This window comes from Gilvimarinus sp. F26214L, assembly GCF_054401055.1.
In genome coordinates, this window is sequence record NZ_JBTIYG010000008.1 from 145,612 (window position 1) to 192,394 (window position 46,783).

A 46,783-nucleotide genomic window follows, 5' to 3' on the forward strand; every position below is an offset into this window, starting at 1 on the left:
CACCCGTAGGTTGGGTTAGCGAAGCGTAACCCAACACCGAGCTTCAATCTGGCACTGTGTTGGGTTACGGCCTGCGGCTAACCCAACCTACGAGGCCGGCCATACCACCTCGCGTTAACCGTCCACCCGTAGGTTGGGTTAGCGAAGCGTAACCCAACATCGAGTTTCAATCTGGCACTGAGTTGGGTTACGGCCTGCGGCCCAACCTACGGGGCCGGCCCATACCACCTCGCCTCAACCGTCCACCCGTAGGTTGGGTTAGCGCAGCGTAACCCAACATTGCGCTGCTTACCTGCCGAAGCCCATCTTCCATCTCGACCACAAGCAGCGCGAAACATCGCGACCACTCCTGGAGTCTGAGAGGTTCCGTACTCAGCAGCTCTGATTGGGACAGTTTCCTCAGCGGGATGTCTTAAGGGCGGGCCCAACGCAGGCAGAGGTAACTGGAACGCCATTAATGACGGACATTGATGAACCACGGACGAAAAGCAAACGCCGCAACATACTGCTGATTGCTGCCGCGCTCGTCGTGGCAGCGCTGGTCCTGTTCTGGATCATGGGCCAGGAGGACGAGGAGGAAGCGCCTGCCCGGCAGGCCGTCGCAGTGGAAGTCGTCGAGGTGGGCACCAGAACGCTGGAAGAAACCGTTCGCGGCATCGGTACCTTGCGCGCATTTGCAGAGGTGGAGATCAGTTCCGAGGTGGCGGGGCGTGTTCAGCGTCTGGGATTTACCGAAGGCAGCGCCGTCGACGAAGGCGATGTTCTGGTGGAACTAGACGCAGGCAAGGCGCGCAGCCAGCTTGCGGCGAACCAGGCTGCCCTGGAGTCAGCCCGCGTGCGGGTCACCAACCTGGAGCGCAGCTTTGAACGCCAGCAGCGGCTGGTGGAGCAGGCACTGGTCTCCCAGGAAGAGTTCGAGCAGGTGCGCACGGAACTGGATAGCGCCCGGGCCGAGGTGGAGCGGCTGCAGGCCGAAGTGCAACTGACCCGCGAACGCCTGCAGGACACGGTTATCCGCGCCTCTTTTGCGGGAAGCATTTCCGAACGGCTGGTGGACCCGGGCGGCTACGTTTCCCCCGGCGAAGTCATCGCTCGTTTATACAGCCTCGACCCTCTCGAAATTGCATTCTCGATCCCCGAGCGATTCGCCGCGCAGGTTTCCCTGGGCCAGCCCGTTACGGTAACCACAGCCGCCTTCCCCGATCGCAGTTTCCGCGGCGAGGTCAGTTTTGTGAACCCGGCGATTGACGAACAGACCCGCACACTCCCTATCAAGGCGCGCGTTCCCAATCCGGACAATGAGTTGAAGCCAGGCGCCTTCGCCACGGCGCTGGTGACTGTGGGTCAGCGGGAGAACCAGCCTGTTCTGCCGTCCGAGGCACTGGTGGCCACCCGCAGCGGCTACATGGTGTTTGTGGTGGAGGAGGGCCGCGCCGTATCGCGCAACGTGCAAACGGGATTGCGAAGCGGCAACGCGGTGGAAATCATGGAAGGCTTGAATCCTGGTGAACTGGTGGTGCGCAGTGGCCATATGCGCCTGGACCCGGGGATGCCCGTGGAGGTTGTCGACAGCCTGGACCGCTCCAGCGAGACGCAGGAATAAGCGCGCGAATCAGCGCGCGCTTCAGCAGACGGAATTGGATTTGTGATCTGGAACTTCTGTATCCAGCGCCCGGTATTCACCACGGTCATCTTTCTGGTTTTGGCCATTTTTGGATTCTATGGCTTGAACCAAATGCCCGTGCAGGAAAACCCGGACGTGGACTTCCCCATCGTCAGCGTCAACGTGGTGCTGCCCGGCGCTGCGCCGCGCGTCATCGAATCCGAAATCATCGAAGCCCTCGAATCCGAGGTGAACACCATCGAGGGCTTGCGCCAACTCACCTCCAGCGCACGACAGTCCGTGGGCACGGTAACCGCGGAGTTCGAATTGTGGCGGGATATCGACGTGGCGGCCCAGGACGTGCGCGACGCCGTGGAGCGGGCCCGCCAGGATCTGCCCGACGAGGCGGAGGCGCCCATCGTGCGTAAGCTGGACCTGGATGCACAGGCCATTATGTGGGTGGCGCTCACCGGGGACGAGCGCTGGACCGATGTGCGTCTGTCCGACTATGCCGAGAACGTAGTCAAGCCCCGCCTGGAAACCCTGCGCGGCGTTGGCCAGGTACAGATCGGCGGTCGCCGCTATCCCGCCGTGCGCATTCATCTGGACCCGGTGCGTCTGGCGGCGAACCGGATTGCGGTGGAAGATGTGGTGCAGACTGTACAGGCCAACAACGTAGACATCCCCTCCGGTCGCATTGAAGGCGTGACACGGGAGTTCCTGATCCAGACTCGCGGCCAGTTTTCAGAGGCCGCGCCTTTCAACGACTTGATTGTTGCCTATCGTGATGGTGCGCCCGTGCGCCTGGCCGATGTGGGCGAGGCGGTAGACGGCGTCGAAGAGGATCGGCAGGTGGCGCGCTTTACCGGCGAAATCACCGCGGGGCTTGGGATTGTGAAGCAGGCCGACGCCAACGCAGTGGCCCTGTCGGAAGTGGTTCGGGAGCGACTGCAGGAAATTGAAGACGACTTCCCGCCCGGACTGGTTTACAACATCGCGACCGACACCACCGAGTACGTGGAAGAAAACATCAATGACCTGTTCACCACCATCGGCCTCGCCACCGTGCTGGTGGTGGTCGTGGTGATGGCTTTCCTGCGCAGTGTGCGCGGCACGCTAGTGACTCTGCTTGCCATCCCCACCTCCCTCCTGATTGCCTTTGCTGTCATCAACGTGCTCGGTTTCACCATCAATGTGCTCAGTATGCTCGGCTTGATTCTGGTGATTGGGGTAGTGGTGGATGACGCAATCGTGGTTTTGGAGCGAGCGTTCTATCACCTGGAAAAAGGCGCGGAGCCGGAGCCCGCAGCGCGCGTTGGTACCACAGAAGTCGCATTTCCCGTTATGGCCAACTCCATTGCGCTCGCTGCCGTGTTTCTGCCCATTGCGTTTACGGGGGGCATGATCGGGCGCTTCTTTCTGGAGTTCGGGGTAACGGTTGTGGTTGCGGTATTCGCCTCCACCTTCGTGGCCCTGACGCTGACGCCCATGCTGTGCTCCCGGTTTCTTGGTGCGTCGCAAAAAACCGGACGGCTCGTGGAATGGTCTGAACGCCTGTTCGTGCGCACTGAAGAGCTTTATCTGCGTTTACTGAACGTGGCTTTCCGCCACCGGGGCCTGACACTATTGGTCGCTTTCGGTGCGTTCCTTCTGGGGCTACTGGCACTGGCCAACGTCTCTCAGGAATTTCAGCCCAACGAAGACCGCAGCAGCTTCATGCTGACCTTTGAAACGCCCCAGGGCGCAACGCTGGCGCAAACCAACAGTCTGGCAAAAAAAATTGAGGCCATCCTGGCGGAAACGCCGGAGGTGAGTCACCAGTTTCTCGCCATCGGGCTCGCCCAGGCCGGCCCCAGTCAGCCGAATCGCGGGCTGGCTTTCGTGAAAATGACGCCCCGGCAAGAACGGGAGCGCCACCAACAGGACGTCATGCAATCCCTGCGCGAACGCTTCGACCGCCTCACCGAAGGCCGGGTCTTCGTCAGCGAGCAGGCCGTGGGCGGCGTGGGAGGCGCGCCGGTCGAGATCGTGATTCAGCACGACAACCTCGATGAGCTGGCTCGTTTGCAGGAGATTGCAATGAACTGGATGGAGTCCCAGCCCGACTGGTATGTGGGTGTGCGCTCCGACCTGGAACTTAACAATCCTCAGGTGGACGTGGACATCGACCGGGAGCGCGCCACGGAGCTGGGTATTTCCGTGCGGGACATCTCCACCGCGCTGCGCTATCTCTACGGAGAGCCTCCCATTTCCAGTATTGAGCGCGATGCCGATCGCTACGACGTGATCACCGATGTGGCCGGTCGCGGGGAGCTGGTTCCAGGATCCTTGCGGGACCTCTATATTCGCAGCGGCTCCGGCGACCTGGTACCGTTGGAAAACCTGGTTGCCCTCACGGAAACCATCGGCCCCAGCCAGATTCAGCGATTTAATCGAATGCGTTCGGCCACCATTTCCGCCCAGTTGCCTCCGGGGGTTGCATCGGGGGATGCGGTGGCCCGGCTGGAAGCCTTCCTGAATGATGAGCTTCCGCCCAATGCTGACTATGAACTGGCGGGAACATCCCAGTTGATGGCCGAGTCGTTCTTTTACCTGGTGGTCGCGGTCGCTTTTGCAGTGGTTTTCATTTATCTGATTCTGGCCGCCCAGTTTGAGTCATTTACCTACCCTGTCATCATCATGATGGCATTGCCTCTGGCGACGGTCGGCGCCTTCGGCGCATTGTGGCTGCTCGACATGACCCTCAGCGTCATTGCCTTTATCGGCCTGATCATGCTGCTGGGCCTCGTGGTGAAAAACTCCATTCTCCTGGTGGACTTCACCAACGTACTTAAGGCCCGGGGCGCCGACACGGTTGACGCCGCCAAAACAGCGGCGCATTCCCGTTTCCGTGCCGTGTTGATGACGGCGGTGTCCACCGTACTTGGCATGTTGCCCATTGCGTTCGGCTTTGGTGCGGGCGGCGAAGCCCGCGCACCGCTCGGTACCGCGGTGGCAGGGGGGCTCGCCGGGGCTACGTTTCTGACTCTGGTGGTTATTCCGGTGACCTACAGCCTGGTCGACGATGCCGGCCGGGCAATCAAGCGTCGCGTTCGCAGGGTGGCCCGGCGTGAGGCGAACGAGGGAGGCAGCCCCCGATGATGAAATTTGTGCAGATCTCGGTGCATTTCGAGTACACGGACTTCATCGACAACCTTCTGGATAAGCACCGGGTCATCGATTACGTGCGCTACCCGATGATGGAAGGCAAGGACCAGGAAGGAAAGCACTTCGGCTCCCAGGTCTTTCCCGGAAACTTCACGGTTTATCAGGCCCAGGTGCGTGAGGACATGATTGCGGACCTGTTCGAGGCAATGGAAACATTTCGCTGCTCAAAAGCCGCACACCATCATCTGCAGGCGGTTGTGCTTCCCATCGAGCGCTGCTTGCGCCTGCCGGACACCGGCCAGCCGGAATAGGCCCATGCTGTATTCCGGAACGCGTTTCAGAGTTGCCCTTCACAGGAATACCAGCCCCGGTAGCCGACCCGCAGCCCTTCGTCGGGCAACTCAAAGTGAAGGTTGGCCGGTCGACGCAGGGTTCCCTGATCCTCTGTAAAGGTTTCCTCCGGCAGTGGCACCAGTTCTATCTGAATCCCGTCTGCGGTGAACCGGCCGCCGTTGGCCATAACCGTGTCAAAGCCAACGGCAGATTGGGTCTCGAGCCGCACAAGCCGGCCGTGCAGTTTCAGTCCGGCAGTGGTACCGCTCCCGGCTGGCGGCGGACCGACCGCAAAGACCGGATCGCCCGCTATGGTATAGGAGAAGCCGCACCGGGCCTCCCCGGCAACAAGCTGGCGGATCTCCGCGTCCACCATGGATTCGGGGTCGCTCTGGCGGATGTTGGGATTTTCAATGGCCTCCCGGGCGGCGGTTAACTCAGCAACGGGTTTGTCTTCGATGGCCGTGCCTTCACCAGTGGCCTGGTCCAGATCGGCGATCAGATACTTCATTTCCGCGATCTCGCGTTCCTGGGCCTCGATGATTTCATCGGCCAGCTTGCGTACTCGCGGGTCAGTGATCTGCGCCCGGTTGCTGGTCATGATGGCGATGGAATGGTGTGGCACCATGGCCTTCATGTATTCGGTCTGGTTTACAGTTACCTGGCTGCGCACCAGCCACAGGGCACCGGCAAAAACGATAATGCTACCCACGAAGATGGCGGCGTTGATTGCCTTGTTCTGGTACATGCTCAGCATGTAGCTCAACATGATCACCGCCATGCAGGCGCCCATGACAATGGCCATCCACAGGCGGGTTTCGCTCCACATCACGTGCTCGAAGGCGTAGGCGTTCAAATACATGAGCCCGAACATCACCACCGTCGAGGTCGCAATCATTGCCGCAAAGCGCCAGTAGGACATGTGCATCGAGGCTGCTCCTTGCCGACATTCTCGGGGTGCGCGTTGAACCGCAGCGACTCAGTAGGCTCTACGGTGCAAAGGCGAGGCCAGACCGGAGCCTGCTACTTGATGTGCGGAGCAACGATTGTTGGGTTACGCTGCGCTAACCCAACCTACCCGCCGCTGAATTTTCGTAGGTTGGCTTTAGGCCGCAGGCTGGAACCCGGCAGATCCCGACTTCGCGCGCCACCGGATGTTGGGTTACGCTGCGCTAACCCAACCTACCCGTCACTGGATTTTCGTAGGTTGGGTTAGGCCGCAGGCCGTAACCCAACAGCAAGCCGCCGTGCTTGACCTGAATTACGATCTCGATGGGGAGCGCTGCACTACTGCAGGCCGCACTCCGGGTCGACATGCATGTTCTTGAGCTGATCCACAAACCACTTGAGCGCCTTGCCGCCGCGGTTGCGAGGCCAGGCAACGGAAAGCTCCGCAGGGGGGCGGGGAGGATTCAGGGGTAAGACCCGCAGCCGTCCATCGGCCAGATGTTGTCTGATCCGATGGCGGGGAAGATATCCGACACCGAGTCCTTTGCACTGAGCTTCGATCTTGTGCTCGATGCTTGGGACCAGTAAACGACTCCGCCCGTCGAGCAGACCCGCGGAGCGCACCGGCAGATGTCGCGAGCTATCGGCGACGATGACTGTGGGGTAATCCTGAATCGCACTGGCGGCCAGCGGCATCGGAAGTTGTGTAAGCGGGTGGTCTGCCGCCACCGCAAACTCGAACTCGACCCTGCCCAGAGGCTGGAGCTCGAAGCCGGGTGACGGGGGCTTGCCTTCGGCGCCGATCACCAGGTCACAGCGGCCATCCACCAGCGCATCCCAGCTGCCGCCGAGCACCTCTTCGCTGATCCGCACTTCTGTTTTTGGCTGTATCTGCTGAAACTGCTCCACCAGCGCGTAGATCGGCTCGCAGCTCAGCACGGTGTCCACGCAGATTCGCAGTTCCACCTCCCAGCCTTCACTCGCCTGGCGGACCAGGGCGGTCAACTCGTCCGTCGCTTTCAGGATCTGCCGTCCCTGCTCGAGTATGAGGCGGCCGATGCCGGTCAGTTCGGCCTTGCGCCGGCTGCGGTCGTAAACGGCAACGCCGAGATCATCCTCGAGCTTGTTGATGGTGTAGGAAATGGCAGAGGGAACCCGATGCAGCTCCTCGGCCGCAGCGGCGAAGCTGTGGCGCCGCTCTATGGCGTCCAGGGTCCGGAGGGCCTCAAGGGTCAAAGGTGAAGTCATTGCTCAAAAATCCTGATGGTTTAGGCCAGATCATTTCGCTATTCATCGGCAATTTCTCCAATTATAGTGCCCTCAATGGTTCAAATACACTGATTTGAATGTGAGGAGGCCCTCTTGAGCAAGGCACTGATCCACCGCGTGATTTCCACGGATAACCACCTGACCGGCCTGGCGCTTCGCCTGCCGGCCGGCATCATCTTTATTGCCCACGGCGCCCAGAAGCTGTTCGGCAGCTTCGGCGGGCACGGACTGGAGGGCACCGGGCAATGGATGGCTTCCATTGGCCTGGAGCCGGGCTATCTGATGGCGCTGGCGGCGGGTAGCGCGGAGTTCTTCGGCGGTGTCGCTCTGCTGTTGGGCCTGTTGGTACGGCCCGCGGCGGTGGCATTGGCTTTCACCATGTTGGTGGCCATCGTCGCCGTTCACTTACCCCACGGCTTGTTCATGAGCAACAATGGGTATGAGTTCGGCCTCGCCTTGCTGGCGATCTCCGTCGCACTGGTTTTCAGCGGTGCGGGGAGCTTGTCTCTGGATCGCAAGTTGATGACAGTGACCGGGCAAGGCAAAAGCCGTCCTGCTGTTCAGGTTAACGCCTGACGACGATCAGCGGGGCCACTGCGCCCCGCATTCTGGAGGTGACAAGTGATTACATTACGCCGCAGCGGCGAGCGCGGCCACGCAGAGCACGGCTGGCTGGACAGCCGTCACACATTCTCATTCGCAAATTACTATGATCCGCGCTTTATGGGTGTGTCGGATTTGCGGGTGATCAACGACGACTGGGTGAGCCCGGGTGCGGGCTTTGATACCCACGCGCACCGGGATATGGAGATCATCAGCTATGTGCTGAAAGGCAGTATCGAACACAGGGATACGATGGACAACCATCGTCGGCTGAACGCGGGGGAGCTTCAGGTTATGAGCGCGGGCTCGGGGGTGCGTCACAGCGAGTACAATCCCTCGCCGGATGAGCGGTTGAACTTCTTGCAGATCTGGATACGGCCCGACCGCAACGGCGAAGAGCCCCGCTATGCTCAGAAGGATTTTTCCGACTCGCGCGGCATCACGCTGATGGTTTCCCCCGACGGTCAGGAGCGTTCGCTCCCGATACGGCAGGATGCCTATATCTACAAGGTAAGTCTCGACCAATCTTCCGCCGAGAGCGCCTCCCGGACCTTCGCCACCCGAGCTGGGCGAATGTACTACCTCCACCTTGCCCGGGGAACATTGTCCGTGAATGGTACACCGATGATCGCAGGTGACGGGGCCACGATTCGGGGCCAGAGCAGTATCAACTTCACCTCGCCCGCGTCGGCCGAAGCACTTTTGATCGACCTGCGTGTTCAGTAACGAGCGCGCCTGAATGAAACGTTTAACCAAGCAGTAGGAGAAACGACTATGAGTCTCAAGCTACAAACGATTATTTCGAGCACCCGCCCGGGCCGTGTTGGCCTGTCGGTGGGCCAGTGGTTCAACCGGTTTGCCGAGGCCCACGGCGGTTTCGAGACTCGTCTGGTAGACATCGCCGACTTCAACCTGCCCGTTTACGACGAGCCGGCGCACCCTCGTCTGCAGCAGTATGAAAACGACCATACCAAGGCCTGGTCCAGCACAGTTGCGGAGGCCGATGCCTATGTATTCGTGCTGCCGGAATACAACTATTTTGCGCCGCCCTCGCTGGTGAATGCATTGGATTATGTGTACAACGAATGGAACTACAAACCCTGCGGTTTTGTAAGCTACGGTGGAGTATCGGGCGGTATTCGTTCGACCCAGGTGGCCAAGCAGTTGGTGACGACCCTCAAGATGATGCCCATGGTTGAGGGTGTGATGGTACAGATGCCCTGGGACAGGATGGATGACAACAAGGCGTTCAAGTCCGACGAACTCATCGACGACTCGGCCACTGCCATGCTGGATGAGCTTCAGAAGTGGGGGCAGGCATTGAAGGCAATGCGCTGATCGCCCTTTGGCCGGTTGAAAAGGTCCTTCTGGAATTTTTCAACCGGCGTATGTCGGCACATGATTGGTCAGCCTTTCAAAACCTGCTAGCCGGTGCTGAGGCGGAAGTAGACAGGCAGCGTCCAGGTCATCTGCTGGTGGGGGATGTGGTCGGGTATTGGCGGCAGCGGGCTCGCGCGCTCGAGCATATCCTCCACCGCGCGATCAAGGTCGTCGTGGCCGGTGGGGCGGCGCAGCTTGTAGTCGATGATGCGTCCGTGGCGATCGAAGGTGAATGACACCATGGCCATACCCTGTTGCGCCTTTTGCCGGGCACTCAGGGGGTACTGCTTGTGCCGTTCCAGCCAGGCGCTGACTGCATCGCGATAATCCGGCGGCGCGTCCTGGATCCCGCCGCTGGCTCCCGCCTGAACGCGCTCACTGGCCCTGCCGGTTTCCCCGGCCACTTGTGTGACCTCGTGGGTTGTTTCGGGCCCGTTTTGCGGTACCGATGACGGTTCCGGCTTTTCTCGGACTTTCGCTTCGGGCTGCGGTAGCGGCTCGAGTTCGGGCTTGGGCACCGGTTTGGACTGTCGTTCCGGTTCTGGCTCCGGTTCCGGCTGGGTTTTGACGTCCGACTCGGTTGTCATTGGCGGCGGTGGTGCGTCTACTTTCGCTCCGGGATAAATTTGCGGCTTTGGAGCTTCCACCGGCTGAGGCGGCGCAGGCGGCGGGGCGAGCGCGATCGTGATGGATCCGGCACCAGCGTCTTGCGCAGCGTTATGGTGTGGCGGAGCGGGTGAGTACTGAAGCAAAGCAATGCTGTGTATCACCACTGCCAACAGCAGCGCTGTAGCCCAGTGGCGAATGCGTGGCTGAAACATCATGGTTGGTGGCGAGTCAGAAGCTGAATTTGCGCAATACCGGCTTCGTTCAGATCGGCCAGTAACGAGGTCAGTTCGTGGGCGGGCAAGGCCCGGTCCGCGCGGACTTGCAAGGCTTCTTCCGGCCGTGCGCTCAGCTCCGCAACAAGTGCTTCCCGGTCGATTTCCTTTCCCTTCCAGGCCAGTTGGCCATGCGCGCCGAGGGCGAGGTAAAGGGGTTCGCTGTCCCGGCTGCCGGCGTGGCTGCTCGCCGGTGGTTCAACGGCAAAGGGCGGCTCTTGCACTAAGGTGCCGGCCACCATGAAGAAAATCAGTAGCAGAAACACCACATTGATCAGCGGCAGCACGTTGTCTTCCGCATCCCTTCTTCTCCTGATAGGCGCCGGAATCGATTGCTCATGCATGATGCTCATTCTCCGCTGGTCCCCGAGGTTGTGCCGGACTCACCCAGAGCGAGCGCGGCGATTCCCTCGGCGCTGAGTTGATCGAAGATGCTTACCACCGATCCCAGTTGCACACCGGGGTCCGCGCGCAAAATCACTGATGAAATGGTGCTTTCCTGTATCTCCTGTTTCAATTTTTTCGCAAGTGGTTGTAGCGTCCAGTCTCTACCCTGGTATCGGATCGCACCATTATCCGCCACGCTGATTTCTGCCGCCGAAGGGGCATCGGCGTTGGCAACTTCGCTGCCGGTGGCAAGCTCCAGCCCGCGCCAATTCACCAGACTGGAGGCGAGCATGAAGAACAGGAGCAGATTAAAGACCACGTCGATCAAAGGCGTGAGTCCGACCCGGCGACGCTGCCGCGGAACAATATCAAACTGCATTGACGGTACCGAGGGTGAGCGCGTTGTTGTAATCGCCCCCTTCGGTCGAGGGTGCCGCTCCTGTTTCGTTCTCTGACCGGAAAGCCCGCGCGGTAAAAACGCGCGTCAACACGTCTTGCATGTCCTCCTGGAGCGTATCCACTTTGCGCTCCAGAAAATTCAGAATGGCGATGGCCGGAATGGCTACCGCCAGCCCCACGGCCGTAGTGAGCAGGGCCTCCCAGATTCCCCCGGAGAGGACCGAAGGATCCACCTGACTTCCGGCAGCTTCCATGGCCGCGAAAGCTGCAATCATCCCCACCACGGTGCCGAACAGGCCAAGCAGGGGGGCGAGGTTTCCGATCACTTCCAGCGGACGAAGATGGCGACGGAGAATGTTCAGGTCTCGCGCCGCCTTGCGGCTTGCCTCTGCCCGCAGAGTGGCTTCAGCAATGCCCGCAACGGAACCTTCCATGACGGTGCGCATGCAGGTGGCGATCGGGTTTCGCGACTGGCGCAGACTCTCCAGCGCGCGATGGTGGTCCCCCGCCTGCCAGAAGGCGAGGCTGGTCTCTGTGAACTTGCGATCACCCAGGTGAACAGCGCGGAACTGCCACAATTTCAGACCGGTCAGTGCAAGGGCGTAAACCGACATGGCGATCAGAACTGCAACGACCGGACCGCCCAACTCGATCAAATCTAATAACTCTTGGGGTTCAAAGCTCATGTTTTACCTCGTTGGCGGTTGGCGCCGGGGCAAACAACCGCAGATGATTGGTCCGGTTTTGCGGAGCGGGCCACTGCTCAGACGTCCACGAAAAACGGGCCGCGGAGTTCGTAGATTCGACCATCCGTATGATCTCCGGTGTAGCCCTTCTGCGAGCTGAAATACAAACGTGTGCCATCGGGACTGAACGCCGGACCACAGATTTCCGAACCCCGTTGACCAATTACATTGACTAACTCAAAGGGCTTTACCTCGGGCCCGACAACGACCAGACGCATCTCAGCACCATCTTCTGCCACCAGGATGTCGCCCCCGGCCGACACGGTCAGGTTGTCCACATCGTCAATCCCGGGGTTGAAGGCTTGGTGTGTCTGTTTGTCGTAGACCAGATCCAGCGTGCTTGCGAGAGTGTCCAGAGCCCACACGCGGTTGTCGCCCTTGGTGGTGAAGTACACGAAGCCTTCGTGATACCAGCAACCTTCTCCGCCGTTGAACACCTCGGCTTCGGCGACCTGTTTTCGCGTAGGTAACTCCAGGCGGGATTGCTCCCCGTTCAGGCGCGGCATCGGATTCGGCACCGGCACCCAGCGGACGGCTCGTGTTTCGGCCGGAACATTGCCTTCAACCACCGCCACCTCAAGCCGCCCCCGGCTAAGGTCTGCCCGTCCATTGCGAGGGTAGTGGGCCGGAACGAAACGGTAGAAGTTGCCATCCGGGGTATCTTCGGTGAGATAGATGGCGCCACCGACCGGGTCAACGGCCGCCGCCTCGTGCTTGAAAACGCCCAGCGCCGGAAGCGGGACAGCCAGCCGGCTTCCGTCCGGGTAACACTCATAAACAAGACCTTCGTCGATCTCCTCACAGGTCAACCAGGTGCCCCAGGGGGTGGGGCCGCCTGCGCAGTTGTTTGTTGTGCCGCTGCAAACGGCGAAAGCATCAATCACCTCGCCTGCGGCATTGAAGCGCAGCGCGCCGACTCCTCCCTGGCGCCAGGCGTTGATTTCGGAATTGGAGACATAGACCCACCCGCCGTCGTCCATTGGGAAGGTCGCTCCCCCGTCGGGCATGCCGTGCCAGATGTAATCGGACCCGGGGAAGGGCCGCTGTCCAGTCCGGGCGACTTCGCGTACCCGAAATCCTTCGGGAATCCGCATTCTGGTCGCCGAATCATTGTCCACCGCTACTTCCACCAGTGTCCCGGACAACCGGGGAATGTTGCTGACCCGCTTCTTCAAGGTCAGCGGCCGGGCAGCGCGCGGCGAACCTTGGCCTTGACCAGCCCAGAGACCGGGGCCAATGGCCAGCACACCCGATGCAACCAAACCCTGCTGTAAAAATCTTCGACGGCCCGTGTTTATCCTGCCGTTTTCTTCGGCCATTGAGAGTACCCCTAATTCCAGGCGCAGTTCCGGTAGCTGCTGCGCGGGAGTGAACTGTCCGGACCCACAGTATCCCCACCGAGAATGACGTTTCAATGACGTGCGTATTACCTTCGTATGACACCCGGGTCTGACTGAAACAAAGACGTCATCGGACCTTCACCGGAGTGCAACCTCACGGTCACACAGGGCAATTAGGGTGACGCACAAATCATTGTTTCAGGGCGGGTCGCCTCCGGTCGCCCGACGGGAAAGGAGATGTGCGTTCATGAGTTTCGTTCGAGCTTCGCGTTTAAGAATTCTGTGTCTCATACATATGTTTGCGCTTTGCACAGCAACTGTACATGCGCAACCCTCTGGCAGCATTAGTGGAAAAGTAACCGATGCAACTGGCGAGTTCAGTTTTTCCGACGCGGTTATCCGTATCGAAGGGCAGCGCATTAGCACCGTAAGCGGCCGGGATGGTGGCTTCCGCATAGCTAATGTGGCCGCAGGCGAGTACACCCTCGTGGCTGAATACGCCGGCGCAATGCCCGAACGTGTTCAGGTGAGCGTTATGCCGGGTCAGGAAAGCGATGTGCAAATCCGCATCGGGGGCGGCACCGCGACTGATGGCACCCAACTGCGCGGTCTGCTGGTAGACAGCCAGGTCGCCGGACAGGCTGCGGCGATCAATCGGCGCCAGCGGTCCGAAGCGCTGATCGATGTCATTTCATCGGACTCTGTTGGCAACTTCCCGGACCAGAATGTCGCCGAAGCCCTGCAAAGGGCCCCCGGTCTTTCCGTTCAGCGCGATCAGGGGGAAGGGCGCTTCGTGGTCATCCGGGGTATCGATCCGAATTTCAACTCCACCACCATCAACGGCATGCGGGTTCCCGCCCCCGAAGCGGGCTCGCGGGCAGTGAACCTGGATGTGATCTCGTCGGACCTGGTGGAATCCGTGGAAATCAACAAAAGCATCACTCCGGATATGGACGGCGATGCGGTGGGCGGCAACATCGAAGTGAAGACCTTGACCGCGTTCGACCTGGGCGAGCGTAGCTTCAGCACCACTGTTGCGGGCAGTTACAACACCACCAACGAAAAAACCAGTCCCGATCTTGCGGTGACCTATGCGGATCTCTTCAGCATTGGCGGTGGCGGAAACGATTTCGGGATTGCATTCACCTTCAGCCAGTTCGATCGAGACACAGTCTCCGATGGCATTGAAGCCGCGCCGTGGGAAATCCTTGAAACACCAGCCGGCGACGAAGTGCGGGGCATGCTTGAGGGTGAGCAAAGGGACTACGTGCTGACTCGCAAGCGCACCAGCGCGGCTCTCAACTTCGACTATCGTCCAAACAACGTCTCGTCCTTTTATTTCCGCACCCTTTATAGCGAGTTCGACGATCAGGAAGTGAAGCTGGAGAACATATATAAGTTTGAAGAGGGCGATATCATCGCGCTCAACGGCGCAAGCGGACGTTTTGCAGGCGCGGAGCTGGAGAAGGCCAACAAGGACAGCAACAAGGTCATGGAGATCACGAGCTACAGCATCGGCGGTGAACACGACCTGGCGCCCTGGATGATCGATTACAACCTGGGCTATGCCGTAGCGGGCGAGCAGGGCGATCTGGAGATCGTCGGTGAATATCTCGCCGAAGGCGTCGACCTGAGCTACACCCGGGCCGGTGACTCCGAGCAGCCGATTCTGTCCTTGGACGGCGCGTTCGGGCTGGATGGCAGCGACTACGAGCTGCAGCAAGCCGAGGGTGAAAGCGTGTTTGCAGAGGAGCGCGAGCTGGCACTTGAGCTCAATGCGCGCCGTGATGTGCACTTTGGCAATGCCCCGGGTTACATCCAGTTCGGCGCCAAGGCCCGGTTGCGGGAAAAAGAGAACGACGTGAATCTGTGGGTGTACGACGAGTTTGATGAGAGCTACACCATAGCCGATGTTGCCGCCGGCCCGATCGATCATCCGCTCCGCGGCAACTTCGGTCCCGCCGTGGACGCAGACCGCTTCCGGGCGTTCTTCAAAGCCAATCGCGCCAGCTTCGGCCTCAACGAAGAGGACAGCGCGGTCGACAGCCGCGCCGAGGACTACGACATTGAGGAAGACATTTACGCAGCCTACCTGATGGGCAATGTCGACTTCGACAAAGTCAGCGTCCTGGCCGGCTTGCGGGTCGAGCAGACTGAATACACCGCCACCGGTACCCAGGTGGTCATCGATGAGGAAAACGGTAGCGGCGATCCAGAGCTGAGCGAATACAGTGGTGACAAACGTTATACCCACCTTCTCCCGAGTTTGAACATCGATTACAAGCTGCAGGACAACATGTCCCTGCGGGCGGCCGTGTCGCGCACCATAGCCCGACCCGGATTCGAGGCCGCCGGACCCTGGCAGGTGATTGAAGTGGAAGAGGACGAGGGTGAGTTCGAGCGGGTGGCGGAAAAGGGAAACACGGATCTTGAACCGCTTGAGTCCCTCAACCTGGATCTGCGCTGGGACTACTACCCGAGCGGTGTGAGCATGGTCTCCGCCGGTATGTTTTATAAAGACATCAGCGACTTCTTCCTGGTGCAGAACACAGCCGGGCGGGGTGCCTTTGGTAACTTCGACGAAGTGTGGGAAACAGTCAACGCCGGCGACGCGGAGCTGTACGGGATAGAGTTGGCTTATTTGCGCCAGCTGGACTTCCTGCCTGGGGCCCTCGACGGCCTCCTGCTGAACGCCAGCTACACCTGGACCGACAGCGAGACCGACGTTCACGAGCGCAGTGGCGGGATCCCTCTGCCCGGCCAGTCGGACCATATCGCCAGCCTGGCCATCGGCTACGAGAAACACGGGTTCAATCTTCGATTGGCGGCCGCTTACCGCAGTGAGTTCTTCGAGGAGACCGATGACATCGAGAACCCGGCTTTCGACCGCTATCAGGGCGATCACTTGCAGGTCGATTTTGTTGGCAAGTACCGAATCAACGATGCGGTGCAGGTTTTCGTGAACGTTATCAACATTAACGATGAGTCCCTCTACGCTTACTGGGGCAAACCGGGCTACAACTCCCAGTACGAGGAGTACGGGCGAACCGTGGAAGCGGGCCTTCGCCTGAACTTCTGATCCCTTCGACTTCAACTCCGGGGCACTATGCCCCGGGTTTCTGTTTTTACCCGATAGGTATCATATGGATTTTCAAACCAGACTCTTTACGGCCGCCGTGTCCGGTGGGTTCGCAATTCTTGTCGGCGCGTGCCAGCCCAGCAGCGACGGGGCGACCGACGCCGCGGAGCCAGCGCAGATCCCTGTCCTCAACGAAGTTTATATGACCGTCCGTGACGAGGCCGACAATGTTGACTCGGTCGCCGTCTGGCACGGCCCGGAAGGGCAGCACTGGCTTGTCGCCACCGCCAAGAGCACGGATCAGTTGATCGTTTTTGACGCCGCGTCGGGCGAGGTCCTCGGCAAAGTTGGTGAGCGCGGCGAGGGGGTAGCACAGTTCAAAAGACCTAACGGAATCTCCATTGTCGATAACACGCTCATGGTCGTAGAGCGGGACAACCAGCGTGTGCAGGTGTTCGGCTTGCCCGGCTTCACGCCCCTTGGCAGCTTCGGCGAGCAACAGCTGGCACTGCCCTACGGCCTATGGGTTCAGCCGGTTGCGGAAGGCTACCGGGTCGCCGTAACCGATGCGTATGAAACTGCGGACGAAGAGATCCCCCCGCCAGAGGAACTGGACCGCCGTCTCCACCTGTATCACGTCAGTCATGAGGGGGAAGGCATCAGTGGCCAGTGGCTGCGCACCGCAGGGGATGTCGAAGGCAGAGGGGTACTGGAAAAAGTGGAATCCCTCTTTGGCGATACGACCCATGACCGCCTGTTGGTTTCGGACGAATCCGAAGCCCAGCTGAACGTAAAAATCTATGATCTGGATCTGAACTTCACCGGCCAGACCTTGGGGGACGGCCAGTTCCAGTACGAGCCGGAAGGGATCGCCCTATATGCCTGCCCCGACGGCAGCGGCTTCTGGCTGGTGGCGGACCAGGACGAACGGGTTAATACCTTCCTGGCCTTCGATCGTAAAACCCTCCAGCCAATGGGCGGATTTCGGGGCGGTCAGGTGCTGAACACGGACGGAGTCTGGCTGACTCAAACATCCCTGCCAAACCTTCCCCAGGGTGCCTTTTTTGCTGTGCATGATGACGGAAACGTCGGCGCCTTTGACATGGCGGACATCCTGGAGGCCCTGGGTCGGCAAGCCTGCCCGGGCGCCTAAGCAGACCGAAACCCAAAACATCGCCTGATAAACAAAAAAGGCCCTCTCGCTTGTGCGGGAGGGCCTTTTGCTGTTGGTGGAGGCGGCGGGAGTTGAACCCGCGTCCGTCAACACTCTGCTCAGTGCTCTACATGCTTAGGTCCGTTTATTGATTTAGCCACCAACAACCCAACGGGCAGGACGTTGGCAGCGAGCCTGGTAAGAGTTTAACAGCGCCACCCCAGGCGGGCTTTGCTGCGATCCAGTTCTGTATGACAGTCAATAACGCGGTACTGGCACCTTGCTAAAGACCGCTAGCGGGGTTTAAGCCGCTAGAGCGTAGTTGTCGTCGTTGGCAACTATTAAGTTACAGCTTTGGATTAACGTGATTCGCTGTCATCACGGCATGCACATCTGAGTTTTGTATCGGCGTCGAATCCAAATCGCCCCCCGAACTTCGTCTGAAGCCCTATGCCTGCGTTGCGCTTCCTCGCTCGTTCAGTCAGGTACTTGTTGTACCTTCCTTCACTCGCTCGTCGCGCGCCTTGGCCTAAGGCTTCATGCTGTGTTCGGCCTATTTGCCGAACTTTGCAACGGACATCGTCCGATCTGTTTGGCTGAATCCCCGCGGCGGTGTGCGGTGGTGCCCAAACGTGGACTCGCAAAAGCGATAACCGCGCCTAGCGCGGGGATTCAGGTGGTTCGGTCGGTAGCCGAACCTGGCGCCTGGTGCGGGCGCCGCTTTTGTGGGTCGCAGAGTGCGAACCCACAGAAGCTCCAGTTCTGCGGAATCCCTATGGCGGTGCTGCGTTTGGTCAGGGCTCCAGTACAAAGTACCTTCGCTTACCTGGTCGTGCGCTCCTGCCACAGGGACCCTACCCGGGTCCGGTGTTACCGAACATCTGGCAAACCCGCCGAAGCGAAGTTTACCACCGGGACTTCTTAGATGATTTGGGGACCAGTCCGTTCCCGTCCTGACATCAAAATAGTGCAAATTCTGTCCAGAGGCGGTGTCCGCGCCTATTGTAGTGCAAAGCGCCGGCAGGGGATAGCGATGCACTGCAAACTCTTCCGGCCCTCAGGGCCAGATATGGGGGTGGCACGGTTGAATGCAAGGGTGCGGTTGAGGGCTTGGCCGATGATTCGGGTGCCTCCACGCCCTTGAAAAATTTCTGGCGGACCCTAGATATCCGGCAAGCCGAGTCTCGTGCGGGATCGGCTGCGGGGGCTTCGGTTGGCAGTCCGGGGCCCGGCTCTTATTGGTTGTTTTTACTTTCTATTGCTTCTTTTTGGAGGATAGTTATGACTGCGATTGATTTGAGTCCCCTGTATCGCAGCAGCATCGGTTTCGACCGGCTGGCATCCTTGCTGGATTCCGCCTTGCGCTCCGATCAGGTCTCCTCTTATCCCCCCTACGATATCGAAGCGCTTGAGGAGAATCAGTATGCGATCACCCTGGCTGTGGCAGGCTTTGAACAGAGCGAGCTGACCATTCAGGTGGAGAGCGGTGTACTGACAGTCTCCGGACGCAAGGCCGGCGATAAATCCGAGCGGCGATATCTCCATCAGGGCATTGCGCAGCGCGCGTTCGAGCGCAAGTTCAGCCTCGCTGACCACGTGGAGGTGACCAACGCGAAGCTGAGCAATGGGCTGCTGACCATCAGCCTCGTCCGCGAGGTGCCCGAGGCCATGAAGCCGAAGCAGATTCTGATCAGTGCCGGCGGCGGTAATGTGCTGGAGCATCGGAAGTCGGAATCGGCCGCGGCAAGCTCCTCGGAGTCGGGGCAGAAGGCCGATGAGAGCAAGGCTGGTAAAGCAGCGTGATGAAATCCGCCAGCGGGACTTTGTTGGCCCGCTGGCGGGTTTGATTAGAAACGAAAAAAGATCAATTCACGCGCGGAGTGGTCACGCCATCACCGATCCGGGGCTTTCCGCGCGGTTTTCCTACGGCTGCCCCAATACCGGCGCGACAGCGCCGCTGTCCTTCTGTTAACTTTATTGAGTCCAGTATGACCTCCGGAGATTGAATGACATGACGCTCAAGCGCTGGCTTCTCGCCTGTATTCTGTTGCCGCTCAGTATCACCGCCAGCCACGCGGCCTTGCCGAGCCACGACTCTGAAGGGCGTGAGCTGCCCTCCCTGGCGCCAATGCTTGAGAGCGTCAATCCGGCCGTGGTGAACATTGCAACCTATTCCCACCAGCAAACCTACAACCCCTTGCTGAACGATTCGTTTTTCCGCCACTTTTTCAACATTCCGGACGACCGCTACCGCCGCGGCCCGCAGCGGCGGCAGCAGAGCGCCGGCTCCGGCGTGATTGTGGACGCGGGCGAGGGTGTGGTGCTGACCAATTACCACGTCATCAAGGATGCCGATGAGGTGCAGGTGTCGCTGGTGGATGGCCGCATTTTTCAAGCGGAGGTGCGGGGGGTGGATGCCGAACTGGACATCGCCGTGCTGGAGATCGACGGCAAGAATCTCACGGCCGCTAAATTGGCCAATTCAAATCACTTGCGGGTCGGGGATTTTGTAGTCGCCATCGGCAACCCTTTCGGTTTGGGGCAGACGGTGACAACCGGTGTGGTGAGCGCGCTGGGGCGCACCGGGCTGGGCATCGAGGGCTACGAGAACTTCATCCAGACCGATGCCTCCATCAACCCCGGGAACTCCGGGGGCGCGCTGGTCAACCTGAATGGAGAGCTCATTGGCATCAACACAGCGATCATTGCACCGGCGGGTGGCAATGTTGGTATCGGCTTTGCCATCCCCATCAACATGGCCAAGTCCAGCATGGCGCAGATTCTGCGCGACGGAAAGGTCAAGCGGGGCACGATTGATATCAGTGTGCAGGATATTACCCCGGATCTGCGCCAGGCATTTTCCCTGCCCCTGGGCCAGCACGGCATTCTGGTCACCGATGTGAAATCCGGCTCAAGCGCCGGTAGAGCGGGAGTCAAGGTGGGGGATGTAATAGTTTCCATTGCCGGCGAACGAACCCAATCGGTGGCCCAGTGGCGCAGCCAGCTTGCGGTGCGCGGCATCGGCCAGGATGTGGAGCTTGGCATTTTGCGTGGTGGCAAAGTGCACAAGGTGAAGGTCGATGTGGTCGCCCCGGAGCAGCTCGTTGTGGAGGATGCACGCATCCATCCCCTCCTGGTGGGCGCCCGGTTTGAAGACAGCCCCAACGGGGATGGAGTTCTTGTGGCGGGTCTCGCGCCGAATTCCCGGGCGGCTTATAGCGGGCTGCGACCGGGTGATATGATTTACGGAGCGAACCGGGTGCGGGTCAGCGATATCGAAAGTCTGGTGCGCGCTGTGCAGCGCAACCGCCGCGAAATCCTCCTGCAGATCCGCAGGGGCGGTAACTCGTTTTACCTCGTGGTGCGTTAGCTGCCCGCCACTCGGAAGTGCATGCAGGCGCCGCGCGTGCGGCGATAATGTTGAACAGGGAGAGCGTAATGTCAGTCCCCAAGATTGCAATCAATGGTTTTGGCCGAATCGGTCGCACGGTGCTGCGGATCGGCAAACTGCGGCACCACTATGATGTGGTGGCCGTCAACGACCTGGCTAGCCCCGAACAGCTGGCCTACGCGTTCAAGTACGACAGCATTCACGGCATTTTTCCAGGTGAGGTGAAGCTGATCGACGGCGGCATGGAGGTGGAGGGCGACGCCTTCAAGGTTTTCAGCGAGCCGGACCCGGCCAAGCTGCCCTGGAAAGAGCTGGGGGTGGATTACGTGGTGGAGAGCAGCGGGAAGTTTCGCCGCATCGCGGATCTGGAGAAGCATCTGGAGGCGGGTGCAAAAAGGGTGCTCCTGACGGTGCCCAGCAAGGACCCGCTCGAGGCTACGGTGGTGCGCGGTGTAAACGATCACGTGATCACCAAGGACACAAAAATCGTCAGCAACGCCAGTTGTACCACTAACTGCGCGGCGCCGCTGGCGAAGGTTCTGCATGAGGCATTCGGTATCAAACGGGGCCTGTTGACGACCGTGCATGCCTACACCTCCGACCAGCGCCTGATCGATGCCCCCCACAAGGACATGCGCCGCTCTCGCAGCGCGGCCACCAATATCGTGCCCACCTCGACCGGGGCTGCCCGCGCGATCGGCATGGTGATGCCGGAACTGAAAGGCAAGCTGGATGGCCTGGCCATGCGGGTGCCGGTGCCGGACGGCAGTATCGTGGATCTGACCGTGGAAGTGGACAGGGACGTAACGGTTGAAGAGGTGAATCAGGCCATGCGCGACGCCGCCGAGGGATCGCTGAAGGGGATTCTGTCCTACTGCACCGTGCCGATCGTGTCGAGCGATATTGTTGGCAACGCCTATTCCAGCATCTTCGATGCCGCATTGACCCAGGTGATGGACAAACGGATGGTCAAGGTTGTGAGCTGGTACGACAATGAATGGGGCTACAGTTCACGCATGGATGAATTGGTGTGCAAGCTGGCGGAGATGGACGGACTGGGTTGCTGAGGCTCGGGGGGAGATGGCTGTGAGCCCGCGAAGCGGGCTCACCTCTGCCGATTCAGGTATTGAACTCCTTCATCACCCGCCGCTTCTCGCGGTTCCAGTCCCGCTCCTTCTCGGTGGCCCGCTTGTCGTGGGCCTGCTTGCCCTTGGCGAGGGCGATCTTGCACTTCACCAGGTGGTTCTTCCAGTACAGGTCCGTTGCGACCACGGTGTAGCCCTTCTGCTCGGTGGCGATCTGCAGACGCGAGAGCTCCCGCTGCTTCAGCAGTAGCTTGCGGGTGCGGGTCGGGTCCGCCACGAAGTGGGTCGATACGGTGGACAGGGGCTGGATCTGAGCGCCCAGGAGCCACGCCTCTCCGTTTTTGAAGATCACGTAGCTATCCGTCAGCTGCACCTTCCCTTCCCGCAGGCTTTTTACCTCCCACCCCTGAAGCTGGAGGCCCGCCTCGATGCTTTCTTCCAGGTGGTAGTCAAAGCGCGCCTTCTTGTTCTGGGCGATGGTATTGCTGGGTTTTTTCGGTTTCTTGGCCATGGCCGCGGATTATATAGATCAGCACCCATCCTGGATACGGGGTCGCCGGTTCGCGCCGCTTCCGGTGGTGGTCTTCAGGATTCGGCCAATCCTGCTACAATCGCGCTGGCGTCGAAAATGACAGATCTCATATAACAATAGCTGCGGCCACAATCCCATGACTCAAATAAACGTAACGCAGAGAGACACGATGACCCGCAAAATGCACGGAACCTGGTCCAGCCGGTGGACCTTCATTCTGGCGGCGACCGGCTCCGCCGTGGGCCTGGGCAATATATGGAAGTTCCCCTATATCGCGGGCGAACATGGCGGCGGCGCCTTCGTCATGATCTATCTGCTTTGTATCGTAGTGATCGGTGTACCCATCATGATGGCCGAGACCATGCTCGGCCGACGGGGCCGACAGAGCCCGATCAACACCATGCGGGATCTGTGCATCGAGGCCAGGGCCAGCCGGCTCTGGGTGGCCATTGGCTGGAGCGGGGTTCTGGCGGGGCTGCTGATCCTCTCCTTTTACAGCGTCATCGCCGGCTGGTCGCTCAACTACATTTTCACGATTGCGGATGGCACCTTCATCAATGCCAGTTCCGAGACCGTCGTGGCGAACTTCGAGACCTTGCAGGCCAACAAGAGCGAAATGATCTTCTGGCACACGCTCTTTATCCTCATGACCATGGCTGTGGTCATCGGGGGTGTCAGCAAGGGGCTGGGAAATACCATTCGGATCATTATGCCGGTCCTCTTCGTTCTGCTCCTGGCGCTGCTGGGCTACGGGTTTACGGAAGGGAATTTCCGAGAGGGTTTCAGCTTCCTGTTCAACTTCAAGGTGGAGAGCCTCACCTGGGGTGGCGTGCTGGTGGCTCTCGGCCATGCGTTTTTTACCCTGAGCCTGGGCATGGGCGCCATCATGGCCTACGGCTCCTACATGCCGGGAGATACGTCTATTGGTAAGACGGTCATGACCGTGGCGGCCCTGGATACCACCGTCGCGCTGGTGGCCGGGCTTGCGATTTTCCCCATCGTGTTCGCCCACGAAAGCCTGCAGGCGGGCGCCGGACCGGGCCTCCTGTTCGTCAGCCTGCCGGTGGCCTTCGGCAACATGACGGGGGGGCTTGTCTTTGGGGTGCTCTTCTTTGTACTCATCAGCCTCGCGGCCTGGAGTTCGGCCATTTCTTTGATCGAGCCGGGGGTGGCCTGGCTGGTGGAAACCCAGAAATTCGGGCGGGTTGGGGCCAACCTCCTGTTGGGAGCGGTGGCCTGGACTCTGGGCCTCGGAACTGTCTTGTCGTTCAACGATTGGGCTGGCGAGGAATACCAACTCTTCGGGTTGACCTTCTTTGAACTGGTGGACTCGCTTACCGCCAACTTCATGCTGCCCCTGGGAGGGATGTTCATTGCGATTTTCGCAGGCTGGTTCATGCGCAGAGAGCATGTTCGCCGGGAGCTTTCTCACGAATCCCCGCGCATGTTCGAGCTCTGGCGTTTCCTGGTGCGATACATTTCACCCACTCTGGTGCTGCTGGTTTTTATCTCGCTGATCTGGGATATGGTCGCTAACTGATATCGTCAACCGAAGGTTTGAAGTGCCCCGTGGCAAAACATATTGAACGCAGTGCGTTGGTGGAATACTCAGCACCCCAGATGTACGCGCTGGTCAACGACGTTGAGAATTATCCCCATTTCATGCGGGGCTGCGTGGGCGCCGAGGTGCTCAGGCAGGGGGACGGTTTCTTGGAGGCGCGTCTGGATCTGCGCATGGGCGCCCTGGAGAAGAGCTTTGTCACTCGCAACACCCTGGTGCCTCACGAAGCCATCGAAATGCATTTGCTGCAAGGGCCGTTCAGGACGCTTGAGGGACTCTGGACCTTTCGTGCCCTCAGCGAGACGGCCTGCAAAGTAAGCCTAAGCCTGAGTTTCGAGTTTGAGAGTAAACTGCTGGCTCTGGCCGCCGACCCCTGGTTCGAGGGTGTTGGCAATCAGTTGGTGTCGGCGCTGGTGGAGCGGGCCAAGGAGGTCTATGGGTAGGCCTGTTGTGAATCCCGGACAGGAAGAGTGGTCGTGAGCGGTAATACGGACAGCATCCAAGTGGAGGTCGCCTACGCGCGGCCCGACAAGCAGAGAATCATCGCCTTGCAGGTCGCTCCGGGGACCACAGCTCTGGAGGCGGCGCAGCTTTCAGGGATTGTGGATGAATTTCCGGAAATCGACCTGGCGGAAGCGAAGATGGGACTGTTTGGCAAGCATTTTGGCACCAAGGGCATGAAACCCGCCGATCAATACCGGGTGCAGGAACGGGATCGGGTGGAAATTTACCGACCCCTGATCGCGGACCCGAAAGAGGTCCGTCGCCGTCGCGCCGAAAAGGCGAAGGCCGCGAAGACCTGAATCAACCCTCGGCACCGCCCGGATTTTCCCCGGCCGTCTGCAACTGGCTGGGTCGGAAATCTCCAACGAAATGGGTCAACTGGCCTCCATCGTCGAAGAATACGGTGAGTCGCTCCGTGGTGGTTTCGCCCTCGGAGTCACGCACGGAAAAGAAATAATCCCAGCGGTTCTGCTGGAAACTGTCCGTGATCAACGGCGTGCCGAGCACATAGTTGACCTGGCGTTTGGTCATGCCCGGTTGCAACTGATCGATCATATCCTGAGTGACGATGTTGCCCTGCTGAATAGTCAGCCGGTAAACCCCCGGAAACTGAAACCAGGAGCAGGCGCCCAGGCTGGTGGCGCCGGCGATGACCAGGATGCTGATCAGGGTTTTACGAAGGTAGGACTTTCTCATTGCCTGGGGTTCCACATTGGTGCGCGAACGCGGATAATACATGATTAAATTGCCTACTGCGAAGCCACACCCAAAGCCGGCGGCACACCCGGGTTCAAGCCCGGTCGCCCGGACTTGACTCCATCCAGCCGGCCGATAAAACGAGGGAGCCACGATGTCATCGGAAAATGCTGAACTCCGCAATGCGGGACTCAAAGTGACCCTGCCACGGGTCAAGATTCTGCAAATTTTGGAGGGTTCCGACCAGCGGCACATGAGTGCTGAAGATGTCTACAAGGCTCTGTTGGAGCAAGGCGAAGATGTAGGCCTTGCCACGGTGTACCGAGTGCTGACCCAATTTGAAAACGCCGACCTGGTCATGCGTCACAACTTCGATGGTGGCCACTCTGTTTTCGAACTGGCGCGCGGGGAGCACCACGATCACATGGTGTGCGTTGATACAGGCAAGGTGATCGAGTTCCACAATGAACAAATCGAAGAGCTTCAGTTAAAGCTGGCCGAAGAGCACGGCTACGACCTGGTCGGGCACTCGCTGGTCCTCTATGTGAAGCCGAAGAACAAGTGAGATCCAGCGTCTCCCGCTTCGTTCCCTCGCCTCAGGCCTCCACCATCTCCCGCGCATGATCCAGTGAAGCCTGGGTCATCCTGTTGTTGCCAATCATCCGGGCAATTTCCTCTACGCGCTGATCGTGGTTGAGCTGCTCCAGGCTGGTCATTGCCGTATTGCCTTTGGTGCTCTTGTTCACTCGCAGGTGGCTGTGGGCCTTGCTGGCGACCTGGGCCAGGTGAGTGACGCAGATGATCTGGGCCCTCTCTCCAAGCTGCCGCAGCAGTCGTCCCACCGTGTCCGCAGTGGCGCCGCCAATCCCTACGTCGATTTCATCAAACACCAGAGTCGGGGCGGGCGAGGTCTGCGCGGTGACCACTTGGATGGCCAGGCTGATACGGGACAATTCACCCCCTGAGGCGATCTTGACCAGCGGTTTGAGCGGCTGCCCCGGGTTGGTGCTGATGACCAGTTGAACCTCTTCCAGGCCCGTCGCCGCCGGTTTTTCTCCGGGAGTGAGGTCCACCTCCAGCCGGGCGTGCTCCATGGAGAGCTTCTTCAGCTGCTGGTTAACCGCCTTGGCCAGACGCTTGCCAGCGGATTGGCGCTGGGCGCTGAGGGTCTCCGCCAGACGGCGGTACTCCGTTTCCAGTTGTTCCAGTTTGGCCGCCAACCGGTCCAGGTCTCCGTCTTCGCCGGCAAGTCCCTGCAGTTCCGTGCTCAGGTTCTGGTGCAGAGCCGGTAGCTCGTCCGGCTGGACGCGGTGCTTGCGGGCAATTTCAAAAATGGCGCTGAGGCGCTCCTCCACAAACTGCAGGCGTTCCGGGTCCAGCTCAAACCCGTCGATGTAGCGCTCCACACCGCTCTGGGCCTCTTCCACCTGAATCTGGGCCGAGGCCAGCATCTGCGCCGCCTCCCGGAAGGCAGGCACATCCTGCGGCAAGTCCTCCACAATCTGCAGTGCCTGGTTCATGGCTTCCAGGAGGCTCTGGTCCTCGCCGCCGCACAAGGCCACCAGCTTGTAGCTGTTGTGCAGAATGGCTTCGCCGTTTGCCAGGGTTTTCTGCTCCGCCTCCAGCTGCTGGACTTCGTCAGGCTGCAGAGCCAGTTGATCCAGTTCCTCTACCTGATAGCTGAGCAGCTGAATGCGCGCGCTCGCTTCTTCGGCGTTTTCCTTCAGGTCCCGGAACCGGGTGAGAGTTGCCTGCCACTCGCGATAGGCGGTCGCCACCTGGGCCGCCAGTTCCTGGTGGCCGGCGTACTCGTCGAGCAAGCGGCGCTGAGTGTCCTTTTTCAGTAATGACTGATGCTCGTGCTGGGCATGGATGTCGATGAGCATCTGCCCCAGGCTGCGCAACTGGGCGATGGTGACCGGCTGCCCATTGATGTAGGCGCGCGAGCGGCCCTCGGCGGTGATAACCCGCCTCAACAGGCACTCACCGTCCAGGTCGAGATCGTGGTCCCCCAGCCACTGCCGAGCCGCCGGAAGGCGCTCGATATCAAAGCTGGCGTTTACTTCGGCCCGCTTCTGGCCGGCGCGGATCCGGTCGGCGTCCGCGCGATCTCCCAGGGTGAGCGCCAGAGCATCCAGCAATACGGACTTGCCTGCGCCTGTTTCCCCGGTAATAGCGGTCATGCCCTGGTGGAGTTCCAGGTCGAGTCTGTCCACCAGGGTGTAGTTATAGATCGCGAGATGCGTGAGCACGAAGCAACCCTCTTGCAGGAGATTTCTGGTTATTTATACAGGTTTTTGCTGAGCTCCACCAGAGGGGGCGGTCCAGGCAGAGGCAGTGCAACTGCGTCCCGACGGAGGACCGGTCCCGGTCTGGGGCGCAGAATTTTCAGACGCGATGCTTGAATGTGGCCGCGCTGTCCCCATATAGCGACAATTCAGACGTACATCCTTCATACGGGCCAAGGGGCTCACGGGAGCCCGGCCGCAACCATCGGGAAGACGGGAGATAGTAGTGGCAGACGAACATCGCGATCAAGAAGGCCGGGGCCAGGCAGACGAGCCTCAGGATCGGCCGGAGGAGCAATCCGCAGCGCAGGATCAGGGCGAAAAGTCCGCAAAACAGGAAGGCGAGCAGGAGCGGGATCTGGAAGCGGAGATCGAGGAACTGCAAGCCCGCCTGGTCCATGCCAATGAAGAGGTGCTGCGCGCCCAGGCGGACGCTCAGAACGCTCTGCGCCGGGCCGAGCGGGATGTGGAGAAGGCGCACAAGTTTGGCCAGGAGAAACTTGTGAGTGATCTGCTGGCCGTGGTGGACAACCTCGAGCGCGCACTCGGAGCTGTCAGCGAACCCAATGACGAGTCCGTCAAGGCCATCGTCGAAGGCGTGGAGCTCACGCACAAGGGGCTGGTTGACACTCTCAGGAACCACAAGGTCGAGCAGATCGACCCCCAGGGCGAGCCTTTCGACCCGGAGCTGCATCAGGCCATGACCACAACTGAAAGCCGCGAGGTGGAGCCCAACACGGTGCTCGAGGTGTTTCAGAAGGGCTACACGCTGCACGGGCGTCTGGTTCGTCCGGCCATGGTCGTGGTTTCCAAGGCGCCTGTGGAAGCCTGAGGTCGGAATCGACAAATTGAGCGGCGCTGCCGGCTTGAAATTCCGCGCGGCGAGCCAATATAGGCAGCAACTGTTTCCAAATCGTCAGGGCCGAACAGACCGGCAGCGACACATCGAACATAGTGGGAGATTATCAAATGGGTAAAATCATCGGCATCGACCTGGGAACCACCAATTCCTGTGTCGCCATCCAGGAAGGCGGCAAGGCCAAGGTCATCGAGAACGCAGAAGGCGATCGCACCACGCCTTCCATCGTGGCGTTTACAGAAGACAAGGAAATCCTGGTAGGGCAGAGCGCGAAGCGACAGGCCGTCACCAACCCCCACAATACCCTGTTTGCGGTCAAGCGTCTGATCGGCCGCAAGTTCAAGGACGACGTGGTACAGAAAGACATCTCTATGGTGCCCTACAAAATTGTCGAAGCGGACAATGGCGATGCCTGGGTGGAAGTGGCCGGCGACAAGAAAGCGCCGCCGCAGATCTCCGCCGAAGTCCTGAAGAAAATGAAGAAGACTGCGGAAGACTACCTGGGTGAGAAAGTCACAGAGGCGGTGATTACCGTGCCCGCCTACTTCAACGACTCCCAGCGCCAGGCGACCAAGGACGCCGGACGAATCGCCGGGCTTGAAGTCAAGCGCATCATCAACGAGCCCACCGCTGCGGCTCTTGCCTATGGTATGGACAAGGCCAAGGGCGATCGCACCATTGCGGTCTACGACCTGGGCGGTGGAACCTTCGATATCTCCATTATCGAGATTGCCGATGTGGACGGTGAGCACCAGTTCGAAGTGCTGTCCACCAACGGGGACACCTTCCTCGGCGGTGAGGACTTTGACCTGCGCCTGATCGAGTATCTGGCGGCCGAATTCAAGAAGTCCAACGGCATCGACCTGCACAACGATCCGCTGGCTCTGCAGCGCCTGAAGGAAGCGGCGGAAAAAGCCAAGATCGAGTTGTCGTCGAGCCAGCAGACCGAGGTGAACCTGCCTTACATCACCGCGGACGCGACCGGACCCAAGCACCTTGTGGTCAAGCTCACCCGCGCAAAGCTGGAAAGCCTGGTGGAGGAACTGGTTCAGCGATCCCTGGAGCCGGTCAAGACTGCGATTCAGGATTCCGGCGTTTCGGTGAACGACATCAGCGATGTGATCCTGGTGGGTGGTCAGACCCGTATGCCGCTGGTACAGACCAAAGTGGCTGAGTTCTTCGGCAAGGAGCCCCGCAAAGACGTGAACCCCGACGAAGCTGTCGCCATGGGCGCGGCCATTCAGGGGGCGGTCCTGTCAGGCGATGTGAAAGACGTGCTGCTGCTGGATGTGACTCCGCTGACTCTGGGTATCGAGACCATGGGTGGCGTGGCGACTCCGTTGATCGAGAAGAACACCACCATACCCACCAAGAAGTCCCAGGTGTTCTCAACCGCGGAAGACAATCAGACGGCAGTGACCATCCACGTGGTACAGGGTGAGCGCAAGCAGGCGACCCAGAACAAGTCGCTGGGCCGGTTCGACCTGGCCGACATCCCGCCCTCGCCGCGCGGCATGCCCCAGATCGAAGTGACCTTCGATATCGATGCCAACGGTATCCTGAACGTGAGCGCGAAAGACAAGGCCACCGGCAAAGAGCAGTCCATCGTCATCAAGGCCTCCTCCGGCCTCAGCGACGATGAGATCGATCAAATGGTCAAGGACGCGGAAGCCAACGCCGAAGCGGACCGCAAGTTCGAGGAGCTGGTCTCCGCCCGCAATACGCTGGAAGGTCTGATTCACGCGACCCGCAAGACCCTGGAAGAAGCCGGAGACAAGGCATCGGCCGACGAAAAGTCCGCGATTGAAGCGGCCCTGTCCGAGGCGGAAGAAGCGGTCAAGACCGACGACAAGGAGAAGATCGACGCAGCGGCGACCAAACTGGGCGAAGCGTCCAGTTCTCTAGCTCAGAAGATGTACGCGGAGCAGGGCCAGCCGGGGGCAGAAGGTGCTCAGGCCGGGGGAGCCCAGCAGGAGAAGCCGGCTGAAGATGGCGCAGTGGATGCGGAGTTTGAAGAGGTCAAGGAAGACAACAAGTAAGGCGGCTCCGCCGGGTCGGACGCTTGTGTCCGACCTGCACAAACGCCAGGTTGCGGCAGCGCGGAGCCCGGGGGCACCCCCGGTTCCGGGCCAGACTCCGACTCATTTGGAACCGGAACGCGGGACTCGTCCCGCGTTCGTTGTCTCTGCAGGGGTGGACCTGGGCGAGCTGATCCGGTAGCGTCCTGCTCCTTTCATCTCACGGTCAACAGTGGACCTTCACCTCTAAACTTTTACCTGAACAAGTAAAGCGAATGGCAAAGCGCGACTATTACGAAATACTGGGTGTGAGCAAGGGCGCTTCCGAGCAGGAGCTCAAAAAGGCCTATCGCCGCATCGCGATGAAGTATCACCCGGACCGCAACCCGGACGACCAGACCGCCGAAGAGAAATTCAAGGAGGCCAGTGAAGCCTACGAGGTCCTGTCCGACGCGAACAAGCGGGCGGCCTATGACCAGTTCGGTCACGCGGGCGTGGAAGGCGCCGGCGGCATGGGCGGCGGTGCCGGCGGGTTCGGAAGCTTCAGTGACATCTTTGGGGATGTTTTTGGCGATATCTTCGGCGGAGCCGCGCGGGGTCGCGGCGGCCCCTCGCGTGGCGCCGACCTGCGCTACACCCTGGAACTGACCCTCGAGGATGCCGTGAAGGGCACCACCGTTCAGATCCAGGTGCCTACCCTCGTAACCTGTGATCTGTGTGAGGGCAGTGGCGCCAAGGCGGGGAGCCAGCCCAGCACCTGTACCACCTGTGGCGGCATCGGGCAGGTGCGCATGCAGCAGGGCTTCTTTTCCGTGCAGCAAACCTGCCCCAACTGCCGGGGCCGGGGTCGGGTGATTACCGATCCGTGCAACAAGTGTCACGGACAGGGGCGCCTGGAAGAGACCAAAACCCTCTCGGTGAAAGTCCCTCCGGGAGTGGACTCAGGAGACCGGATCCGCCTGGGCGGCGAAGGTGAGGCAGGCGCGGAAGGAGGGCCGCCCGGGGACCTTTATGTCCAGGTGGCGGTCCGGCCCCACGAAATCTTCGAGCGGGACGGCAAGAATCTTCACTGCGAGGTTCCGATCGGCTTCGTGGAAGCTGCCTTGGGCGGGGAATTGGAAGTGCCCACCCTGGACGGCCGGGTGAAACTGAAAGTGCCGGCCGAAACCCAGACCGGCAAGCTGTTCCGTCTGCGTGGCAAGGGCGTGACTCCGGTACGCGGTGGCGCGCCCGGAGATTTGATGTGTCGCGTGGTGGTGGAAACCCCCGTGAATCTCAACAGCCGACAAAAAGAACTGCTTCGGGAATTGCAGGAAAGCATGTCCGATAACAAAAACTCGCCCCGGCAGAGCAGCTGGTTTGAAGGGATGAAGAATTTCTTCGGGGCGTAAGCTAAAGGTAGGGCCGGTTAACCAACAGCGTTGACCGGTTCTGCCAGCATTGGGGCACCATGAAGACAATTGCCAATATCTTCCTCAAAGGGCTCCTGCTGACGCTGCCCGCTTTCATTACCTTCGGCCTGATCTACTGGCTTTTTGCAGTCGCCGAAGAGCTGTTGCGCGTTCCCCTGAGCTTTGTCCTGCCTGCGGGCTGGTATCTTCCGGGCATGGGGGTGGTCTCGGCCCTCGGCATCATCTTTCTGGTGGGCCTCCTGGTACAGGCCTACCTTGTGGGTCGCGTTTTCCATCTGTTCGAGGGACTGGTGCAGCGCATCCCCCTGGTCAAGACTCTCTATGGCGGTGCCAAGGATCTGCTCTATTTTCTGGCCGGTGGCAAGAACACGGACATGCAGAAGGTGGTTTCCATAACGCTGGATGGCAACATCAGGATGATCGGGTTTGTCACCAACCAGGATGTGACACTGGGCGATCAGGATGATCTAATTACCGTCTATCTGCCGCTCAGCTACCAGATTGGCGGCTTTCTGCTGTACCTGCCCAAATCCCGCTGTGAGCCCCTGGACATCCCCGTTCAGCAAGCCATGCAGCAGGTGCTGACGGCACATGTAATGCGTAACCACGACAACAGGTCCCCCGAATGACAACTCGAATTGCCGTGACCGGCGCCGCTGGGCGCATGGGAAAAATGCTGATTGAAACCCTCGCCAGCGCTGATGGGGCGCAGTTGAGCGCGGCCATCGAACGCCCCGACAGCTCCCTGGTCGGGGCTGATGCGGGCGAGTTGGCCGGCATCGGCCGTAACGGGGTGGCCGTGGTCGGCAAGCTCGAAGACGTGTTCGACAGTTTCGATGTGCTCATCGACTTTACCGCTCCCGAAGCGACTCTGGCGAATGCGCGCCTCTGCGCGGCAGCCGGCAGGAAAATGGTCGTGGGCACCACGGGCTTCAGCGCTGAGCAAAAAGCCGATCTGCTTGGCTACCAGCAGAACATGGGCCTTTGCATGGCCGCGAATTTCAGTACCGGCGTGAACGTCTGCCTCAAACTCCTGGAAATGGCCGCAAGGACCTTTGGTGACGAGGTGGATATCGAGATCTACGAAGCCCACCACCGCCACAAGGTGGACGCGCCCTCCGGGACCGCGCTGGCCATGGGTGAGGTGGTGGCTGACTCCCTGGGCCGGGACCTCGCCAAGGTCGCCGTTTACGGCCGCGAAGGCCGGACCGGCGCCCGCGAACGGGACACAATCGGCTTCGCCACCGTGCGGGGCGGCGATGTGGTGGGTGACCATACGGTAATGTTCATGGCCGAGGGCGAGCGGGTGGAGATCACCCACAAGGCGTCCAGTCGAATGTCTTTCGCCCGCGGCGCCGTGCGGGCGGCGAAATGGCTGAACGGGCGGGGCCCGGGCCTCTACGACATGCGGGACGTTCTCGGCCTGAGTTGACCGCCTGAGTCCATTCTACCTGAACCGCGCCAGTCGAGGAATGCGGCCAGTCGAGCATCTTTGCGCTCGGCTCGGGACCCGAGCGTTCTTTATGAGCACAACGGCTATTGGACAGGACCACCTCCTTTCGTTAAAATGCGCTCCCGAACTGCGCCAGGCATCGGAGCAATCCTCCTCGGCACAGCCAACGGACAGATCCAACAAACAGGTTGATATCGACGGTCCATGCACAACACTGCAACCGTGAACACCAGACACCGAAAAGCGAGATGAAGCCGAGCGTTTCATCTCGCTTTTTTTCAACCTGTAATTGGCAACCTCCAAACCCGAACCCATTCACCCAGAGTAGCTTGCTCCCGCCGGGAACAAGCCGAGCAGCCGCGCGCCTAAATCGGCCGGACCCAGGCAAACCGGCAACGCCCCAACGCATCTGCTCGCGCTTGCGGAACGAGCGAACCCGGCAACCGAAAGAGTAACGAGGAGAGTAATTTGACAGCAGCGGCCCACCGACCAGCCATTCTTGCACTCGCAGACGGCACTATATTCCGGGGCGTAGCCATTGGGGCTGAGGGGATCTCCACCGGCGAAGTGGTATTCAACACTGCCATGACCGGATATCAGGAGATTCTTACCGATCCGTCCTACGCCAAGCAGATCGTTACATTGACATATCCCCATGTGGGCAATGTGGGCACGAACGATGAGGATGAGGAATGTGGGCACATCTGGGCGTCCGGTCTTGTGATCCGTGATCTGCCGCTGCTTGCCAGCAGCTTCCGCAACCAGGAGACGCTGGAAGACTACCTCAGGAAAAACAACGTCGTGGGGATTGCCGATATCGACACGCGCCGGCTCACGCGCATTATTCGTGACCAGGGCGCGCAAAACGGATGCCTCATGGCCGGCGACATCGACGAGGAAAAGGCCGTTGCCGCTGCCCGGGAATTCCCCGGCCTCAAGGGAATGGACCTGGCCAAACTGGTTTCTACAGACAAGGTGTACCCGTGGGAAGAGGGAAGCTGGGAGCTGGGCGGACATTTCCGCAAGCCGCCGAAGGGCGAGCGTTACAAAGTGGTTGCCTATGACTACGGCGTGAAGCGCAATATTCTCCGGCTCCTGGTGGACCAGGGTTGCGAGCTGGTGGTGGTCCCGGCCCAGACTCCCGCAGAGGAGGTTCTGGCCATGAACCCCGACGGCGTTTTCCTTTCCAATGGCCCCGGCGATCCCGAGCCCTGCGATTATGCCGTTGAAGCCATTCGCAAGATTGTCGAGGCCGGCGTCCCCACCTTCGGCATTTGCCTCGGGCACCAATTGCTGGGCCTGGCCAGCGGCGCCCGCACTCAAAAGATGAAGTTCGGCCATCATGGCGCAAATCATCCAGTGCAGGACCTCGAGCGAAAAAATGTAATGATCACCAGCCAAAACCATGGCTTTACAGTGGACGACAGTACACTGGGTGACAACGTGGTAGTGACCCATCGCTCCCTTTTCGACGGGTCCCTTCAGGGGATTCACCGCACCGACAAACCCGCATTCAGCTTTCAGGGGCACCCGGAAGCGAGCCCGGGTCCGCACGACGTATCGCCACTGTTCGAGCATTTCGTTGAATTGATGAAGGAAAGACGCGAGACGGGAGACGGCAGACGAGAGAAATAGCGTCGTTGTTGCCGAGCCCTTTGTGTTGACCATCTAACTCTGCCGTCTCTCGTCTATCGGAGCACTCAATGCCAAAACGAACCGACTTAGAATCCATCCTGATCATTGGGGCCGGTCCCATCGTCATCGGTCAGGCCTGCGAGTTTGATTATTCAGGCGCACAAGCCTGCAAGGCGCTGCGCGAGGAGGGCTACCGGGTGATCCTGGTGAACTCCAATCCCGCAACCATCATGACCGATCCGGCCATGGCGGATGCCACCTACATCGAGCCCATCAACTGGCAAACCGTCAGAAAGATCATCGAGAAAGAACGTCCCGACGCCGTGCTGCCCACCATGGGCGGACAAACCGCTCTGAACTGCGCCCTTGATCTGCACCGTCACGGTGTGCTGGAGGAATTCGGAGTGGAACTGATTGGCGCCGATGAAGATGCCATCGACAAAGCCGAAGACCGCAGCCGCTTCGACGAGGCCATGAAAAAGATCGGGCTTGAATGCCCGCGCGCCAAAATCGTTCACAGTCTGAACGAGGCCATGGAGGTACCGAAGGAGTTCGGGTTTCCCTGCATTATCCGCCCGTCCTTCACCATGGGCGGCTCCGGCGGCGGCATCGCCTATAACTGGGAAGAATTCGAAGAAATCTGCGTTCGCGGTCTGGACCTTTCCCCAACCAACGAACTGTTGATCGACGAGTCGCTGATCGGCTGGAAAGAGTTCGAGATGGAAGTTGTCCGGGACAAGAATGACAACTGCATCATCGTGTGCTCCATCGAAAACTTCGACCCGATGGGAGTCCATACTGGCGACTCCATCACCGTAGCGCCGGCCCAGACGCTCACCGACAAGGAATATCAGATCATGCGCAACGCATCCATTGCGGTGCTGCGCGAGATCGGTGTGGAAACTGGCGGTTCCAACGTTCAGTTCGCCGTGAACCCGGAGAACGGCCGCCTGGTGGTAATCGAGATGAACCCCCGGGTGTCCCGCTCTTCGGCACTGGCTTCCAAGGCGACCGGCTTTCCCATTGCCAAAGTGGCCGCCAAGCTGGCTGTGGGCTATACCCTCGACGAGCTCAAGAACGAGATCACCGGCGGAGCGACCCCCGCATCTTTCGAGCCCACAATCGACTACGTTGTCACCAAAGTCCCGCGCTTTACTTTCGAAAAGTTCGGTGAAGCCGATGCCCGCCTGACCACTCAGATGAAATCCGTTGGCGAGGTGATGGCAATCGGCCGGACCTTCCAGGAGTCTCTGCAGAAAGCATTGCGTGGACTCGAAGTGAATTCCTCCGGGTTTGAACCCTACGTCGATCTGAACAGCCCCACGGCCATGGAGCAGATTCGTCGGGACCTGACCACTCCCGGCGCAAATCGTATCTGGTTTGTGGCCGATGCGTTTCGAGCGGGCATGAGCGTCGATGAGGTTTATGAAACCTCCGGTATCGATCCGTGGTTCCTGGCTCAGATTGAAGACATCGTCAAGACCGAACAAGGTCTTGCGGGCCGCGATTTGAAATCAATTGGTGCGGACGAGATGTTCCGACTGAAGCGCAAGGGCTTCGCCGATTACCGCTTGAGCGTGGTTCTGGGAGAGACGGAAAAAACCGTGCGCAACCACCGCCACTCGCTGGGGGTGCACCCGGTCTACAAGCGCGTCGACACCTGTGCGGCCGAGTTCTCGACTTCCACTGCGTACATGTATTCCAGTTATGAGGAGGAGTGCGAATCTCAGCCTACGGACCGCGACAAGATCCTGGTCCTCGGCGGCGGTCCGAACCGGATCGGTCAGGGCATCGAATTTGATTACTGTTGTGTACACGCCGCCCTCGCCATGCGTGAAGACGGTTACGAGACCATCATGGTCAACTGTAACCCGGAGACCGTGTCCACTGATTACGATATTTCGGATCGCCTCTATTTCGAGCCGGTGACTCTGGAAGATGTGCTGGAGATTGTGGGCAAAGAGAAGCCTAAGGGAGTGATCGTTCAGTTCGGCGGTCAGACGCCCCTGAAGCTCGCCCGTGCCCTGGAGCAAGAGGGTGTACCCATCATCGGTACTTCGCCTGACGCGATCGACCGGGCTGAAGACCGGGAACGCTTCCAGCACATGATCAACACCCTCCAACTCAAGCAGCCGCCGAACGCCATTGCGCGCTCCATCGACGAAGCGGTGCGCGTCGCGGCACAGGTGGGCTACCCGCTGGTAGTCCGACCTTCCTATGTTCTGGGCGGCCGCGCCATGGAGATCGTTTACGACGAGGACGAGCTGCGCACCTACATGACCAGCGCAGTCCAGGTGACCGCCGATGCGCCGGTGCTGCTCGACCACTTCCTCAACAATGCGATTGAGGTGGACATCGATGCGGTAAGTGATGGCAAGCAGGTTGTGATTGGTGCAATCATGCAGCACATCGAACAGGCCGGCGTACACTCCGGCGATTCCGCCTGTTCCCTGCCGCCCTATTCCCTGACCAAGGATGTACAGGACGAGATGCGCGATCAGGTGAAACGCATGGCCCTGGAGCTTGGCGTCAAGGGTCTCATGAACGTGCAGCTCGCCTATCAGGATGGCGAGGTCTATGTGATCGAAGTGAACCCACGGGCATCGCGGACGGTGCCGTTTGTCTCCAAGTGCATCGGCGTATCCCTGGCCAAGGTGGCGGCGCGCTGCCAGGCGGGGCGCAGTCTGGAGGAGCAGGGGTTCACCCGGGAAATCGTGCCGGATTACTACTGCGTCAAGGAGGCCGTGTTTCCGTTCAACAAGTTCCCGGCTGTGGACCCCATTCTCGGTCCCGAAATGAAATCAACCGGTGAGGTCATGGGCGTCGGAGACACCTTTGCCGAGGCTTTTGCCAAGGCTCAGGAAGGGGCGGGCGAGGCCATTCCCGGAGGAGGTACCGCTTTCCTCAGTGTGCGGGACTTCGACAAAGATGGTATCGTACCTGTTGCCAGTGAGCTAGCGGAGCTCGGCTTTTCCCTGGCGGCGACTCGCGGTACCGCGAAAGTTATCGCCGGCGCTGGCCTGGAAGTGAAACAGGTCAACAAAGTAGCCGAGGGTCGACCTCACATTGTGGACATGATCAAAAACGACGAAATCAGCGTTGTGATCAACACCACGGAAGGTCGACAGGCTATCCGCGATTCTTCTTCGATTCGCCGCAGTGCGGAGAATCACAGCGTTTATTACACAACGACGCTTGCAGGTGCGCGAGCCATCTGCAACGCGCTGAAATTTGGTCAACAGAAGGACGTGCGACGTCTACAGGACCTCCACGGGAGATTAGTGCCATGAACAAAGTGCCCCTGACGGTTGCTGGCGCTGAGCGCCTGCGACAGGAACTGGACCAGCTGAAGAAAGTGGAACGCCCGCGTATCGTGAAAGCGATTGCCGAGGCCCGCGAGCATGGCGATCTGAAAGAGAACGCCGAGTACCATGCCGCTCGCGAGCAGCAAAGCTTCTGTGAGGGCCGGATCCAGGAAATCGAAGGCAAACTCAGTCACGCCCAGGTGATCGACGTAACCGCGATCCCCAACACCAACAAGGTAATCTTTGGAGTAACGGTTGATATCATCAATGTGGAGACGGACAAAACCGTCACTTACCAGATTGTCGGTGACGACGAGGCGGACGTGAAGGCCAATAAAATATCCGTGTCCTCGCCCATCGCCCGCGCTCTGATCGGCAAGGAAGTTGGCGACGAAGTCGAGGTCAAGACCCCTGCGGGCGAAGTGACCTACGAAATCGACAAGGTGCAGCACATCTGAGTTGCCCTCTGCCTCACTGCTTCGCGAGATCCCCGGCCAGCCGGGGATTTTTGCGTTTGGGGTAGCCACAAACGGCAGTGAACCATCACAACCTCTCTCCTTTTGAACTGATTATTGATGAGCTATAGTGCGCGTTCCGGTACCGCCCTTTGCTGTCCACCGGGCGGCCGGAGCTGGGAACAACGCAGTCAAAACGACAACGGAGAGTAAACAATGAGAACGATAGCAGTGATGTTGGTGGCGCTCCTCGCCGCCGCCCCGGCGTTCGCTCGGGACTCGGCCCATATGCTGTCCATCAAGGATGCACTGGCCGCGAACGACGCAAAGGAGCGTCTGGGTGACGAAGTGACTTTCTACTTCGGAGACCAGGGTCACCCCGCGGTGGGCCAGAAGATGAGTGAACTGGTGGCCAATCGCAAGACCAACGCCTTCGGCAAAAGCGACGAGGAGGCCTGCAACTGGGTGTTCCTCTCGTCGATGCTGGCCTTGCGAGACTCCGCTCTGCAGCGTGGGGCAGATGCAGTAGTCAACATCCAGAGCTTCTATGACAAGAACGCGGTCTCTGATAATGAGCGTTTCGAGTGCCACGCGGGGAACGTCATTGCGGGCGTTGCTCTGAAAGGAACTCTGGTGAAATTCAAGTAGCCTGTCAGGTCCCTTGATCCGGCCGTACGCTGTCAGAGCGGTCGGATCAGGTTGGACAGGCGCGGATTGGGCTTCTTGGCGGGTCGATGCAGCAGCACCGTCTTGCCAATGGATTGCACCGCTTCCGCCGCGGTCTTCTCGCACACCTCCTGCAAAATCGGCCCGCGCAGCTCCCGGTCCATCACAGCGATTTTGATCTTGATGAGCTCGTGATCGGCAAGGGCGCGGTCAACCTCTGCCAATAGTGATTCCGTCAGGCCCTTGCCGCCCACCTGAACGATGGGTTTGAGTTTATGGCCAATCGCGCGGAAGCGCTTTTTCTCGTCGTTGGATAACATGAATGGTCCCGTCTGGCGGTGGTGGCGAGTTCGCGGCTTCGGTTCTCGCAGACTCCCGTGTAAAATAGCGCGCATGGTAGCGCATTCACCGATTCCACGGAATGCGATCGACGTTTCTCCCCCCCTGGTTGAGTCCATGGCGAAATCAAAAAGCAGCCACCGCTGGCTGCGCGAGCACTTCAATGATCCCTTCGTTAAGCGTACCCAGCAGGACGGCTATCGCTCGCGCGCCAGCTATAAATTATTGGAACTTCAGGAGAAGGACCGGCTCCTAAAGCCCGGAATGACGGTGCTCGACCTGGGAGCGGCCCCTGGCGGCTGGTCGCAGGTGGCGGCAGAGTTTGTGGGTGAGAAGGGCAAGGTCATTGCCTCGGATATTTTGCCCATGGATGCCATTGCCGGGGTTGAGTTCATTGAAGGGGATTTTACCGAAGAAGGAGTGCTGCAAGATATTCTGAATGCTCTGGGCGACCGACAGGCGGACCTTGTAATGTCCGATATGGCCCCCAACATGAGTGGTGTAACGGATATCGATCAGCCCAAGTCCATGTATCTCGTCGAGCTGGCACTGGACCTTGCGAAACAGACTCTGAACGAGAAGGGTACGCTGGTCACAAAAGTGTTCCAGGGAGAAGGCTTTGAGGCTTTCTACCAGGATCTTCGCCGGAATTTCCAGAAGGTGGTTTCGCGCAAGCCGACGGCTTCACGGGCGCGGTCGAGGGAGCTGTACGTGGTGGCGAAGGGCCTGAAAGCCCGTTGATCACCCGCTGACCTCCGGGTCCGCGCTGCTTGTGCTCCGGTGCCGCGGGGGATAAAGTGCATACCCAGAGGCTTGACTCCCATGGGAAAGTCACCCAATCTCAATAGATCCGTCAATCAGGATGCCGCATTCCGCCCGCCAAGCCCCGGCTTTCCTGAGTCGGGAGAGACCTTTATCGACATTTCAGGGTCCAAGTTCACAAGCTCAAACTTAAAAAGCGTCGGTGCTTCACGCCACTGCGCCTTGAAGGGCTCATATATTACAGTAGCAAAGGTGAGGATAACTCATTGAACGACATGGCAAAAAATCTCGTCCTGTGGCTGATAATCGCCGGCGTCCTGCTGATGGTTTTTCAGACATTCAGCCCCCAGCCCGAACAAGACAGCCTCACTTATTCGGATTTCATTGAGGAACTGCGCAGCGGGCGAATCCAGGAGGTCGAAATCGACCAGCTGGAGATTGCCGGGCAGCGCCAGGACGGCAGCCAGTTCACCACTATTCGCCCCCCCAACCTGCCAGACAATACCCTGCTGCAGGATCTGGAAGCCCATAACGTGCGCTATGAAGGCGTGGAGATGAAGGAGCCCAGTCTCTGGCAACAGCTGCTCGTGGCCAGCTTCCCCATTTTGCTGATCATCGCCGTTTTCATGTTCTTCATGCGGCAGATGCAGGGCGGTGCCGGCGGTCGCGGTGGCCCCATGAGCTTTGGCAAAAGCAAGGCGCGCCTGCTGGGTGAGGACCAGATCAAGACCACCTTCGCCGATGTGGCGGGTGTGGATGAAGCCAAGGAAGAGGTGCAGGAGCTGGTGGAGTACCTGCGCGACCCGTCCAAATTCCAGCGGCTGGGGGGCCGGATCCCCCGGGGCGTGTTGATGGCGGGCCAGCCCGGTACCGGTAAAACTCTGCTGGCAAAAGCCATCGCCGGCGAAGCCAAGGTGCCGTTCTTTTCCATCTCGGGCTCCGACTTCGTGGAGATGTTCGTGGGCGTCGGCGCCTCCCGTGTCCGGGACATGTTTGATCAGGCGAAGAAACAGGCGCCCTGTATCATCTTTATCGACGAAATCGACGCAGTGGGTCGCCATCGTGGCGGCGGCCACGGCGGTGGTCACGACGAGCGTGAGCAGACCCTTAACCAGTTGCTAGTGGAAATGGACGGCTTCGAGGAAAACGACGGCGTGATCGTGATCGCGGCCACCAACCGTCCGGACGTCCTCGACAAGGCGCTGCTGCGCCCTGGCCGTTTTGATCGACAGGTCTATGTGGGTCTGCCGGACATTCGCGGCCGCGAGCAGATCCTCAAGGTTCACATGCGCAAGGTCCCCATCGACGAGTCGGTAAAGCCCACCGTCATCGCGCGCGGAACCCCCGGTTTCTCCGGTGCTGAGCTGGCAAACATTGTGAACGAAGCTGCGCTCTTTGCAGCGCGCGCCAACAAGCGCCTGGTCACCATGGAGGATTTCGAGAAGGCCCGCGACAAGATCATGATGGGCGCCGAGCGCAAGACCATGGTCATGAGCGAGAAGGAGAAGGAAAACACCGCCTACCACGAAGCCGGCCATGCCATCGTGGGCCGCCTGGTGCCGGAGCACGACCCGATCCACAAGGTCACCATTATCCCTCGTGGCCGGGCGCTGGGGGTCACCCAGTTCCTGCCGGAGGAAGACAAGTACAGCATCAGCAAGCGCGCGCTGGAATCGCAACTGTGCTCGCTCTTCGGAGGGCGAATTGCCGAGGAAATGACCCTGGGTGCGGATGGTGTCACCACGGGTGCCTCGAACGACATCGAGCGGGCGACCCAGATGGCCCGCAACATGGTGATGAAGTGGGGACTGTCCGAGAAGCTCGGCCCCTTGCATTACGGCGAGGAGGAGGGAGCCTACCCGGGCATGTCCAGTTCCAACTATTCCGGGGCCACCTCCAACCTGATCGACGAAGAGATTCGCCGTATCATCGACACCTGCTATGAGCGCGCCAAGAAGATCCTGGAAGAAAATCGGGATATCTTGGAAGCAATGAAAAACGCATTGATGGAGTACGAGACCATCGACGCGGAGCAGGTCAGCGATTTGATGGCACGCCGCCCGATGCGTCCGCCACGGGAATGGCGCGATGACGACTTCAATGGCCATCTGGGCAGTGCGGAAACGCCGGAAGACAAGGGCAGCAAGAAGCCCGGGCCCATTGGCGGTCCGGCCAGCGAACACTGAGTTCGCTGGTGCACGGAAGTAACTGATTTTCGGGCCAGCATGCCCAGGCAGCTGGCCCGATTGCTTTTTGGGCGCTCTCGATGGAGCGCACCACTTGTAAGGGGCACACCAAGTGAATCTCACCCTGGGTGACCAGTCGCTCGATCTCTCCCGCCCTGTGATCATGGGCATTCTCAACGCGACCAAGGATTCGTTTTCCGACGGCGGCTCCTACTTTCGCGGCCAGACGCTGGACCTGGATCTGGCCTTGCGCAGGGTGGAAGCCATGATCGCCGAAGGCGCGGACATCATTGACGTGGGGGGTGAATCGACCCGTCCCGGTGCCCAGGCGGTTTCGCTGGCCGAGGAGCGCCAGCGGGTGGTACCGCTGGTGGCAGCCATCCACGAGCGCTTTGAAGTGGCCATATCCGTGGACACAAGCACCCCCGAGATCATTCAGGAAGCTACGGAAGCCGGAGCCGGTCTCATCAACGACATTCGGGCCCTGGGGCGCGAAGGTGCGCTGGCAGCGGCGGCAAAGAGTGGTGCGGCCGTGTGTCTGATGCACATGCAGGGCGAGCCGCAAACCATGCAGGTCAACCCCAGTTATCGCGATGTCACGGAGGAGGTCCGGGCCTTCCTGGTCGAGCGGGCCGCGGCTTGTGAGGCGGCGGGAATCGGCCGCGACCAGATCATCCTGGACCCGGGCTTTGGTTTCGGTAAAACACTCGACCACAATCTGCAACTGCTGCGCGACCTGTCGGTTTTCGACGGCCTTGGCTATCCAATACTGGTCGGCTTTTCCCGCAAATCCATGATCGGCAAATTACTGGGGCGCGAAGTGCACGAACGGGTTGTTGCCAGTGTGACGCTGGCCACGTTGGCCGCTCAGCGGGGGGCTAAACTCATTCGCGTGCATGATGTCGCAGCTACCAGGGATGCGCTTCAAATCCTCGCAGCAATCGAGGACAATGCGCGCCCTGCGTAACACTTACACAGCAGTTCGGATCTTCGACTGGCGATCCATTTTCAACCCCGATCCGCACCTCAATCCGGGCGCACCAACAACAGGAAGCGGTCACACAGGGAGCGATTTTCATTCATGGGAGCAGCAAACATGGCGCGACGATATTTTGGCACCGACGGCATTCGTGGACGAGTAGGGCAGGCCCCCATCACGCCCGATTTCGTACTGCGTCTGGGCTGGGCTGCGGGCAGGGTGCTGGCGGAGCGCTATAGTGGTCCCAAACTGATACTGATCGGCAAGGACACGCGCATATCCGGTTACATGTTCGAATCCGCCTTGCAGGCGGGACTGATCAACGGCGGGGTGGACGTGGGCCTGCTCGGCCCCATGCCGACGCCGGCCATCGCCTACCTGACCCGCACCTTCCAGGCCCAGGCGGGAATTGTGATCAGCGCCTCGCACAATCCCTATCACGACAACGGCATCAAGTTCTTCAGCGGGCAGGGCACCAAGTTGCCGGATGACATCGAGCAGAATATTGAAGCGCAACTGGACCAGCCCATGGTCACCGCGGACAACCTCGGCAAGGCTCGGCGCATCAACGATGCGCAGGGCCGCTACATCGAGTTCTGCAAAGGCACCATGCCCTGGGGTTTCAGCCTGCAGGGTCTGAAAATTGTGCTGGATTGCGCGAACGGCGCCACGTATCACGTTGCCCCCGATGTTTTCCGGGAGCTGGGTGCGACCGTGACCACCATCGGTACCCAGCCCGACGGAATGAACATCAACGACGAGTGTGGATCCACGGCTCCCGCCGCGCTTCAAGCCAAGGTGCTGGAAACCGAGGCAGACCTGGGTATCGCCTTTGATGGCGACGGAGATCGGGTGGTATTTGTGGATCACAAGGGCGAGGTCGTGGACGGCGACGAACTGCTCTACATTATTGCCAGCTATCGCCACGAATATGGTTCTGGCTGCAATGGGGTGGTTGGAACCCTGATGAGCAACCTGGGTTTCGAACTGGCCCTCCAGTCCATGAATATTCCCTTCGTGCGCGCCAAAGTGGGCGACCGTTACGTGATAGAAGCCATGCGCAACAACGACTGGCTGCTGGGCGGCGAGTCCTCGGGTCACATCATTTGCAGCGATGTCACCACCACCGGAGACGGGGTAATCTCGGCGCTGCAGGTGCTGCTGGCGCTCGTCAGCAGCGGTACCGCGCTTCACGATGCCAAGCAGGGCATGCGCAAGACCCCGCAGTTTACGGTGAACGTCCGCATTTCCCAGCCAGTGGACCTGGACAATGCTCCGGCAATTCGCTCGGCGGTGCAGGAGACCGAAGCTCACCTGAACGGCCGCGGTCGAGTGTTGCTTCGCCCCTCCGGTACCGAACCCCTTATCCGCGTCATGGTGGAAGGTGAGGATGGCCCGCTGGTTCAGCAACTCGCGAACCAGCTCGCTGGCGTGGTCCAGCAGACCGTCGCCTGACGTTCCCTGCATAAGTCGTTGTAACTTTTGGTCGACTTAGCTACCATTGGCGCCCGCTTTTCAGAGGCTCCCACGGTCAATCCCATGCGTCGCCCCCTGGTGGTTGGAAACTGGAAGATGAACGGCAGCAGGCAGAACAATGCCGAGCTGCTCAAATCCCTGCAGGACGCCTGGCAGGGTGTGCATCAGGCCGAAGTAGCGGTTTGCGCCCCTTATGTGTACCTGGCGCAGGTGGGACAGACACTGGCTGAATCCAACATTCAGGTTGGTGCCCAGGACCTCAGCGAGCGGGACAACGGTGCATTCACCGGAGACATCTCCGCGGCCATGCTGGCGGACATGCAGTGCCACTTCGTGATTGTTGGCCACTCCGAGCGCCGCCAGTACCACCGCGAGAGCAATGAGCAGGTCGCTGAGAAGTTTGCGGCGGCTCTGGAGGCCAAGCTCGTTCCCATACTCTGTGTGGGTGAGTCCCTGGAGCAGCGCGAGGCGGATCAGACCCTCCCAGTGATTCAGGGCCAGATGCAGGCCGTCATCGGGAAGGTCGGCATCGAGCGCTTCCGGCACGCGGTGGTCGCTTATGAGCCGGTCTGGGCGATCGGCACCGGGCGCACAGCGAGCCCGGAACAGGCGCAAGAGGTTCACCGCTTTATTCGCGAGCAACTGGCCGAAGCAGGATCCGCGACACGGGTCCTCTACGGCGGCAGCGTCAAGGCAGCCAACGCAGGTGAATTGTTCGCCCAACCGGATATTGACGGTGGATTGGTCGGCGGTGCGTCCCTGAACGCGGACGAATTCATAGAGATTTGCCGGGCGGCTGAGTTGCCCTTCACATAAACGCGCGCGCTTGCGGTAGAATCAGCGCCACATTAGATCAAGCAAAATTGGTGAGCTAATCACCAGAGAGTTTCAAATATGGAAACGCCAGTAATCGTTATCCACGTCCTTGCTTCAATCAGCATCATCGGGCTGATCCTGCTTCAGCAGGGTAAAGGAGCAGAGATGGGAGCTTCCTTCGGCGCCGGCGCGTCACAGACGCTTTTCGGCAGTGGCGGCAGCGGTAATTTCTTCAGTCGCCTCACCGCGTTTATTTCCGTGGTATTCTTCGCCACCAGTTTTGCGCTGGCGGTAATCGCCAAGGAAAAAACCACTATCGACGCGGATTTCGGCATCCCGAGTGTAGAGGAGCAGGACGTCCCCGCAGTCCAGGAGCCGGCCCAGCCGGAATCGGACGTGCCGGCGGTACAGAGCCAGGAGAGCCCCGCCGCGGAGATTCCGGCGGTGGACAGCGAGCAGGACGTGCCCCAGCCGGCACCGGACGACGCTCCCCAGGCCGACGAGCAGCAGTAAGAGTTTTTGCAGCACCCGAATATGCCCAAGTGGTGGAATTGGTAGACACGCTATCTTGAGGGGGTAGTGGCGTAAGCCGTGCCGGTTCAAGTCCGGCCTTGGGCACCATATCAAAGAAGGCACTCCATCCGGAGTGTCTTTTTTCGTTCCAAGTCCGGACTGCGTCCGGCGTAGACTCGCCCCGTCCTGGGGCTCGCCCTTCGGGCAGCTCCTCCGTCGCTGTCCTAATTCGCTCCAGGCGAATTAGTGGGCACCATATCAAAGAAGGCACTCCATCCGGAGTGCCTTTTTTTGTTCCAAGGCCAGACTGCGTCCGGCGTAGACTCGCCCCGTCCTGGGGCTCGCCCTTCGGGCAGCTCCTCCGTCGCTGTCCTAATTCGCCAGGTGGAGTGCCACCGAACCCGCACCGGCAGGGGAGCGGCTGCTGTGACGGTCGCAAGCCTTCCCTCTGACCGGACGCTGCGGAACTCGCCATCCATGGCTCAGACAGTCCTCGCGAAAACCCCCGGCCAGAGGGAAGGCTTCAACGCGCCCTGATTGTCACCGCAACCACTCCCCTGCCGGCGCTCGCTTCTGCTTGTTGC

General features: G+C 59.9%; 41 protein-coding genes, 1 tRNA gene and 1 other RNA gene. 31 read left to right on the forward strand and 12 right to left on the reverse strand.

Annotated elements, in window-relative coordinates:
• Window positions 1–457: 457 nt before the first annotated feature.
• Genes ACURWW_RS10960 through ACURWW_RS10970 form a run of 3 tightly spaced genes read left to right on the forward strand, consistent with a single transcriptional unit; the run spans window position 458 to window position 5,061 of the window.
• The gene (locus ACURWW_RS10960) at window positions 458–1,603 is read left to right on the forward strand and encodes an efflux RND transporter periplasmic adaptor subunit (protein ID WP_445617223.1); all 1,146 of its coding nucleotides are present in this window, start codon (window positions 458–460) and stop codon (window positions 1,601–1,603) included.
• Between the two features lie 42 nt (window positions 1,604–1,645).
• The gene (locus ACURWW_RS10965) at window positions 1,646–4,744 is read left to right on the forward strand and encodes an efflux RND transporter permease subunit (protein ID WP_445617222.1); all 3,099 of its coding nucleotides are present in this window, start codon (window positions 1,646–1,648) and stop codon (window positions 4,742–4,744) included.
• Window positions 4,741–5,061, forward strand: coding sequence for a PG0541 family transporter-associated protein (locus ACURWW_RS10970; protein WP_445617221.1), 321 nt, complete (start codon window positions 4,741–4,743; stop codon window positions 5,059–5,061). Before ACURWW_RS10965 ends, ACURWW_RS10970 begins: the two co-directional genes overlap by 4 nt.
• Window positions 5,062–5,087: 26 nt before the next feature.
• Here ACURWW_RS10970 and ACURWW_RS10975 read toward each other — a convergent pair whose 3' ends face one another.
• Window positions 5,088–6,011 carry a DUF305 domain-containing protein gene (locus ACURWW_RS10975; protein ID WP_445617220.1) on the reverse strand — a complete coding sequence of 308 codons (924 nt, stop codon included), beginning with the start codon at window positions 6,009–6,011 and terminating at the stop codon, window positions 5,088–5,090.
• Between the two features lie 359 nt (window positions 6,012–6,370).
• Window positions 6,371–7,279: a LysR family transcriptional regulator gene (locus tag ACURWW_RS10980; protein WP_445617219.1), complete on the reverse strand. Its 909-nt coding sequence runs from the start codon at window positions 7,277–7,279 to the stop codon at window positions 6,371–6,373.
• Window positions 7,280–7,393: 114 nt separating this feature from the next.
• On the opposite strand from ACURWW_RS10980, the gene ACURWW_RS10985 reads away from it, so the two are divergent.
• From ACURWW_RS10985 to ACURWW_RS10995, 3 genes are read left to right on the forward strand one after another with little or no spacing between them, the layout of a single operon-like run.
• A complete protein-coding gene (locus tag ACURWW_RS10985; protein WP_445617218.1) occupies window positions 7,394–7,876 on the forward strand; it encodes a DoxX family protein in 483 nt (160 codons plus the stop codon).
• Window positions 7,877–7,921: 45 nt separating this feature from the next.
• Window positions 7,922–8,629, forward strand: a complete 708-nt coding sequence (locus ACURWW_RS10990) for a pirin family protein (protein ID WP_445617217.1) — start codon at window positions 7,922–7,924, stop codon at window positions 8,627–8,629.
• Window positions 8,630–8,677: 48 nt separating this feature from the next.
• Complete coding sequence (locus ACURWW_RS10995; RefSeq protein ID WP_445617216.1) at window positions 8,678–9,241, forward strand: NADPH-dependent FMN reductase; 564 nt, start codon at window positions 8,678–8,680, stop codon at window positions 9,239–9,241.
• An 86-nt stretch (window positions 9,242–9,327) separates the two neighbouring features.
• Here the strand turns inward: ACURWW_RS10995 and ACURWW_RS11000 are convergent, their stop codons facing one another.
• The 5 genes from ACURWW_RS11000 to ACURWW_RS11020 all read right to left on the reverse strand — a co-directional run bounded on the left by ACURWW_RS11000 (window position 9,328) and on the right by ACURWW_RS11020 (window position 13,015).
• Entirely contained in the window at window positions 9,328–9,687 is a 360-nt protein-coding gene (locus tag ACURWW_RS11000; RefSeq protein ID WP_445617215.1) for an energy transducer TonB, read from the reverse strand.
• Window positions 9,688–10,103: 416 nt separating this feature from the next.
• Entirely contained in the window at window positions 10,104–10,517 is a 414-nt protein-coding gene (locus tag ACURWW_RS11005) for an ExbD/TolR family protein (protein WP_445617214.1), read from the reverse strand.
• Window positions 10,514–10,930 (reverse strand): ExbD/TolR family protein, encoded by a 417-nt coding sequence (locus ACURWW_RS11010; protein ID WP_445617213.1) that lies wholly within the window; start codon window positions 10,928–10,930, stop codon window positions 10,514–10,516. Before ACURWW_RS11010 ends, ACURWW_RS11005 begins: the two co-directional genes overlap by 4 nt.
• Window positions 10,920–11,636, reverse strand: a complete 717-nt coding sequence (locus ACURWW_RS11015; protein ID WP_445617212.1) for a MotA/TolQ/ExbB proton channel family protein — start codon at window positions 11,634–11,636, stop codon at window positions 10,920–10,922. Before ACURWW_RS11015 ends, ACURWW_RS11010 begins: the two co-directional genes overlap by 11 nt.
• Before the next feature lie 77 nt (window positions 11,637–11,713).
• Entirely contained in the window at window positions 11,714–13,015 is a 1,302-nt protein-coding gene (locus tag ACURWW_RS11020) for an alkaline phosphatase PhoX (RefSeq protein WP_445617211.1), read from the reverse strand.
• Window positions 13,016–13,283: 268 nt separating this feature from the next.
• On the opposite strand from ACURWW_RS11020, the gene ACURWW_RS11025 reads away from it, so the two are divergent.
• Window positions 13,284–16,115: a TonB-dependent receptor gene (locus ACURWW_RS11025; RefSeq protein WP_445617210.1), complete on the forward strand. Its 2,832-nt coding sequence runs from the start codon at window positions 13,284–13,286 to the stop codon at window positions 16,113–16,115.
• Window positions 16,116–16,179: 64 nt separating this feature from the next.
• Window positions 16,180–17,268, forward strand: coding sequence for a hypothetical protein (locus ACURWW_RS11030; protein WP_445617209.1), 1,089 nt, complete (start codon window positions 16,180–16,182; stop codon window positions 17,266–17,268).
• 74 nt (window positions 17,269–17,342) lie between these two features.
• On the opposite strand, the gene ssrA is transcribed toward ACURWW_RS11030, so the two are convergent.
• Window positions 17,343–17,698: a transfer-messenger RNA gene (gene ssrA / locus ACURWW_RS11035) on the reverse strand.
• Between the two features lie 851 nt (window positions 17,699–18,549).
• Between ssrA and ACURWW_RS11040 the strand changes: the two genes are divergently transcribed.
• The 3 genes from ACURWW_RS11040 to gap all read left to right on the forward strand — a co-directional run bounded on the left by ACURWW_RS11040 (window position 18,550) and on the right by gap (window position 21,726).
• On the forward strand, window positions 18,550–19,071 hold the full coding sequence (locus ACURWW_RS11040; protein WP_445617208.1) for an Hsp20 family protein: 522 nt from the start codon (window positions 18,550–18,552) through the stop codon (window positions 19,069–19,071).
• A gap of 208 nt (window positions 19,072–19,279) precedes the next feature.
• The gene (locus ACURWW_RS11045) at window positions 19,280–20,638 is read left to right on the forward strand and encodes a Do family serine endopeptidase (protein WP_445617207.1); all 1,359 of its coding nucleotides are present in this window, start codon (window positions 19,280–19,282) and stop codon (window positions 20,636–20,638) included.
• Between the two features lie 68 nt (window positions 20,639–20,706).
• Window positions 20,707–21,726, forward strand: a complete 1,020-nt coding sequence (gene gap / locus ACURWW_RS11050; RefSeq protein WP_445617206.1) for a type I glyceraldehyde-3-phosphate dehydrogenase — start codon at window positions 20,707–20,709, stop codon at window positions 21,724–21,726.
• 52 nt (window positions 21,727–21,778) lie between these two features.
• Here the strand turns inward: gap and smpB are convergent, their stop codons facing one another.
• Window positions 21,779–22,255 (reverse strand): SsrA-binding protein SmpB, encoded by a 477-nt coding sequence (gene smpB / locus ACURWW_RS11055; RefSeq protein ID WP_445617205.1) that lies wholly within the window; start codon window positions 22,253–22,255, stop codon window positions 21,779–21,781.
• Window positions 22,256–22,445: 190 nt separating this feature from the next.
• On the opposite strand from smpB, the gene ACURWW_RS11060 reads away from it, so the two are divergent.
• The 3 genes from ACURWW_RS11060 to ACURWW_RS11070 are packed head-to-tail and all read left to right on the forward strand — an operon-like array spanning window position 22,446 to window position 24,640.
• On the forward strand, window positions 22,446–23,816 hold the full coding sequence (locus ACURWW_RS11060; RefSeq protein ID WP_445617204.1) for a sodium-dependent transporter: 1,371 nt from the start codon (window positions 22,446–22,448) through the stop codon (window positions 23,814–23,816).
• A gap of 29 nt (window positions 23,817–23,845) precedes the next feature.
• On the forward strand, window positions 23,846–24,280 hold the full coding sequence (locus ACURWW_RS11065; RefSeq protein WP_445617203.1) for a type II toxin-antitoxin system RatA family toxin: 435 nt from the start codon (window positions 23,846–23,848) through the stop codon (window positions 24,278–24,280).
• Window positions 24,281–24,313: 33 nt separating this feature from the next.
• The gene (locus ACURWW_RS11070) at window positions 24,314–24,640 is read left to right on the forward strand and encodes an RnfH family protein (RefSeq protein ID WP_445617202.1); all 327 of its coding nucleotides are present in this window, start codon (window positions 24,314–24,316) and stop codon (window positions 24,638–24,640) included.
• A gap of 1 nt (window position 24,641) precedes the next feature.
• Here the strand turns inward: ACURWW_RS11070 and ACURWW_RS11075 are convergent, their stop codons facing one another.
• Window positions 24,642–25,037: an outer membrane protein assembly factor BamE gene (locus ACURWW_RS11075; protein WP_445617201.1), complete on the reverse strand. Its 396-nt coding sequence runs from the start codon at window positions 25,035–25,037 to the stop codon at window positions 24,642–24,644.
• 154 nt (window positions 25,038–25,191) lie between these two features.
• Here ACURWW_RS11075 and fur point away from each other — a divergent pair, with 154 nt between their 5' ends.
• On the forward strand, window positions 25,192–25,602 hold the full coding sequence (gene fur, locus ACURWW_RS11080) for a ferric iron uptake transcriptional regulator (protein ID WP_445617200.1): 411 nt from the start codon (window positions 25,192–25,194) through the stop codon (window positions 25,600–25,602).
• A 31-nt stretch (window positions 25,603–25,633) separates the two neighbouring features.
• On the opposite strand, the gene recN is transcribed toward fur, so the two are convergent.
• On the reverse strand, window positions 25,634–27,289 hold the full coding sequence (gene recN, locus ACURWW_RS11085) for a DNA repair protein RecN (RefSeq protein ID WP_445617199.1): 1,656 nt from the start codon (window positions 27,287–27,289) through the stop codon (window positions 25,634–25,636).
• 262 nt (window positions 27,290–27,551) lie between these two features.
• Here recN and grpE point away from each other — a divergent pair, with 262 nt between their 5' ends.
• The 9 genes from grpE to ACURWW_RS11130 all read left to right on the forward strand — a co-directional run bounded on the left by grpE (window position 27,552) and on the right by ACURWW_RS11130 (window position 39,110).
• Entirely contained in the window at window positions 27,552–28,157 is a 606-nt protein-coding gene (gene grpE, locus ACURWW_RS11090; protein WP_445617198.1) for a nucleotide exchange factor GrpE, read from the forward strand.
• 137 nt (window positions 28,158–28,294) lie between these two features.
• A complete protein-coding gene (gene dnaK / locus ACURWW_RS11095) occupies window positions 28,295–30,223 on the forward strand; it encodes a molecular chaperone DnaK (protein ID WP_445617197.1) in 1,929 nt (642 codons plus the stop codon).
• Window positions 30,224–30,477: 254 nt separating this feature from the next.
• Window positions 30,478–31,593, forward strand: a complete 1,116-nt coding sequence (gene dnaJ / locus ACURWW_RS11100; RefSeq protein ID WP_445617196.1) for a molecular chaperone DnaJ — start codon at window positions 30,478–30,480, stop codon at window positions 31,591–31,593.
• 59 nt (window positions 31,594–31,652) lie between these two features.
• Entirely contained in the window at window positions 31,653–32,243 is a 591-nt protein-coding gene (locus ACURWW_RS11105; protein ID WP_445617195.1) for a DUF502 domain-containing protein, read from the forward strand.
• Window positions 32,240–33,046 (forward strand): 4-hydroxy-tetrahydrodipicolinate reductase, encoded by an 807-nt coding sequence (gene dapB / locus ACURWW_RS11110; RefSeq protein ID WP_445617194.1) that lies wholly within the window; start codon window positions 32,240–32,242, stop codon window positions 33,044–33,046. The genes ACURWW_RS11105 and dapB overlap by 4 nt, the downstream gene beginning before the upstream one ends.
• A gap of 489 nt (window positions 33,047–33,535) precedes the next feature.
• Complete coding sequence (gene carA, locus ACURWW_RS11115) at window positions 33,536–34,702, forward strand: glutamine-hydrolyzing carbamoyl-phosphate synthase small subunit (RefSeq protein WP_445617193.1); 1,167 nt, start codon at window positions 33,536–33,538, stop codon at window positions 34,700–34,702.
• 68 nt (window positions 34,703–34,770) lie between these two features.
• On the forward strand, window positions 34,771–37,992 hold the full coding sequence (gene carB / locus ACURWW_RS11120; protein WP_445617192.1) for a carbamoyl-phosphate synthase large subunit: 3,222 nt from the start codon (window positions 34,771–34,773) through the stop codon (window positions 37,990–37,992).
• Window positions 37,989–38,465 (forward strand): transcription elongation factor GreA, encoded by a 477-nt coding sequence (gene greA / locus ACURWW_RS11125; RefSeq protein WP_445617191.1) that lies wholly within the window; start codon window positions 37,989–37,991, stop codon window positions 38,463–38,465. Before carB ends, greA begins: the two co-directional genes overlap by 4 nt.
• Before the next feature lie 213 nt (window positions 38,466–38,678).
• Window positions 38,679–39,110, forward strand: coding sequence for an excinuclease ATPase subunit (locus ACURWW_RS11130; protein ID WP_445617190.1), 432 nt, complete (start codon window positions 38,679–38,681; stop codon window positions 39,108–39,110).
• A 32-nt stretch (window positions 39,111–39,142) separates the two neighbouring features.
• Here ACURWW_RS11130 and yhbY read toward each other — a convergent pair whose 3' ends face one another.
• A complete protein-coding gene (yhbY, locus tag ACURWW_RS11135) occupies window positions 39,143–39,448 on the reverse strand; it encodes a ribosome assembly RNA-binding protein YhbY (protein ID WP_445617189.1) in 306 nt (101 codons plus the stop codon).
• A 136-nt stretch (window positions 39,449–39,584) separates the two neighbouring features.
• On the opposite strand from yhbY, the gene rlmE reads away from it, so the two are divergent.
• From rlmE to ACURWW_RS11170, 7 genes are all read left to right on the forward strand, one after another.
• Entirely contained in the window at window positions 39,585–40,208 is a 624-nt protein-coding gene (gene rlmE, locus ACURWW_RS11140; RefSeq protein WP_445617188.1) for a 23S rRNA (uridine(2552)-2'-O)-methyltransferase RlmE, read from the forward strand.
• 296 nt (window positions 40,209–40,504) lie between these two features.
• On the forward strand, window positions 40,505–42,415 hold the full coding sequence (ftsH, locus tag ACURWW_RS11145; RefSeq protein WP_445617345.1) for an ATP-dependent zinc metalloprotease FtsH: 1,911 nt from the start codon (window positions 40,505–40,507) through the stop codon (window positions 42,413–42,415).
• A 112-nt stretch (window positions 42,416–42,527) separates the two neighbouring features.
• The gene (gene folP, locus ACURWW_RS11150) at window positions 42,528–43,382 is read left to right on the forward strand and encodes a dihydropteroate synthase (protein WP_445617187.1); all 855 of its coding nucleotides are present in this window, start codon (window positions 42,528–42,530) and stop codon (window positions 43,380–43,382) included.
• A gap of 129 nt (window positions 43,383–43,511) precedes the next feature.
• Window positions 43,512–44,849: a phosphoglucosamine mutase gene (gene glmM / locus ACURWW_RS11155; RefSeq protein ID WP_445617344.1), complete on the forward strand. Its 1,338-nt coding sequence runs from the start codon at window positions 43,512–43,514 to the stop codon at window positions 44,847–44,849.
• Window positions 44,850–44,933: 84 nt separating this feature from the next.
• Window positions 44,934–45,686 (forward strand): triose-phosphate isomerase, encoded by a 753-nt coding sequence (gene tpiA / locus ACURWW_RS11160; RefSeq protein ID WP_445617186.1) that lies wholly within the window; start codon window positions 44,934–44,936, stop codon window positions 45,684–45,686.
• 78 nt (window positions 45,687–45,764) lie between these two features.
• Window positions 45,765–46,199, forward strand: coding sequence for a preprotein translocase subunit SecG (gene secG, locus ACURWW_RS11165; RefSeq protein ID WP_445617185.1), 435 nt, complete (start codon window positions 45,765–45,767; stop codon window positions 46,197–46,199).
• A gap of 23 nt (window positions 46,200–46,222) precedes the next feature.
• Window positions 46,223–46,307, forward strand: a tRNA-Leu gene (locus ACURWW_RS11170).
• The last annotated feature ends 476 nt before the right edge of the window (window positions 46,308–46,783 follow it).

Excerpts from the sequence above, each read along its gene's own strand:
- ACURWW_RS10980 (WP_445617219.1), bottom strand. The coding sequence starts at position 7,279 with ATGACTTCACCTTTGACCCTTGAGGCCCTCCGGACCCTGGACGCCATA.
- tpiA (WP_445617186.1), top strand. The coding sequence starts at position 44,934 with ATGCGTCGCCCCCTGGTGGTTGGAAACTGGAAGATGAACGGCAGCAGG.
- ACURWW_RS11075 (WP_445617201.1), bottom strand. The coding sequence starts at position 25,037 with ATGAGAAAGTCCTACCTTCGTAAAACCCTGATCAGCATCCTGGTCATC.
- ACURWW_RS11040 (WP_445617208.1), top strand. The coding sequence starts at position 18,550 with ATGACTGCGATTGATTTGAGTCCCCTGTATCGCAGCAGCATCGGTTTC.
- rlmE (WP_445617188.1), top strand. The coding sequence starts at position 39,585 with ATGGCGAAATCAAAAAGCAGCCACCGCTGGCTGCGCGAGCACTTCAAT.
- ACURWW_RS11105 (WP_445617195.1), top strand. The coding sequence starts at position 31,653 with ATGAAGACAATTGCCAATATCTTCCTCAAAGGGCTCCTGCTGACGCTG.
- fur (WP_445617200.1), top strand. The coding sequence starts at position 25,192 with ATGTCATCGGAAAATGCTGAACTCCGCAATGCGGGACTCAAAGTGACC.
- ACURWW_RS10960 (WP_445617223.1), top strand. The coding sequence starts at position 458 with ATGACGGACATTGATGAACCACGGACGAAAAGCAAACGCCGCAACATA.
- ACURWW_RS10970 (WP_445617221.1), top strand. The coding sequence starts at position 4,741 with ATGATGAAATTTGTGCAGATCTCGGTGCATTTCGAGTACACGGACTTC.
- smpB (WP_445617205.1), bottom strand. The coding sequence starts at position 22,255 with ATGGCCAAGAAACCGAAAAAACCCAGCAATACCATCGCCCAGAACAAG.
- ACURWW_RS10995 (WP_445617216.1), top strand. The coding sequence starts at position 8,678 with ATGAGTCTCAAGCTACAAACGATTATTTCGAGCACCCGCCCGGGCCGT.
- greA (WP_445617191.1), top strand. The coding sequence starts at position 37,989 with ATGAACAAAGTGCCCCTGACGGTTGCTGGCGCTGAGCGCCTGCGACAG.
- ACURWW_RS11020 (WP_445617211.1), bottom strand. The coding sequence starts at position 13,015 with ATGGCCGAAGAAAACGGCAGGATAAACACGGGCCGTCGAAGATTTTTA.
- ACURWW_RS11030 (WP_445617209.1), top strand. The coding sequence starts at position 16,180 with ATGGATTTTCAAACCAGACTCTTTACGGCCGCCGTGTCCGGTGGGTTC.
- gap (WP_445617206.1), top strand. The coding sequence starts at position 20,707 with ATGTCAGTCCCCAAGATTGCAATCAATGGTTTTGGCCGAATCGGTCGC.
- dnaJ (WP_445617196.1), top strand. The coding sequence starts at position 30,478 with ATGGCAAAGCGCGACTATTACGAAATACTGGGTGTGAGCAAGGGCGCT.
- glmM (WP_445617344.1), top strand. The coding sequence starts at position 43,512 with ATGGCGCGACGATATTTTGGCACCGACGGCATTCGTGGACGAGTAGGG.
- ACURWW_RS11005 (WP_445617214.1), bottom strand. The coding sequence starts at position 10,517 with ATGAGCATCATGCATGAGCAATCGATTCCGGCGCCTATCAGGAGAAGA.
- carB (WP_445617192.1), top strand. The coding sequence starts at position 34,771 with ATGCCAAAACGAACCGACTTAGAATCCATCCTGATCATTGGGGCCGGT.
- ACURWW_RS11045 (WP_445617207.1), top strand. The coding sequence starts at position 19,280 with ATGACGCTCAAGCGCTGGCTTCTCGCCTGTATTCTGTTGCCGCTCAGT.
- ftsH (WP_445617345.1), top strand. The coding sequence starts at position 40,505 with ATGGCAAAAAATCTCGTCCTGTGGCTGATAATCGCCGGCGTCCTGCTG.
- dapB (WP_445617194.1), top strand. The coding sequence starts at position 32,240 with ATGACAACTCGAATTGCCGTGACCGGCGCCGCTGGGCGCATGGGAAAA.
- yhbY (WP_445617189.1), bottom strand. The coding sequence starts at position 39,448 with ATGTTATCCAACGACGAGAAAAAGCGCTTCCGCGCGATTGGCCATAAA.
- dnaK (WP_445617197.1), top strand. The coding sequence starts at position 28,295 with ATGGGTAAAATCATCGGCATCGACCTGGGAACCACCAATTCCTGTGTC.
- ACURWW_RS11130 (WP_445617190.1), top strand. The coding sequence starts at position 38,679 with ATGAGAACGATAGCAGTGATGTTGGTGGCGCTCCTCGCCGCCGCCCCG.
- secG (WP_445617185.1), top strand. The coding sequence starts at position 45,765 with ATGGAAACGCCAGTAATCGTTATCCACGTCCTTGCTTCAATCAGCATC.
- ACURWW_RS11025 (WP_445617210.1), top strand. The coding sequence starts at position 13,284 with ATGAGTTTCGTTCGAGCTTCGCGTTTAAGAATTCTGTGTCTCATACAT.
- ACURWW_RS10975 (WP_445617220.1), bottom strand. The coding sequence starts at position 6,011 with ATGCACATGTCCTACTGGCGCTTTGCGGCAATGATTGCGACCTCGACG.
- ACURWW_RS11010 (WP_445617213.1), bottom strand. The coding sequence starts at position 10,930 with ATGCAGTTTGATATTGTTCCGCGGCAGCGTCGCCGGGTCGGACTCACG.
- ACURWW_RS11060 (WP_445617204.1), top strand. The coding sequence starts at position 22,446 with ATGACCCGCAAAATGCACGGAACCTGGTCCAGCCGGTGGACCTTCATT.
- ACURWW_RS11015 (WP_445617212.1), bottom strand. The coding sequence starts at position 11,636 with ATGAGCTTTGAACCCCAAGAGTTATTAGATTTGATCGAGTTGGGCGGT.